Genomic DNA, 57,475 nt, shown 5'->3' on the forward strand with positions numbered 1-57,475 from the left:
TCGACCTCAACCTCGTCGAGAGATAGCATGGAGCACTGTTCGCGATGTCCTCGCACACCTGTTCGCGATGTCTCCGGTCCAAACAGAGGGGAGATTGGATATCAGGCCCGCTTTCGCCAATCTCCAACATCGCAGGGAGAGCCGTGGCAGCGAAGCCGCCAATCGCCCCCCTAGAGGGGGAGATGTCCAGCAGGACAGAGGGGGGCGTCGTGGAGCGCCAGGGCCGGAGAATTGTGGAGGCAGCAATGCCTGACCGTTCCTTCCTCTCCTGGCCGTTCTTCGAGGATCGCCACCGCGATCTGGCGGAGCGGCTGGAGGCATGGTGCGCCAAGAACCTGCCGGTCGCGCATGACGATGTCGACGCGGCCTGCCGCGAGCTGGTGGCCAAGCTCGGCCGGGACGGCTGGCTGAAGCCGACGGCGCTCGACACCGAAAACCCCTCGCCGCTCGACGTGCGCACGCTCTGCCTCACGCGCGAGACGCTGGCCCGGCATGATGGGCTGGCCGATTTCGCCTTCGCCATGCAAGGGCTCGGCACTGGCGCGCTCAGCCTGTTCGGCTCGCCCGACCAGCAGCACTGGCTGGCGAAGACACGGGCCGGCAAGGCGATTTCGGCTTTCGCGCTGTCGGAGCCGCGCTCGGGCTCGGACGTTGCCAATATGGAAATGACCGCCGCGCGTGACGGCGACAGCTATCTCCTATCCGGCGAAAAGACCTGGATCTCCAACGGCGGTATCGCTGACTTTTATGTTGTCTTTGCCCGTACCGGCGAGGCGCCCGGCGCCAAGGGGCTTTCCGCCTTTGTCGTGCCTTCCGAAACCGAGAGGCTGATCGTTGCCGAGCGGCTGGAGGTGATTGCGCCGCACCCGCTCGCCCGGCTGTCCTTCGACAATGCACGCATTCCAGCCTCGGCGCTGATCGGCAGACCCGGGGACGGTTTTCGCATCGCCATGTCCGTGCTCGACGTGTTCCGTTCGACCGTCGGCGCAGCGGCGCTCGGCTTTGCCCGGCGCGCGCTGGACGAAAGCATCACAAGAGTGGCCGAGCGCAGGCTGTTCGGTGCGCCGATGGCCGAGCTGCAGATGGTGCAGGGCCACATCGCCGACATGGCGCTGGATGTCGATGCCGCCGCGTTGCTGGTCTATCGTGCCGCCTGGACCAAGGACATGGGCGCGGCTCGGGTTACCCGCGAAGCCGCCATGGCCAAGCTGTTCGCTACCGACAAAGCGCAGGAGGTGATCGACAGGGCTGTGCAGCTGCATGGCGGCGACGGCGTCCGCAAGGGCCATATCGTCGAAAGCCTGTATCGCGAGATCCGGGCGCTGCGCATCTACGAGGGAGCGTCCGATGTGCAGAAGGTGGTGATTGCACGGCAAGTGATGGGAGCGGCCTGAGACGGGAGTTTGCGTGAAATTATTGTCTTCGAGTTTTGAGCGACCGGATTTGAGCATTGGGAGGTTTTGACATGCACACCATCCTGCAGCCGGAAGGCTGGGCGAAACCCGTCGGCTACGCCAATGGCGTCGCCGCGCGTGGGCAGCTTGTCTTCGTCGGCGGGCAGGTCGGCTGGAACGGACAGGGCCGCTTCGAGACCGATGATCTTGTCGGCCAGGTGCGGCAGACGCTGGCCAATATTGTTGCTGTGCTCGCCGAGGCCGACGCCAAGCCGCAACATATCACCTCGATGACCTGGTACTTTACCGACAAGGCGGAATATTTGGCCAATCTCAAGGGGATCGGCGAGGTCTATCGCGAGGTGATCGGCCGGCATTTTCCGGCGATGGCCGCCATGCAGGTGATGGCGCTGGTCGAGGATCGCGCCAAGGTTGAGATCCAGGCCACAGCGGTTATTCCGGAGTGACGGCAACACGCGGCAATTTTTTAAGCTTAAAACTTTCGCCTTGAAAAGCGCGGTACTTTGGATAGCATTCGATGTCTTGCGACTGCCGTGCCGGGAGGGCTTTCCGGCAGTCCCGTCACTTGACGCATCAAAACCGTGCGGGGCCAAACCCGTCCGATCACAACCAGAGGGAACGAAAATGAACTTCACCCGTCGCAACCTGCTGCTTCTTGCTGCTGCCATCGGCATCGCCGGCGGCCCGGCCTACGCCGAAGGCACGCTGAATGTCGGCGCCTATCCGACCAATCCGCCTTTTGAATACAAGAACGAGAGCGGCACGTTCGAGGGTTTCGAAGTCGACATCATCAATGAGGCGGCAAAGCGTATCGGCATGACCACTGATATCGCCGATCTCGGTTTCCAGGCGCTGTTCGCCGCCACCACCTCGAAGCGCATCGACGTCGCCATCTCGTCGATCACCATCACGCCGGAGCGGCTGAAGTCTCAGTCGTTCACGCAGCCCTACTATGATTCCGACATGGGCATCGCCGCGAAGGCCGACAGCCCGATCAAGGCCGAGGCCGACCTCAAGGGCAAGATCGTCGGCGTGCTGTCCGGCTCGACCGGCGAAGCCTGGGTCAAGGCCCACCAGGAAGCGGACGGGTTCAGTGACGTCAAGGGCTACGACACGCAGCAGAACTTGCTGCTCGATCTCAGCTCCGGCCGCGTCGATGCGGCGGTCAGCGATATTCCGGGCCTGGAATATTCTTTCACCAGGATGAAGGATCTCGCCGTAAAAGAGCGCATCAAGACCGGCGAGCAGTACGGTCTGATGATGACCAAGGACCACCCGCTGCTCGGCAAGCTGAACGACGCGCTGACCGCGATGAAGAAGGACGGCACGCTGGCCGCGATCCACAAGAAGTGGTTCGGCAGCGACGCACCTGCCGATTCCTCGACCGTCAAGGAAACTCCTATGCCGAAGGCCTGAGCGGCAGTTCACGCTTAAATGTCGTGCCGGCTTTCGATGCCGGCACGATTTCGGATTTCGGGCTCGGGCTCGAGCGTCGCGGGACGCCAAACGTTTCGGAAATGCTGCGATGTCGCTGCTGGACACCTTCTTCAACGCCGACGTCATGGTCTCCAGCCTGCCGGCGCTGTTGCGCGGCTTCCTGAACACCCTGCTGCTCGGAATCATGAGCATCGGCATCGGTATTCCCGTCGGCCTCGCGATCAGCCTGGTGCGGCTCTATGCGCCAAAGCCGCTTCGGCTGCTGGCTGTCGGCTACATTGACATTTTCCGGGCGATGCCGGTGCTGGTCGTGCTGATCCTGATCTACTATGCGCTGCCGTTCCTCGGCATTCGCCTGTCATCGTGGACGTCCGCGGTGATGGCCTTCGCCATCATCATGGCGGCCTATTCGGCCGAGGTGTTCCGCTCCGGTATAGAGAGCATTCCGCGCGGCCAGTTCGAGGCGGCGCAGGCGCTCGGCCTGCCGTTCTTGCTGACCTTGCGCAAGGTAGTGCTGCCGCAGGCGATCCGCATCGTCATTCCGCCAATGACCAGCAATTGCGTTTCGATGTTCAAGGATACTTCGCTCGCTTCCACCGTGGCGCTGCCCGAACTGCTGAAAGAAGCGACCAACGCGCAATCGCTCTATGCCAATCCTTCACCGCTGATCGGCGCGGCGCTGGTCTACCTCATCTTTCTCTGGCCGATGGTCCGTTTCGTCAGCCTCCTTGAACGCCGCTTTCAAACCGAAAAGACCCGCTAATCTGTCAGCGCACTTCGCAGGAGACGACCTTGAACCAGCATCAGATTTCGAAAACCGGCGATGCCGCAGCTTTCCCAGTCGAGACGATCCGCGCCATGTTTCCCGCCTTGCAGCAAGCCGGGGACTTCGTCTTCATGGACAATGCAGCCGGCGCGCAGATCCCGCAAAGCGTGCTCGATGCGGTCACCAACCATTTGGTCGCGCATAATGTGCAGCGCGGCGGCCGCTATGGCCGCAGCGTCACCGTCGACCAAGCCGTCGCCGGCGCTCGCGAAAGCGTGGCCTTGCTGATCAACGCCACCAACCCGGCGGAGATCTGTTTCGGCATGAACGCCACTTCGTTCATCCGCCTGGTCAGCCTCGGCATCGGCCAGATGCTTTCCGAGCGCCCAAACGGGGAGCGTGACGAGATCGTCATCACCGACATGGATCACGACGCCAATATCGCGACGTGGCTGGCGCTGGCGCCCGCCGGGGCCAAGTTCAAATGGTGGCGGATGCGCGACGACGGCAATCTGCATGTCGACGATTTGCGCCCGCTGGTCTCAGAGCGCACCCGGCTCGTCGCCTGCACGGTCACGGCCCATTCGATCGGCTCGATTGTCGACGTTGCCTCCGTGGCTGCGATTGCGCATGCGGCAGGCGCCGAAGTGTTCCTCGACTGCGTGCATTACGGGCCGCACGGGCTGATCGATGTGCAGGCCTGGGATTGCGACTATCTCGTCTGCTCCGGCTACAAGAATTTCTCGCCGCATATGGGCTTCCTGTGGGGCCGCTTCGAAACACTGAAGCGCCTGCCGACCTTCCGCGAGGATTTCATCCCCGACGAGCCGCCCCACAAAATCGAAGCCGGCACGTTCATCTACGAGAACGTCTCCGGCATGGATGCCGCGGTGCGCTACCTCGAATCGGTCGGCCGCAATTTCTTGTCCGAGAATAACCGGTCGCGCCGCGACAACATCGTCGCCGGCATGAATGCCATCCGCGACTACGAACAGGTGCTGGCGCGCGAAATGCTGGCGGTGCTCAAAGATTGCGGCGCGACGATCTACGGCGTGGCCGACGAGGCACGCCTCAGTGAGCGCGTGCCGACCTTCTGCTTCAATGTCGGCACGCTATCGCCGCAGAGGATCGTCGAGGAAATGGCCGAGATGCAGATCGGCATTCGCGACGGCCACATGTATGCGCCGCGTCTGATGAAGCGGCTCAACCTCGGCATGGACAGCGGCGCCGTGCGCGCCTCGCTGGTGCATTACAATACGATCGAGGAAGTCCGGCGCTTCGGCGAGGCGCTGCGCACCATCATCGCCCGGCTGTCCTGATCGGAGTGGGCGGCGGCGCCGGCGCGATCCTCGTGAAGCGCAAAGGCGGTCGCACCCGGGTTCTCCAAGCCGGGGCGCAATTGCATGCTTGGGATCAAGTAATCGCCGCCATTCTGCTGCCGATAACGAATGGGCCGGATTGTCTCGAGCGTTCGCATCCTTTCGCGCAGTCGCTCCGCGACAGGCTCGAAATCCGCCTCCCCGAAACGGTCCACCCTGTAAACCACGAACGGCGGAAGCACGTCGTAGCCCGGATAGTATAGAATCCCGTGATTGATCGGGAACAGCAGGTCGTCGATCGGGCCGTTGACGCCGCGGGCGGAGTAATGCTCTTCCCAGCCGCCTGCGGTCACGATCAGCATTGCGCGCTTGCCGGCGAGCGTTCCCTCACCAAAGCGGTCACCCCACCGCTTGTCGCTGTGCTCGCCAACGCCATAGGCGAAGCCGTAGGCGTACACGCGATCGACCCAGCCCTTGAGGATCGCCGGCATGGCGTACCACCACAGCGGGAACTGGAGGATCAGGGTGTCGGCCCATAGCAGCTTGTCGATCTCGGCTTTGACGTCATCGGTCAGAGTGTTGGTCGCAAAAGCCTTTTTGGAGGCGCCGGCCGGCAGGAAGCGTGCTTCGGGCGGCCACGACGGAAAGTCGGCACGGTCCACCTCGGCTTTCCAGCCGTCGGCATAGAGGTCCGACACCCGCACCTCGTGGCCTTGGGCCTCGAGTTCCCTGATGGCGACGTCGCGCAGCGCGCCGTTGAGCGAACGCGGTTCAGGATGAGCAAAAACAAGCAGGACTTTCATGGGTCTACTCCGAAGAAGGACGATAGACACCAAAGGTAGCCAGCCGCGGAATGATCCACTATATGTAGGAAATGTATAAGATAATGCCGAATAATGGATAGATCGGACGTCACTCTCGAGCGCATGCGCACCTTCGTTCGCGTCGCCGAGCGCGGCAGCCTCTCGGCGGTGGCGCGCGAGCTCGGAATTGGGCAGTCGACGGTCACACGGCATTTGCGAGAACTCGAGGAGGCCGTCGGAGTGCCCTTGCTCAGCAGGACCACCCGGCGTGTGACGATGACTGATGAAGGCAGCCGTTACTATGCCGACAGCGTCCAGGTCCTGCGCCTCGTTGAGCAGGCCGGCGATGAGGCGCGGGGCACGCGCGGCGCGTCGGCCGGCACGATCCGGATATCCTGCACAGCGGCGCTCGGGGTCTTGCACGTCAGCCGGCTGATCTTCGCCTTTCAGGACCGCTATCCCGATATCGGCATCGATCTTAGCCTCACCGACGAGCGCATCGATCTTGTGCGGGAGGGCGTCGACATTGCGCTTCGCCTGGGTCCGCTCACCGACAGCTCAATGAAACTGCGGGCGCTCGGGCAATCCCGGCGTCTGCTGGTGGCGGCGCCGGCCTATCTGGCGGCGCGGGGCAGACCGGCTGTCCCGCAGGATCTGCCTGGCCATGAAGGCATCCGGATGTCGAACATCGCGGGAAGCGACACACTCGCCCTGCAGGGGCCGGGCGGCAAACGCTTTGCGGTGCCCTTTGGCGGTCGATTTCGGGTCGACCATGGGCTTGCCGCGCGCGAAGCCCTTGTCGCCGGACGCGGTATCGCACCCGCCACCATTGGCTTGTCGACGATCTCCTGGCGGCCGGCCGGCTGGAAGTGGTCCTGCCGGGCTATTTTCCGCCTCCCGTCCCGCTGAGCATGCTGATCGTTCCGGAGCGTGCGGGCATTGCCCGGGTGCGACTGCTGGTCGACTTTCTCGCCGAGCAGATCTCCGGCATTCCGGGGATCGAGAAGCGGTAGCCGGCCGGCAAACCTCGCCGGATCAGGCGGCCTTCTTCTTCGCCAAACGTGCCTTGATGCTGGCAACGTCGGCACGTGGCGTCGCAGCGAACAGCGTCCTGGTGTAGCTGTGTTTGGGGTCGGCGAAGACCTCGTCGCGCGAGCCGTATTCGACCGCTTCGCCGAAATACATTACCATCACGTCGTCGGCGATGTAGCGCACCACCGACAGGTCGTGGCTGATGAAAACATAGGTTAGCTGAAACTCGTCCTGCAGGTCGGCGAGCAGGTTCAGCACCTGCGCCTGCACCGAAAGATCAAGTGCCGAGACCGGCTCATCCAGCACCAGAAGGCTGGGGTTGAGCATCAGCGCGCGGGCGATGGCGATCCGCTGGCGCTGGCCGCCCGAAAACATATGCGGGTAGCGATTAAAGTGCTCGGGGCCGAGACCGACCTTCTTTAGCATCTTCATGGCAAGATCGCGCCGCTCGTCGGCCGTGCTGTCGGTGTTGATGAGCAGCGGCTCGGCAAGCACGTCGCCGATCTTCTGGCGTGGATTGAGCGAACCATAAGGGTTTTGGAAGACGATCTGGACCTTGCGGCGCATTTCCTTCGACAGGCCGTTCCTGCCGATGTCTACCTTCTTGCCGTCGATGAAAAGCTCGCCGGAGGTCGCCGGGTCGATCAGGGTGATGATGCGGGCGAGTGTTGACTTGCCGCAGCCGCTCTCGCCGACGATGGCCAGCGTCTTGCCCTTGTCGACGCTGAACGAAACACCCTTGACCGCATGAACCGTACGGGAGGGGCGGAAAAGCCCGCCACCGACATGATAGTCGCGCACGATGTTCTTGCCTTCGACTACCGTCACGCTCATGAGGCGGTTCCTCCTGCGGACCGGGCTGCGACTACAGATGGGGCCGGCTCAAACAGCATGTCGGAAACAGTAGGCAACCGGTCGCCGACGGCGTTTTCGGGCAGCGCCGACAGGAGCGCGCGCGTGTAGTTGCTCTTGGGGGACTCGAACAGCGACAGCACGTCGGCCTCTTCCATCTTGCGGCCCTTGTACTGGACGATGACACGGTCGGCGGTCTCGGCAACCACCCCCATATTGTGGGTGATCATGATCAGGCCCATGCCATATTTGGCCTGCAGGCCGACCAGCAGATCGAGGATCTGCTTCTGGATGGTGACATCGAGCGCCGTGGTTGGCTCGTCGGCGATCAAAAGCTTGGGATTGCAGGCGATGGCGATGGCGATCATGACGCGCTGACACTGACCACCCGACATCTGGTGCGGGAAGGAGCCCAGCCGTTCCTCGGGGTCGGCGATGCCGACCAACTTCATCAATTCGATGGCACGCGCCCGGCGCTGGGCGCGGTCCATGCCCATATGGAAGCGCAGCACCTCCTCGATCTGGAAGCCGACGGTGAAGCACGGGTTGAGGCTGGCGACCGGCTCCTGGAAGATCATCGAAATGTCCTTGCCGACGATCTTGCGCCGCTCGGATGGGCCGAGCTTGAGCAGGTCGATGCCGTCGAAGGCCATGCGGTCGGCCCTCACCGTCGCGGTGTTGGGCAAAAGCCCCATCACCGCCAGCATCGCCACCGACTTGCCCGAACCGGATTCGCCGACGATCGCCAGCACCTCGCGCGGTTCGACCGACAGGTCGATGCCTTGTACCGCCATGAATGGTCCAGCGGCGGTGTCGAAGGAAACGGTCAGGTTCTTGATCTCGAGAAGAGGCATTGGATTATGACCTCTTCAGCTTGGGATCGAAGGCATCGCGCAAGCCGTCGCCGATCAGATTGATGGCAAGCACAGTGATCAGGATGGCAAGGCCGGGGAAGGTCACCACCCAAGGCGCGCGCAGGATGAACTCGCGCGCCGAGGCGAGCATCGTGCCCCATTCCGGCGTCGGCGGCTGCGCACCGACACCGAGGAAGCCGAGCGCCGCAGCCTCGAGAATAGCGTTGGAGAAGGACAACGTCGCCTGCACGATCAGCGGTGCCAGGCAGTTCGGCAGGATCGTCCTCACCATCAAGCGAAGATGACCGGCACCAGCCACCTTGGCGGAGATGACATATTCGCGGTTCTTTTCGGCCATCACGGCGGCGCGGGTGAGGCGCGCGAAATGCGGCTGCAGCACCAGCGCGATCGCCAGCATGGCATTGAAAAGGCCCGGGCCGAGGATCGCCACCAGCACCAGCGCCAGAAGCAGCGACGGGAAGGCCAGGATGATATCCATGATGCGCATGATCAGAGTGTCGACCCAGCCACGGAAATAGCCGGCGAGCACGCCAAGCACGATGCCGCTGGTGAGCGAGAAGACAACGACCACCAGACCGATGAACAGCGAGAAACGCGCCCCGAAGATCAACCGTGAAAGCATGTCGCGGCCGACCGCGTCGGTGCCGAGCAGGAACATCGATTTGCCGCCTTCCTGCCAGGCAGGGGGTGCCAGCAGCGCATCGCGAAACTGCTCGTCGGGCGAATGTGGGGCGACGAACGGCGCAAAGATCGCCACCAGCACCAGCACCGAAAACACGACAAGGCCGATGACCGCGCCGGTGTTCATCGAGAAGTAGTGCCAGAACTCGGCGAAAGCCCGTTGCCTGCCGCCTGTCGGGATGGAGGCGGCGGTAGCTTCGGCGGCGGATTCGTCGGTCATCTCACTGCACCCGGATGCGCGGATTGATGACGGCGTAGAGCACGTCGACGATCAGGTTCACCGCCATGACGATCAGCGCGATGATCAGCAATCCGCTCTGGACGACGACATAGTCGCGCTTGCCGATGGCATCGATCATCCATTTGCCGATGCCCGGCCAGGAAAAAATGGTCTCGGTCAGAATGGCGCCCGCCATCAAGGTGCCGACCTGCAGTCCAATGGTGGTGACTACCGGGATCAGCGCGTTGCGAAAAGCGTGCAGACCGATGACGCGGCGCGGCGCCAGGCCCTTGGCGCGCGCGGTGCGGACATAGTCCTCGCCCAGCACCTCGAGCATCGCCGAGCGCGTCTGGCGCGCTATGACGGCAAGCGGGATCGTCGCCAGCACGATCGACGGCAGGATCAAATGGCTGACGGCAGATTTGAAAGCGCCGCTCCTGCCGGAGATCAGGCTGTCGATGAGCATGAACCCGGTCGTCGGCCTGAAGAAATACTGCAGGCCGATGCGGCCGGAAACCGGCGTCCAGCCGAGATAGCCGGAGAAGAAGATAATGAGCAGCAACCCCCACCAGAAGATCGGCATCGAATAGCCGGTCAGCGCGACGCCCATCGTCGCCTGGTCGAACCACGAGCCGCGCTTGACCGCGGCGAAGATACCGGCAGGAATGCCGAGCAGGACGGCGATGATCAACGCCACTGTTGCCAGTTCCAGCGTGGCTGGAAACAGCGCCTGGAATTCGCCGAGCACTGGCCGCTTGGTGGCAATAGATATGCCGAAATCGCCGGTCAGGACCCTGCCGATATATTCCAGGTATTGGATGACATAGGGCCGGTTGTAGCCAAACTGCTCGATGAGCTGGGCGTAACGCTCGGGGCTGACGCCGCGCTCGCCCGCCAGGGCCAGGATAGGATCGCCGGGCAGAAGCCGGACGAAAGCAAACGCCGCCAGCGATATGCCGAACACCGTCGGGATGATCAAAGCGAGCTTGTGGAGGAGATAACGGAGCATCTTGCTTCATAGAACGGCGGCGCGGGAAGTCCAGCGCCGCCGTTCAATTTCTCAGGACTTATTCGGTGACGTCGACGCCGTCAAACCGATGAATGCCGAGCGGGTCCATAACGAAGCCCGACACCTTCTTGTTCATCGGCATGAAGACCTTGGAGTGGGCGATGGTCAGCCACGGAGCCTCCCGCTTGAACACCACCTGAGCTTCCTCGTAGATCTTGGTGCGCTCAGCGACGTCCGTCGTCGCCTTGCCTTTTTTCAGCAGGGCTTCGAATTCCTGGTTGCACCAGATCGCATAATTGGACTGGCCGATGGCATCGCAACCGAGCAGGAAAAAGAAGTTGTCCGGATCGCCATTGTCACCGGTCCAGCCCAGTTGGAAGGCGCCATCGCGATCCTTAGCCTTGCCGCGCTGGCGATACTCAGTCCATTCGTAACTGACGATCTCCGCCTTGACCCCGACAGCGGCATAGTCGGCCTGGATCAACTCGGCGACGCGCTGGGCGTTCGGGTTGTAGGGGCGGCTGACCGGCATAGCCCAGATCTTCATCGACAGATCCTTGACGCCTGCATCGGCCAGCATCTTCTTGGCCGCCTCCGGATCATAGGGATCGTCCTTGATGTCCTTGTTATAGGACCACATGGTCGGCGGGATCGGGTTGATGGCCGGCGCGCCGGCGCCCTGATAGACCGCGTCGATGATCGCCTTCTTGTTTACCGCCATGTTGAGGGCCTTGCGGACCTCGACCTTGTCGAAGGGCGGCTGCGTCGTGTTGTAAGCCATGTAGCCGATGTTCAGGCCTTCCTGCTCGTCGACCTTGAGGTTCGCGTCAGCCTGCAGTCCGGCAATGTCGGCCGGCGCCGGGTATGACATGATATCGCACTCGCCCGCCTTCAGCTTCTGCGCGCGTACGGCCGGATCGGGCGTGATGGCGAAGATCAGATCGTCGATCTTCTGTCGCCCGCCATAGTAGCCGTCCCATGCTGCATAGCGCACGACCGCATCGACCTGATAGTCGACGAACTGGAACGGACCAGTGCCGACCGGCTTCTGGGTGAACTGCTGCCTGGTGCCGGCCTTGTCGAGTTGGTCGGCATATTCCTTGGAGACGATCGAGGCGAAATCCATGCCGAGGTCCGGCAGGAACGCGACTTCAGGCTTGTTCAGCACGAATTTCACCGTCAGGTCGTCGACCTTGACGATTTCCTTCAGGAGATCGGGGAAGCCCATGCCGGTGAAATATTCCCAGCCGGTGCCTTCCAGATAGCTGTACCACGGGCTTTCTTTCTTCCACTGGCGTTCGAAGGAAAAGATCACGTCGTCGGCGTTGAGGTCGCGCGTCGGCGTGAAATAATCGGTCGTCTGGAATTTCACACCCGGGCGAAGCTTGAAGGTGTATTCGAGACCGTCGTCGGAAACCGTCCAGCTCTCGGCCAGGCCGGGCGAGATGGTGGTCTTGCCATGCTCGAACTCGACCAGGCGCGAATAGATGGTGCGCGACGAGGCGTCGAAGTCGTTGCCGCCGCTCCATGGCGACGGGTCGAAGCCGGCCGGCGAAGCCTCCGAGCAATAGACCAGTTGTTTTGCATTGGCCATGCCGCCGAGGACGCTTGCAGCCAGCAACGCGGCTGCAAAAGTCAGTTTCTTTTTCATTGAGCACTCCCTGATGTTCTTCCAAGCCCCTCTATCAGGCTCGCGAAGGCCGCATATAAGCACCGTTTTTCTAGCTTTGGAACTGCTTGTTTGCCTAACCCACGGGAAGCAGAAAAAAATTCCGGCACGCGGCAAATTGTGGAAAAAACGAGCCGAATCCGCAGATCACGACATTATTAGCGACTTCAATTTTTTGTTGATCGGCGATGCCGCCAATTGTGGGAATCGAGCCGTTCGGTTCAAGAGATGCGCATCCGAAAACCGGTCGCGGCCGAGAGGTTTGACGGCAAGTCTTACCGCACTCCAGGTGGAGAGGCTTGCACGGCCGTCGCTTGTGGCAATACATAGATAGGTGGGCAGCGTGCCGGATTTTCCCACGTTCCGGACATTGCTGCAAGCGTGGGATATCGTTGTGATCAGGGCGGTGGTGGCGCGCAAGCATGCCGAAACAATAAGAACGATTGAGGGAGCGACAGGTGGCAAAACCGGCAAAGACAACCAACGCGGCGAAAGCAAAGGCCGAGGCAACATCGAAAGCAGTCAAGTCAAAAGCGGCCGCCGCCAAGCCGACGGCTACCGCGAAGGCAAGCGCGAAGCCGGCGGCGAAGACCACGGCTGGAGCGGCTGCTAAACCGGCAACCGGCAAGACGGCGCCTGCTGCAAAGTCTGCCGCCAAGCCGGCGGCGAAGGCAGTGCCGACAGCGCCACGACTGCCGGCAGGTCCGGCCAAGAGATTACCAAAGGCGATCACGTCGCTGGCCGCCGGCCTGCCGGAAAAACCGTGGCTCAAGAGTTATCCAAAGATCGTGCCGGCCGAGATCGGCGCCCTGCCCTCCAGCTCGATCGGCGACTTTCTCGTCACCGTGTGCAAGCAGTTTGCAAGCCGGCCGGCTTTCGTCTGCATGGGCAAATCGATCACCTATGCCGACCTCGAGCGACAGTCGGCCGCCTTCGGCGCCTATCTGCAATCAACGGGGCTGCAGAAGGGCGCGCGCGTCGCGCTGATGATGCCGAATGTGCTGCAATATCCGGTGGCGATGATGGCAGTGCTTCGCGCCGGCTATGTCGTGGTAAACATCAATCCGCTCTACACGCCGCGCGAGCTGGAGCACCAGCTCAAGGATTCCGGCGCTCAAGCCATTGTCATCCTCGAAAATTTTGCCTGCACCCTGCAGGCGGTGATCGCCAGGACCGCGGTCAAGCATGTCGTGGTCGCCTCGATGGGCGACATGCTCGGCGGGCTCAAGGGAACGATCGTCAACTTCGTTGTACGCCGCGTCAAGAAGATGGTGCCGGCATGGTCGCTGCCCGGCCATGTCAAGTTCAACGCCGCGCTGAAGGCGGGCACCGGCAAGGCCTTCAGGCCCGCAAGGGTCGCGGCCGACGACATCGCCTTCCTGCAATACACGGGCGGCACGACCGGCATCTCCAAGGGCGCGATGCTTTTGCACAGCAACATTTTGGCGAACGTCGCGCAGAACGCGCTGTGGGCCGAAGACGCTTTTACCGTCAAGCCGAAGCCGGCGCATCTGAACTTCCTCTGCGCGCTGCCGCTCTATCACATTTTTGCGCTGACGGCGAACGTGCTGGTAGGCATGCAGCAAGGCGCGCAGAATGTCCTCATCCCCAATCCGCGCGACATTCCCGGCTTCGTCAAGGAGCTGCAGAAATACCCGATCCACATCTTTCCGGGCCTCAACACGCTGTTCAATGCGCTGCTCAATAATGAGGATTTTCGCAAGCTCGATTTCAAGCCGCTGATCCTGACGCTGGGTGGCGGCATGCCGGTGCAGAGGGCCATCGCCGAACGCTGGAAGGCGCTGACCGGCTGCCCGATCAGCGAGGCCTACGGGCTCACCGAGACCTCGCCGGGAGCAACGATCAACAAATTCAGCGACGGCGTTTACACCGGCACGATCGGCCTGCCGCTGCCCTCGACCGAGATCGCCATCCGCGACGACGACGGCAACAATTTGCCGCTCGGCGAAGTCGGCGAAATCTGCATCCGCGGACCGCAGGTGATGGCCGGCTACTGGAACCGGCCGGACGAGACCGCCAAGGTGATGACCGAGGACGGCTTCTTCAAATCGGGCGACATGGGCTTCATGGACGACCTTGGCTACACCAAGATCGTCGACCGCAAGAAGGACATGATCCTGGTTTCCGGCTTCAACGTCTATCCGAACGAACTCGAGGAAGTGGTGGCGCAGCATCCAGGCGTACTCGAAGTGGCGGCGATCGGCGTGCCGGACGAGCATTCGGGTGAAGTGCCGAAGCTGTTCGTCGTCAAGAAGGACCCGGCACTGACCGCCGACATGCTGACGGCTTATTGCCGCGAGAACCTGACCGGCTACAAGCGTCCCAGATATATTGAGTTCCGCACCGAGCTGCCGAAGACACCGGTCGGCAAGATCCTGCGACGGGCGTTGCGGGGCTAGGCGCAGCTTGAGCGATTGCATCGCCGGCGCCAACGCCGTGAGCATAGGTTCGCGCCCGGACCCGGCACAGTTCATCCGGGCGAACATGCGGATCGCCCCCGTGCCCGCGCTTCCCGAAATTCGGCTCTACACCGCCCATCCGGGAAGCGGGCTCAGGCGGCTTCTCGAATGGAACCAACATGCGACCGAAGAAGACGGACCTGAACCGGAGCCACCGTACTGGGCCTATGTCTGGGCCGGCGGCGCGGTCCTTGCCCGCCACATATTCGACCGGCCGGAGACCGTGGCCGGCCGTCGCGTGCTCGACCTCGGCGCCGGTTCGGGTCTCGTCGGCATTGCAGCGGCAAAAGCCGGGGCAAGCGCGGTCGTCGCGGCCGAGATCGATCGCAACGGTGTGGTTGCGCTCGGCCTCAACGCGACTGCGAACGGCGTCGCTATCATGATCATTGGCGAAGACATCACCAGCGGTCCGCCGCCACCGGTGGATGTCGTGGTGGTCGGCGACCTGTTCTACGCCCATGATCTCGCCGGCCGGGTCGTCCCCTTCCTCGACCGCTGCCTTGCAGCCGGCATCGCCGTGCTGATCGGCGATCCGGGCCGCGCCTATCTGCCCCGCTCGCGGCTTCGCCTGCTGGCCGAATACGAGGTGCCGGATGTCGGCGAAGGCAGGAATGCGGCGATGAAACCGAGCGGCGTGTTCTCGTTCGGACCAGCTAGCTGCGAGTCTAGACTGTCTCGCTGACCCGCGCCGAAAGAAAATCAGGCAGGTCGGCCACCGAATCCAGAATGACGTCGGCTATCTGGGACAGCGATTCACGTGTGCCGGTGCCGGACAGCACGCCGACCGCCAGACCGCAGCCGCCCGCCCGCGCCATTTCAAGATCGTGACGGTTGTCGCCGACCATGGCGATTGCCGAGGGCCTGAGCCCCGTCAGATCAGAGAAGGCAAGGATCGTATCCGGCGCCGGTTTTGGATTGGCCACCGCGTCGTAACCATAGGCGGCGTCGAAAAGCTGCGCGACGCCCAGCGTGACCAGGGTCTTTTCCGCGCCGCTGGTCGAGTCGTTGGTGGCGACACCAAGCCGGTAGGATTTTCTGTGAAGCAGGCCAAGCGTCTCGACCACGCCCGGCAGCGCCACCGCCATTGCCGATCCTTGCGCCGAGGTGATGGCGTTGAAGCGGGCGACGGCAAGCATCTGGTCCTCGTCGGACAGCCGTGGAAACCACAGCTCGACGACGTCCATGTTGGTGCCGGAGGCAAAAATCGAATCCGGCTTGAAGCGCTTGGTGGCGAAGTCGAAGCCCGCCGCCGCAAGCAGCCTGTCTGCTTTCCAGCGATCGCCTTCGGCCGCATCCATCGCCATGAAGTCGGCGATGCCCAGCCATGTCGCGTTGAAATCCACGAGCGTGCCGTCCTTGTCGAACAATATTCCCTTGATGTCCGCCAAGCTTTTCACTCCGGGCCGCGCAAGCGGTGGATGTATTCCACCAGTCCAGCAGTCGAGGCATCCCGCTTTGCGGCGTTCTCCTTGCCTTCAACGACGGGCAGCAGCCCGGTTGCCAGTTCCTTGCCGAGCTCGACGCCCCACTGGTCGAAGGAGTTGATGTTGAACAGCGTGCCTTCGACGAAGACGCGGTGTTCGTAAAGCGCAATCAGCCGTCCGAACGTGTGGGGGTCGAGTTTCCTGTAGAGGATCGTCACTGAGGGGCGGTCGCCGGAGAAGACGCGGTGCGGAGCAATCCTGTCGACATCGGCCGGCTTCATGCCTTTCGCCAGCATCTGCGCTCGGGCTTCCTCAAGCGTGCGGCCCTTCATGAAGGCTTCCGACTGCGCCAGGCAATTGGCAAGCAGAAGGTCGTGGTGATGCTTCAGTTCCGGCTCGTGGCCGACGGCAGCGGCGAGGAATTCGACCGGAATGAAGTCGGTGCCCTGATGCAGAAGTTGGAAGAAGGCATGCTGGCCATTGGTGCCGGGCTCGCCCCAGACCAGCGGGCCGGTCGGCGTCGTTACAGCGCCGCCGTCCAGGGTGACGCTCTTGCCGTTCGATTCCATGTCGAGCTGCTGCAGATAGGCCGGCAGCCTGGACAGACGCTGATCGTAGGGGATGACGGCGCGAGCGGGGTATTTGCAGATCACGCGGTGCCACCAGCCAATCAGCCCCATCAGCGCCGGCAGGTTCTTCGCCAGCGGGGCGGTGCGGAAATGCTCGTCCATCTCATGGGCGCCGTCGAGAAAGGCGCGAAAATCCTTCGGGCCGATGGCGATCATCACCGGCAGACCGATCGCACCCCAGACGGAATAGCGCCCGCCGACCCAGTCCCAGAAGCCGAAGACGCGATCGGGCGCGATGCCGAATTTGGCGACCAGGTCGAGCGCCGTCGAGACGGCGGCGAAATGCTTGCCGACCGCTTCCTTGCCGAGCGCCTTCTCGACCCATCTGCGCGCGGTTTCGGCATTGGTCATCGTCTCGACCGTGGTGAAGGTCTTGGAGGCGATGATGAACAGGGTGGTTTCGGCGGAAAGACCCTTCAGCGTGTCGTGGATATGGGCACCGTCGATATTGGATACGTAATGCGCGCGCGGCCCGTCATGATAGGGCGCCAGCGCCAGCGTCGCCATGGCCGGGCCGAGATCGGAGCCGCCGATGCCGATGTTGACGATGTCGGTGATCTTCTTGCCGGTCGCGCCGGCCGCCTTGCCGGAACGCACCGCGTCGGCGAAGGCACCCATCGCGTCGAGTACGGCAAGGACTTCCGCCTTCACGTCCTGGCCGTCGAGCACGATGCCCTTGCCGGTCAGGTTGCGCAGCGCCGTGTGCAGCACGGCGCGGCCTTCAGTGACGTTGATCTTCTTGCCGGCAAACATCGCGTCGCGCCGGCCTTCGAGGTCAGCGGCCTCAGCCAGTTTCTCCAGCAACTCCATAGTCCGCGCATCGACCGCGCATTTCGACCAGTCGAGCAGCAGGTCGCCGTCACTGGCGGAGAATTTCTCGAAGCGCTGCGGATCGGCAGCGAAAGCCTCGCGCATCGAGCCCGATTTGGCCGCACGGTGATCGCGCAATGCGTCGAGCTGCTTTTGAAAGGACGATTGATCCACTGCTTCGCTCCGGTCTCTTGAGATGCATCTTATCAGGCCGGATGTTTCCGGCGCGTGTCGTCGCGGCAAACTATCGGGTCGAATCCCATCTGTTTCAATGCGCAGCGATGCCGCAGCGCAGCGTGGGCCGGCTCAAAGGATCACTGGCATAAATCCCAGCGATCAGAAAAATTGATTGGCGCAACACCTTGTGCCACCGGTACATTCGACTGGTCCAGCCATGTGAAAAAAGCTGGCCATCGAGGAACATCTCCCATGCCACAGCGAAACGACACGGCCATTTGGTCCGGCCTGTTCCGGATTTCGGCGGAATCCGGTCAGACCCTGCAGGCGCAGATCCGCCAGGCGATCGTCGCCGCCATCCTCGACCGGCAGATCGCGGCTTCCATGCCGCTTCCGTCCTGCCGGATTCTTGCCGAAAAACTCGGCGTGGCGCGCGGCACCGTGGTGCTGGCCTTCCAGCAACTGGTCGACCAGGGCTTCCTGGTGGCGCGCGAGCGCCGCGGCCATTTCGTCAATCCCGAAGTGCTGGCGACGCCGGCCAAGCCGCATCAGAAGGCGCCCGACCAGGCCAACGAGATCGACTGGAAGGCGCGTCGGCAGATCGCGGCGAGCGACATGCCGCCGCCGGCCAAGCACGACAACTGGATCAAGTCGTCATACCCCTTCGTCTATGGCCAATTCGACCCGGCGCTGTTCCCGACCGCCGAATGGCGCGAGTGCAACCGCATGGCGTTGGCGGTGCTCGAAATCCGCAACTGGGCATCCGACATGGTCGACCGCGACGATCCGCTCCTGATCGAGCAGATCCAGGCACGGCTGCTGCCGCGACGCGGCATCTTCGCCAATCCGGACGAGATCATCGTGACGTTGGGCGCGCAGAACGCGCTTTACATGCTGGCGACGCTGTTGATGACCAAGGGCTCCAAGGTGGCGATGGAGGACCCGGGCTATCCCGATGCACGTTCGATCTTCCGGCTGGCCGGCGCCGAGATCCAGCCGGTTCCGGTCGACCACTCCGGCATCGTAACCTCGGCCATTCCCAATGATTCCGGCTTCGTCTTCGTCACGCCCAGCCACCATTGCCCGACCATGGTGCCGCTGTCGGCGGAGCGGCGGCAGGAGCTTTTGGCGCGCGCCAACCGGCACAACCAGATCATCATCGAGGACGGATATGACAGCCAGCTCCTGGACGAGGCGCCGCAGCAGGCGCTGAAGAGCCTCGATCGCTCCGGCCGCGTCGTCTATGTCGGCTCGATGTCGAAGACGCTGGCTCCCGGCCTCAGGCTCGGCTACATCGTCGCCTCGGCCGGGCTGATCTCCGAGCTTCGGGCGCTACGCCGCTTCATGCTGCGCCATCCGCCGGCGAACAACCAGCGCGCCGTGGCGCTCTTCCTGTCGCTCGGCCATCACGAGGCGCTGGTGCGGCGGCTGTCGAGCGCCTTCGACGAGAGGCGCAAGCGTCTGGTCCATGCGATTTCCGCCTTCCTACCGGAGTGGCGCTCGACCGATTCGGCCGGCGGCACGTCGCTCTGGCTCGAGGGGCCGCGCGGCACCGATTCGCGCGGGCTGGCGGAGGCCGCGGCCTCGCGCAGCGTCATCATCGAGCCTGGCGACCGCTTCTTCGACCGCACCGAAAAGCCATCGCGTTTCATGCGCTTGGGCATTTCCTCGATCGCGTTGCAGCACATCGAACCCGGCATCCGCGAACTGGCGACGGCAGCTGGACGCAGGCCGGCAGCGGCCTGATCTCCCTTCCCCGACCGGAGCCTGGCGCATGTGGTGCGGCTCCGGTTCTTTAGCTCCTTGGCATATTCGACGGGACCGGCTGGCACATAGGCTGTGCCAATGCCGGCGGCATAGTCGCTGTGTAGAGGGACGAAGCAGGCCGATGGTGGACCAACCGCCGCGAGTTCCTGCCGATGAAGGTGGAGTGCTTCCATGCCAGTGGCTGTCGAACAGCAGGACACGCCGGCGAACCGTCGTCCACAGCGCTCCGGTCTTCGCGAAACAGGACATGCCATGCGATCAGCTCCTCTGATGGAGGACACCGGACCACGACACCTGGCCATCGAGGGCGGCAGCTACGGGCCGCTGCGCCGGGATGACTGCGAGCGCATCCACGAGGGCGTGCTGACGCTCCTGGAGACGGTGGGTTTCGCCAATGCCATCCCTTCCTGCATAAAGGTGCTGACCAAGGCGGGGGCGGTCCATGGCGACGACGACCGTGTGCGCTTTCCACGCGCGCTAGTGCTCGACACCATCCAGCGGGCGGCACGACATTTCACACTTCATGGCCAGGACGCCAGGCACGACATGGTGGTCCAGGGCAAGCGCGTGCACTACGGCACGGCAGGTATCGCCGTGCACCTGGTGGATCTGGAGAAGCGCGAGTACCGCGAATCCAAGCTGCAGGACATTTATGATGCTGCCCGCATCGTCGATGGGTTGGACAACATCCATTTCTTCCAGCGGCCGATGGTGGCGCGCGACATCGCCGATCCGCTCGAGATGGATTTCAACACGCTCTATGCCTGTGTGATGGGGACATCGAAGCACGTCGGAACATCCTTCACCGTTCGTGAGAACGTGAAGCCGGCGCTTGAAATGCTGTACGCCATCGCCGGCGGCGAGGAGAATTTCCGCGCCCGGCCATTCGTTTCTAACTCTAACTCATTCGTCGTGCCGCCGATGAAGTTCGCCGAGGATGCCTGCGGCGTGCTCGAGGCTTGCGTTGAAGGCGGCATCCCGATCCTGCTGCTCTCGACCGGCCAGTCCGGCACCACAGCACCTGCGGCGATGGCCGGCGCCGTCGTGCAAGCGGTGGCCGAAGTACTGGCCGGCCTGGTCTATGTCAACGCGCTCAAGCCGGGCCATCCGGCGATCTTCGGCGCTTGGCCGTTCATGTCGGACCTGCGCACCGGCGCCATGGCCGGCGGGTCGGCCGAGCAGTCGGTGGCAACGGCGGCCTGCGCCCAGATGGCGCAATTCTACGATCTGCCCGGCGGCTCGGCCGCTGGCATGACGGATTCGAAACTGCCCGACATTCAATCCGGCTACGAAAAGGGCATCACCAATGTGATGGCCGGCCTCTCCGGCCTCAACCTCGTCTACGAGGCGGCCGGCATGCATGCCTCGCTGCTCGGCTTCTGCCTGGAGAGCCTGGTCATCGACAACGACATGCTCGGTCATTGCCTGGGCTGCGCACGTGGCATCGACGTGACTGACGAGGCCCTGTCGATCGACAGCATCGCCGAGGTCTGCCTCAAAGGCCCAGGCCACTATCTCGACAACGAACAAACGCTCAAGCTGATGCAGACCGATCATCTCTATCCCGCCTTCGCCGATCGTTCCTCACCGAAGGAATGGAACGAAAAAGGCCGACCTGATATATTGCTGCGGGCGATCACCGAGAAGAAACGCATTCTTGCCGAACGATTTCCGCGCCACGTGCCAAAACAGGTCGACGACAGATTGCGTGCCCGCTTCGGCAGCCTGATCCACCTGCCGCGCACGCATATGGGCGGCTGACCGGAGACGAGTTCGTGCAGCCATACAGCCACCACCCAGAGCCAATTCCGGACGGAAAACCGCTTCACAGTTTTCCTGGAATTGCCCCAGGACCAACCATCGGGCAGAACGACAAATGACTGCGCATCCTATCCTGCAAGCCCACACCGACGGCGACGCGATCGATCGGCTGGTGGCGTCTCACCGGCCCGGCCACGGCCTGGTGCGTGCCTTCTATCATGACCCGGCGATCTTCGAGCGTGACATGGAACGTGTCTTTCGCCGCCACTGGCATTGCCTGGCCCATGCCAGCGTTATCCCGAACCCCGGCGATTTCGAGCTGTTCAAACTGGGCGATGAGGCGGTCATCCTGACGCGCGGCATGGATGGCACCGTGCATGCCATGCTCAATGTCTGCCGCCACCGCGGCGCCGAGGTCTGCACCAAGGAGAAGGGCAACGCGAAGATGTTCGTGTGTCCCTACCACGCCTGGACCTATTCCAATGACGGGTCGTTGCGCGCTGCCCGCCTGATGCCGAAGGATTTCGACCGCACGGCGCACGGGCTGAAGAAGCTTCATGTCCGCGTTGCCTCCGGGCTGGTTTTCATTTCCTTCGCGGAGACGCCGCTCGATTTCGATCCAATCGAACAGTCGCTGCGCACAAGCTGCGGCCAGTATGGCTGGGGCGACGCCAAGGTGGCGTATCGCCAGTCCTATCCGCTCGACGCCAACTGGAAGCTCGCCGTCGAGAACTATGTCGAATGCTACCATTGCGGGCCGGCGCATCCGGAATATTCGCAGACGCATGCGCTGGAAAAGCCGGCCGAGATGATCGAGCAGCTCAACGCGGCGATGGAGCAGCGCACCTGCGCGCTTGGCATCGAGATCGGCAGCGCCAACCGCTGGCAGAACTCGGCGGCCGGTCAGGAAGCAATCCATACCTTCCGCTATGCGCTCTATGATGGCGTTTCGAGCGGCAGCCAGGATGGCTCGCCGGTGGCCCCGCTGATGGGCCGCTTCACCGACTATGACGGTGGCGTCACCTCCATCCATCTCGGCGGCACGACCTTCCTCGTGTGCTATCCCGATCACGGCATGATCTACCGCTTCATCCCGAAAACGGCGGGCACCTGCGAGATGGAGCTGATCTGGCTGGTGCGCGGCGACGCGGTCGAGGGCCAGGACTACGATCTGGAGAAGCTGACCTGGCTGTGGAAGGTCACCACCCAAGAGGACAAGAGATCATCGAGCACACAGCGCGTGGCGTGCGCTCGCACTATTTCGTGCCGGGGCCGATCGCGCCGATGGAATACAACGAACTGCGCTACATCGGCTGGTATCTTGAGGAGATCAGCCGGGCTTGATCGACTCGGCTGCCGCGGGGGGATCCGGCAGATCTTGCCTGTCGCGTCATTCCGCGCTGAGCCCGTATCGGTCGACGACTTCGGCGTTGATCAGCTTGGCATGCAGCGTCATCAGCACGATCTGTGCGTCGAAGCTGTCGCCGGCCTCAAGTGCCGCCTCGATGCGGCGCTCGGCTTCCAGCGTCCGTTGATGGCCATTGGCTTGCTCGAAGGTTTCGGGACCCGCGATGCAATAGCTGCACAATTGTGCCACCGACGCATAGATGCCCGGCGGCGGCTCGTCGGGCCAGTGATCCTTCATCAGATTGACGATCGTGAGTTTTACCCCCTCCGGCACAAGGGCGGGATGCAGATCGGCGCCGCGCAATGCATCGTCGAGCTGCCTCAAGTCGCCCGAGCGACCGAACATTCCAAGGAAGCCGAGGGAAGAACGCCGTTGCGCCATAATGGTCCAACCGTTCCCAACCAGTTAGGTGGTTCACAAGCGGAATACAAACGCAGCGGCATTCAAAGCGTCGCGTTTAAGTAGATTCAGGCGATGCGCTTCAAGTCCTTGCAGGCATCAGCTACTTACCGCCAGCAACAAGACACCGGCCAGCGCCGATCCGGCAAGCGTCGGCAGCATACCGATCTTCAGCTTCAGAATGGCGATCATCGAGGCACAGGAAAGCAGCGCCGCCCGCCAGTCTATCGATGAAAGCACCGGCACGTCCATTCCAAGCCCAACATTGCGCACTTCACCGAAGATGACGTGCAAGCCGAACCATAGAGCGAGATTCATGATGACGCCAACGACGGCGGCGGTGATCGCACCGAGCGCCGCCGACAGCGCCTTGTTGCCGCGCAGCGCTTCGATGTAAGGCGCGCCAAGGAATATCCATAGGAAACATGGGGTAAACGTCGCCCACAGCGTGAACAGCCCGCCAAACAGTCCGGCAACCAGCGGCGCCAGCAAGCCCGGCTGGCGGAACGCGGCAACGAAGCCGACGAACTGCAAGACCAGGATGAGCGGACCCGGCGTGGTTTCGGCAAGTCCAAGGCCGTCGACCATTTCACCGGGTGCCAGCCAGCCGAAGTACTCGACCGCTGCCTGCGCGACATAGGCAAGGGCTGCGTAGGCGCCGCCGAAGGTGACGACCGCCATGATACTGAAGAAGCCACCGATTTGAGTCCAAACGCTGGCAGGGCCGGTGAAAGCCCAGACCAGCAGAACAGGCCCCAGCCAGATCGGCAGCCAGATCGCCAAAGTGCGCGGCGCGTGCCATCGCGTCGGCCTGACGTGGGTCAGTTCACCGCGCTCGAACATCAGATCCACCGCGCCCTTGATGTCGGGAACATCGCCCTTGCCCTGCGATGCGGCTGAAAAAAATGCCGGCGCACTACGGTTGCCGATCCAGCCTGTCAGGCCGGCAAGCAGGACGATCAGCGGAAACGGCACGTTCAACGCGTAGATGGCGATGAAGGCGGCGAGTGCGATCGACACCATGATCGGGTTTTTCAGCGCGCGTCTGCCGATCCGGATCACCGCCTCGATGACAATGGCGAGCACGGTCGCCTTGACCCCGAAAAACAGCGCCGCGACGAGTGGTACATCGCCATAGAGCGCATAGAGGCTGCTCAGGACGAGCATGACAAGCGCGCCCGGCACGACGAAGAGAATGCCGGCAACAAGGCCGCCGGCCGTTTTGTGAAGCAACCAGCCGATATAGATGGCGAGCTGCTGGGCCTCGGGGCCAGGCAGCAACATGCAGTAGTTCAACGCATGCAGGAAGCGCTGTTCGCCGATCCAGCGCCGTTCCTCGACCAGTTCCTTGTGCATGAGCGCGATCTGCCCGGCCGGCCCGCCAAAGCTGAGCACGCCGATTTTCGCCCAGACCTTCACGGCCTGCCGGAAGCTCGGCACAGCGGGCTCCTGAATCTCCGCCGGCTTTTTCGATAGGACGGCGCTCACGATGGTTTGCCCGCGCTGACTGCGCCGGCGGCCGGCCAGTTATGCGTCTCCTCGGTGGCATCGCGGCACCAGCGGAAGAACATATCATAGAGCAGCATGCCGGCCTCGAGCTGCTCCAGATCGTTGCGAAACATCCGTGACAGGCCAAGCGAGGCGGCCAGGAACCCGGCCGCCTGTGGAACAAGATCGAGGCTCGCAGTATCGGCGGCGCGTATGATCGTGGCCAAGCGATCGAGTGCTTCGGATTTAAGCCCGAACTCCTCGATCATGGTGTCGAAGGTGCAGCGTTCGCCGCGATGGCTCCAGAACACGTTCTCAATGTCGAAAGGCACGGCCTGAAAGCGATCGGCGACGGCCGACACTTCGGCCGGCTCGACGAAGAGAAAGACCGCGTGAGGATCGATGAAGCGCCGAATCAGCCAGGGGCAGGCGATGCGGTCGACCTTCGGGCGCGTACGCGTCACCCAAACGGTGCGGCCCTTGGCATCGCGGGGCGGTATCTTGCGGGCGTCAACGAGAAGCCCCTTGGCATCGCGCCAGTCTTCAAACCCGCCGTCGAGCGATTCGGCGGCAATGCCCTCGTGGCGCAGCCATGCGGCCACGCCTTGCGAGAGCTTTTTTCCCTGTTGGCAGACGACTGTCACTTGCCAGCCGGCGAAGTCGGCAGCCCAGTTCGAGACAGTCCTGAAATCACGCCGATCCGACGCCGGCAGCAGGCGCGGGTCGGCGTTGTAGTCATCGTCGATGCGGACATCGATGATCGCGGGTGCACCCGGCAGACCAATCAGACGGGATAGTTGCGGTACGGTGATGGTTGTTGTCGACGGCATGGCGTCCACCTCCTGGAAAGAGAAGCTTGGACGCGAACATTGGGCTGACGCCTCACGGGGTCGTCGCGATGCACCCCTTGCGATGATCGTGGATTTGTCGCGCTCGCTTGTCAAGCATTGCCGTTCTCGCGGGAGCAATCGCTGTTGACAAATGACCGCGTCCAACCCTGTGCCGGGCATTTCTGCCCATTAGCGGCAGGCTATCGCAGGTGGAAAGCCGAGGCTTTCGCTCTGCGATGTGACCCCACCCCTACCCCTCCTGGCGCTGACCTCGGCAAATTGCCTGCACCGGCGGCTGGCTCATGCGACGGACCCTGGTCAGTGATTGTCCCTCGGCACCCCGCTTGTATGAGCCACATCCTGGTATTTTACCGCCGGCTTCAGCACCATGCCTTCGGAAAACTGGTCGACCATGCCGCGCTGGATTTCCTGCCAGGGCGTCTGGTGCTTCGGATACTGATAGCCGCCATTGTTCTGCAGCTCGGTGCGCCGCCGCGTGATCTCGTCGTCGCTGACGAGGATGTCGGCGGTGCCCTTGCGCAGATCGACGCGGACGCGGTCACCGGTCTTCAGCAGCGCCAGCCCGCCGCCGATGGCGGCTTCCGGCGAGGCGTTGAGGATCGAGGGCGAACCCGACGTGCCCGACTGGCGGCCGTCGCCGATACAGGCCAGCGCGTGGATGCCCTTTTTGATCAGATAGGCCGGCGGCTGCATGTTGACGACTTCGGCGCCGCCCGGATAGCCGATCGGGCCGGCGCCGCGCATGAACAGGATGGTGTGCTCGTCGATGCCTTGTGCCGGATCGTCGATGCGGGCGTGGTAATCCTCGGGCCCGTCGAACACCATGGCGTTGCCCTCGAAGGCTTCGGGGTCCTTCGGGTTCGACAGATAGCGCTCGCGGAACTCGGGCGAGATGCCGCTGGTCTTCATGATCGCCGAATCGAACAGATTGCCCTTGAGATTGATGAAGCCGGCATTGGCTTTCAGCGGCTCGGCAACCGTGCGGATGACGTCGAGGTTCTCGTTGACGGCGCCCCTGCAATTGTCGCCGATGGTCTTGCCGTTAGCTGTCATGGCTTCCGGATAGGGCAGCAGGCCGCCCTTCATCAGTTCGGCGACCACGGCCGGCACGCCGCCGGCATGGTGATAGTCCTCGCCGAGATATTCGCCCGTCGGCTGCAGATTGACGATGAGCGGTATGTTGAGGCCGACCTTCTGCCAATCGTCATTGTCGAGCGGCACGCCGAGATGGCGGGCGATGGCATTGAGGTGGATCGGCGCATTGGTCGAGCCGCCGATCGCCGAGTTGACGACGATGGCGTTCTCGAAGGCCTTACGGGTCATGATGTCGGAGGGCTTCAGATCCTCATGCACCATGTCGACGATGCGCTTTCCGGTCTCGTAGGCGATCTGGCCGCGCTCGCGATAGGGGGCGGGGATAGCGGCCGAGCCCGGCAATTGCATGCCGAGCGCCTCGGCCAGCGAATTCATCGTGGTGGCGGTACCCATCGTGTTGCAATAGCCGGTCGACGGCGCCGAGGAGGCAACGATATCCATGAACTCGTCATAGCCAATCTCGCCGGCCGACAGGCGCTGGCGCGATTCCCAGACGATGGTGCCGGAGCCGGTGCGCTTGCCCTTGTGCCAGCCGTTGAGCATCGGGCCGACCGAAAGCGCGATAGCCGGAATGTTGACGGTGGCCGCGGCCATCAGCATGGCCGGCGTCGTCTTGTCGCAGCCGATGGTGAGGACCACGCCGTCGAGCGGATAGCCGTAGAGCACCTCTACCAGGCTGAGATAGGCAAGGTTGCGGTCAAGTGCAGCAGTGGGCCGCTTGCCGGTCTCCTGGATCGGGTGGCAAGGGAACTCGAAAGGGATGCCACCCATCGAGACGATGCCTTCGCGCACGCGCTTGGCCAGTTCGATGTGATGGCGGTTGCAGGGCGACAGGTCCGAGCCGGTCTGGGCGATGCCGATCAGCGGCTTGCCGGACATCAGTTCGGCCCGCGTCAGCCCGTAATTCAGGTAGCGCTCCAGATAGAGTGCCGTCATGCCCGGATTGTCGGGATTGTCGAACCACTCCTGCGAGCGAAATTTTTTCTTGTGGGTGGGGGCGCCTGCCATCGTGGTCTCCGTATTTGTATGACAAATCGATATGACAACGCGCGGGAGCAGGCAAGGGGCACGCGCCATCCGAATCCGCTCTTTGGTACGAAAGACATACATCTGCCTCCGCGCCAGACGGGATCGTGGTTTGTCAGCCCGCTATCCCGGAGAGTTGGAGCGCGTCGCCGCGGACCCTACCTGACCCTTCCGGCCACCCTCCCCCTCAAGGGGCCCACTTGGGGAGGCACATCCGCATCACTCGAACACGATGCTCGGCACTGCAGCCTCGGCCGCGCCGCGCTCTTCATTGACGCGGTCCCAGACCTTGGCCGCGATGTCGCGATAGATTTTCGCCTCAGCGCCATCCGGCTTGGAGACCACCACCGGCGTGCCGGCATCGGAGCTTTCGCGGATGCCCATCTCGAGCGGCACTTCGCCAAGGAAGGTGACGCCGAGACGCTCGGCCTCGCGGCGGGCGCCGCCATGGCCGAAGATGTCGTAGCGTTTTCCCGTATCGGGGGCGAGAAAATAGCTCATGTTTTCGACGATACCCAATAGCGGCACGTCGACCTTTCTGAACATGTTGAGGCCTTTGCGCGCATCGATCAGGGCCAGGTCCTGTGGCGTCGAGACGATGACGGCGCCGGCCAGCGGCACCTGTTGGGCCATGGTCAGCTGGGCGTCGCCGGTGCCGGGCGGCATGTCGACGACGAGCACATCAAGCGGTCCCCATTCGACCTCGCGCAGCATCTGCGTCAATGCCGACATCACCATCGGCCCGCGCCAGATCATCGGCGTCTCCTCATCGACGAGGAAGCCCATCGACATGACCTTGAGGCCATAATTCTGCATCGGCTTCAGGATCTTGCCGTCGACGGTCTGCGGCCTGCCACGAATGTTGAGCAGACGCGGCATGGAAGGGCCATAAATGTCGGCATCGAGCACCCCGACCCGCAGCCCGTTGGCGGCAAGCCCAAGGGCGATATTGACGGCGGTAGTCGACTTGCCGACGCCGCCCTTGCCGGAAGCGACGGCGATGATCGCTTCGATGCCGGGTACGCCGCGCTTGCCCTGGCTGTGCGAGGCGGGCGCCTGCGGCGCGGGACGCGCAGGTGCGGCCGGCGGAGCGGGCCTCTGAGCCGGTCTTTGCGGAACCGGCGCCTCCATGCCGCCGCCCTTCTTTTCCGCCGTCAACGCGACCACGGCGCCGGCAACACCGGGGATCGCCTTGACGACACGTTCGGCCGCCGCACGCAGCGGTTCCATCTCCTGGGCACGGGCAGCGGGAACGGTGATCGAAAAGAACACCTTGGCATCGGCAATGAAAATCTCGGAAACCAGGCCGAGGTCGACGATATTGCCGGTGAAATCCGGCCCATTGACCGTCTTCAGGCGCTCGATAACGATTTCCTTGGTCACGTTTTCATTGGCGGCGGGCATGAGTTTTTCCTCTACTTTTCCGCTCCAGATAATGCAGTTCCGGAACAGAACCAAGCGATGGACCACCAATTGCAGCGGCGTATCGGGAGGCAGCGAGCATATGACGGCATTTCCAGTGGGAGCAGCCGTCGCCAAATCGTCAGCGCAGCCTATTTCATGAGCATGGAATGACAGCCAGGGAAGGAGACGAATCATGCTCGCAAACAGCAACGCGACGGCCAATCTCGTCGTGAAGGACCTGGCCAAGGCCAGGGCATTCTACGAAGGGGTCCTTGGCCTGAAAGAGGTGCACAATGAAGGTGGCGAACTGATCGTCTATAAAAGCGGCGACACCAGCATCAACGTCTACCGTTCGAACTTCGCTGGGACCAACAAGGCGACGGCTGTGACATGGACGGTCGGCGACGAACTCGGCAAGATCGTTGAGGCATTGAAATCGAAGGGCGTGACCTTCGAGCATTACGACATGCCCGGGCTGACGCTTGAGGGTGACATCCATGTCGGTCACGGCATGAAGGTCGCATGGTTCAGGGACCCGGACGGCAACATCCTGAATCTTGTGGACCGGTAGTCGCCGCGCCAGAGGCGGCTCCAGGCGCCATGATGCTCACATCACCTTGCCAGACCGACCGCGAAGTAGGTGAGAGCCGCGATCGCCGCGGTTGCCGGCAGGGTGACGATCCATGCCACCACGATGTTGCCGGCAATGCCCCAGCGAACGGCGGAGACGCGGCGGGCGGCGCCGACGCCGATGATGGCGCCGGTGATCGTGTGCGTGGTCGATACAGGAATACCGAGCCAGGTGGCGGCGAACAGGGTGATCGCTCCGCCGGTCTCGGCGCAGAAACCCTGCATCGGGTTCAGCCGGGTGATCTTCGAGCCCATGGTGTGGACGATGCGCCAGCCGCCGAGCAACGTGCCCAGCGCCAGCGCCGACTGACAGGTGATGACGACCCACAGCGGCACGTAAAAATTCGCGCCGAGCATGCCTTGCGAATAGAGCAGCACGGCGATGATGCCCATGGTCTTCTGCGCGTCGTTGCCGCCATGGCCGAGCGAATAGAGCGAGGCGGAAAAGAACTGCATAACGCGGAAGGTGCTGTCGACGGCGAACGGCGTCTGCCGCACGAACAGCCAGGAGACCGCGAGGATCAAGACAAGCGCCAGCAGAAAGCCTGCCGCCGGCGATAGCACGATGGCCGCCGTCGTCTTGCCCAACCCGGCCCAGACGATGGCACCGGTGCCTGCCTTGGCAACCCCGGCGCCGACCAAACCGCCGATCAGAGCGTGCGAGCTGCTGGACGGGATTCCGACGAGCCAGGTGACGACATTCCAGACGATGGCGCCGACAAGTGCTGCGAAGATCACTGCCGGCGTGACGATGCTGGCGTCGATGATGCCGGTTCCGAGCGTCTCCGCTACGTGGAGACCGAAGAACATGAAGGCGATGAAATTGAAGAAGGCCGCCCAGAACACCGCATAGTGCGGCCGCAGCACCCGGGTGGAGACGATGGTGGCGATGGAGTTGGCGGCATCGTGCAGGCCGTTGAGGAAATCGAAGAACAGCGCGACGACGACAAGGCCGACCAGCACGGGAAAGGCTATTGCGGCTTCTGACACTATACGTTCTCGATGACGATGCCGCTGATTTCGTTGGCGACGTCCTCGAAGCGATCGACCACCTTTTCCAGCTGGCCGTAAATCTCGCTGCCGATCAGATAGGCCATCGGATCGCTGCGGCCGTGCCGCTTGAACAGGTCCTTCAGGCCCTGCTCGTGCAGGTCGTCGGCCCGGCCTTCGGCGCGCATGACCTCCTCGGCGATGGCGTTGAGGCGCACCGTATGCGCCCCGACCTTGCCGAGCAGCGGGATCGCCTCGGCCACCAACTTGGCGGCCTCGACGATGACACCTCCCATTTCCTGCATCAGCGGGTCGAATTCCTTCTTCTCGAACAGCCTTACCGTCTTGACGGTTTTGTGCATCATATCGATGGCATCATCCATCGACTGGATCAGGTCCTTGATGTCGCCGCGGTCGAAGGGCGTGATGAAGGAGCGGCGCACGGCCAGCAGCACTTCCGCGGTGATCTGATCGGCTTCGTTCTCGAGATCGATGATCGTCTGGCACCAGCGCTCGATGTCGTTGCCCTGCAAAAGCTGCTGCAGTGCCTCGGCGCCGCCGACCACGGTGCGGGAATGCCGCTCGAACAGGTCGAAGAAGCGATCTTCGCGCGGCAAAAGCTTGCGGAACCAGCCCAGCATGTTCGGTACTCCCGTCGTGTCCAGTCCACGACCCCGTCTCATCCACATAGCGCCGCATTCCATCGCGGGAAACAGTAAGCCGGCTGAAAGATGTGGATGCGGACGATTTACACAGGCGGCTTGCGGCCGAAGGCGATTTCCCCGACCTTGCGCGCTAAGATCGGACACAGCGTCCATGACAGGCTCCGACGGCATGATCGACAAGCTGGAATTCTTCATAGCACTTGCCAGGGAAGAACATTTCGGCCGGGCGGCGGAGGTGTGCGGCGTCACCCAACCGACGCTTTCGGCCGGCATCAAGCAGCTGGAGGGTCAGCTCGGCGTGATGCTGGTGCTGCGCGGCTCGCGCTTCCAGGGGCTGACGCCGGAAGGCAAGCAGGTGTTGGTGTGGGCGCGCCGCATCGTCGGCGATAGCAGGACCATGCGCGAGGAGATGCGGGCGGCGCGCCACGGCCTGTCGGGGCGCATCCGCATCGCCGCGATCCCGACGGCGCTGGCCATGGTGGCGCGACTGACGACGCCGTTTCGGGCAAAGCACCCCGGCGTCACCTTCTCGGTGCTGTCGCGCACCTCGATCGAGGTGCTATCGCTGCTCGGCAATTTCGACATCGACGCCGGCATCACCTATCTCGACAACGAGCCGCTCGGACGCGTCACCAGCGTGCCGCTCTATGACGAGCGCTATCAGCTGATCACCGCGGTCGGGAACCCCTATTTCGACCGCGACAAAGTGACATGGGCGGAACTCAGCCAGCTGCCGCTCTGCCTGCTGACGCCGGACATGCAGAACCGCCGCATCATCGACCAGCATCTGGCCGAAGCCGGCGTGCAGGTGCGGCCGACATTGGAATCCAACTCGATGATCGTGCTGTTTTCGCATATCCGCACCGGCAAATGGTCGTCGATCATGCCGCTTAACCTTGCGGAAACCTTCGGTTTTTCCGAGCCGATCCGGGCGATCCCGATCGTCGAGCCGGATGCCAGCCACACGGTCGGGCTGGTGGCGGCGCGGCGCGAACCGCACACGCCGCTGGTCTCGGCGCTGTTGGACGAGGCAATGGCGCTGGCGGACGATTTCCACGGCCGCCGCTAGTCTAGACAATGCTGGTGAACGCGAACGATAGAAAATTTCTATCGAGCAACGGATCGGCTTTATTGATTTGGCGGGTTTCCTCTGATTTCCTAACCACTTAGCGGAAGACCGCCACGACCAGGGAGGGCGCTGCATGACGATGCAGCTAGCAAGTACCGAGATCGCATCGCGCACGGCGGCGATCATCCACGAGCTGAAAGGCCTCGAAGGCCCGCTGTTGCCGATCCTGCACGGCATACAGGAAGAGTTCGGTTATGTGCCGCAGGACGCACTGCCGATCATCGCCGAGGCGCTGAACATCTCCAGGGCCGAGGTTCATGGCGTCGTCACCTTCTATCACGATTACCGCAGCCAGCCCGCCGGCCGCCATGTGCTGAAGCTCTGCCAGGCGGAAGCCTGCCAGTCGATGGGCTCGGATGCGATTGCCGCCAAGCTCAAATCATTGCTGGGCATCGGTTTCCACGAGACAACCCGCGACGGTTCGGTGACACTGGAGCCGGTCTATTGCCTCGGCCTTTGCGCCTGCTCGCCGTCGGCAATGCTGGACGGGGAGGTGATCGGGCGGCTCGACGACGAAAAGCTCAACGAGATCGTTGCCGAGGTGCGCTCATGATCCCGCGTATCTATATTCCCGGCGATTCCGGCGCGCTGGCGCTCGGTGCGGAAAAGGTTGCCAAGGCGGTTCGTGCGGAATTGGCCGAGCGCGGCATCGAGGCCAAGATCGTGCGCAACGGCTCGCGCGGCGCCTATTTCCTCGAGCCTATGGTCGAGGTTGCGACAGCCACTGGCCGCGTCGCCTACGGGCCGGTGAAGCCATCCGACGTCAAAAGCCTGTTCGACTGCGGCTTCCTCACCGGGGGCCACCACAAGCGCTGGCTGGGCGCACCGGACAAGATCCCGTTCCTGGCAAGGCAGACACGGCTGACCTTTGCGCGCTGCGGCGTCACCGATCCGCTGTCGCTCGACCACTACAAGGCGCATGGCGGGCTGAAGGGCCTGCAGAATGCAGTGGCGATGACGCCGGCCGAGGTCGTCAAGCAGGTGACCGAGTCCGGGCTGCGCGGTCGCGGCGGCGCCGGCTTCCCGACCGGCATCAAATGGAAAACTGTGCTCGATACGTCGGCCGACCGCAAATACATCGTCTGCAACGCCGATGAAGGCGATTCCGGCACGTTCGCCGACCGCATGATCATGGAAGGCGACCCCTTCGTGCTGATCGAAGGCATGGCGATCGCCGGCATCGCCACCGGCGCGACCAAGGGCTTCATCTATATCCGCTCGGAATATCCGCATGCGGTGGCGGTGATGCAGAAGGCCGTCGAGATCGCCCGCAAGGCCGGCGTGCTCGGCGTCAATGTGCTCGGCTCGGCCAATTCATTCGACATGGAAGTGCGGGTCGGCGCCGGCGCCTATGTCTGCGGCGAGGAGACCGCGCTGCTCGACAGCCTCGAAGGCAAGCGCGGGCAGGTGCGGGCCAAGCCGCCGCTGCCGGCGCACAAGGGCCTGTTCGGCAAGCCGACGGTGATCAACAACGTCATCTCGCTGGCCTCGGTGCCGGTGATCATGGACAAGGGCGCTGCCTTCTACAAGGATTTCGGTATGGGCCGTTCACGCGGCACCATCCCGATCCAGATTGCCGGCAACATCAAGTATCCCGGTCTCTACGAGGCGGCGTTCGGCATGACGCTGGGCGAGATCGTCGACGATATCGGCGGCGGCACGGCGACGGGACGCCCGGTCAAAGCGGTGCAGGTGGGTGGCCCGCTCGGCGCCTACTTCCCGCGCGCGCTGTTCGACACGCCTTTCGACTACGAAGCGTTTGCCGCCAAGGACGGGCTGATCGGCCATGCCGGCATCGTCGTTTTCGACGACAGCGCCGACATGCTGAAGCAGGCACGCTTTGCCATGGAATTCTGCGCCATCGAGAGCTGCGGCAAGTGCACGCCGTGCCGCATCGGCTCGACTCGCGGTGTCGAGGTGCTGGACAGGCTCGCCCAGAACGTCGAACCGGAAAAGCAGATCGCGCTGGTCACCGACCTTTGCAACACAATGAAGTTCGGCTCGCTTTGCGCTCTCGGCGGCTTCACCCCATATCCAGTGATGAGTGCACTCAACCATTTCCCGGACGACTTTCGGCCGACGCCGGTCGCCGAAGCAGCGGAATAGGAGCGGACAGCCATGAACGCGGCATTCGACATCAAATCGCTGGTCCAGGAAATCGACTACGGCACACCTGCCTCTGAAGCCGAGCAGCAAGTGACGCTGACGGTCGACGGCAAGTCGATAACAGTGCCGGCGGGGACCTCGATCATGCGCGCATCGATGGAAGCCGGCGTCGAAATCCCGAAACTGTGCGCCACCGACATGCTGGACTCGTTCGGCTCCTGCCGGGTCTGCCTCGTCGAGATCGACGGGCGCGGCGGCACGCCGGCTTCATGCACTACGCCGGTCGGCGAAGGCATGGTCGTGCATACGCAGACCGATCGGCTGAACGCCATTCGCCGCGGCGTGATGGAACTCTACGTCTCCGACCACCCGGCGGCGTGGGGCGAGAAGGCCGGCACCGGCGCCAGCGAGTTCGACAAGGTCGTCACGACGGTCGGCCTGACCGAGAACCGCTATGGCGTGGACGGCCGCAACCACGTCAAGCAGCAAAACGGCGTGGCGCCCGGCCATGGCTCGCTGACCATCGATTACATCGCCCGCGACGAATCGAACCCGTATTTCACCTATGATCCGACGCAGTGCATCGTCTGCTCGCGCTGCGTGCGCGCCTGCGAGGAGGTGCAGGGCACGTTCGCGCTGACCATCGAGGGCCGCGGCTTCGAATCCAGGGTCTCGGCCGGCATGCACGAGGCGTTCGTCGATTCCGAATGCGTGTCGTGCGGGGCCTGCGTGCAGGCTTGCCCGACCGATGCGCTGAGGGAAAAGACCGTGCTGGCGAAAGGCCTGCCCGAGCGCTCAACCGTCACCACCTGCGCCTATTGCGGCGTCGGCTGCTCGTTCAAGGCCGAGGTCAAGGGCGACGAGGTCATCCGCATGATGCCCTACAAGGCAGGCAAGGCCAACCACGGCCACTCCTGCGTCAAGGGCCGCTTCGCCTATGGCTATGCGACGCACAAGGACCGGATCCTGAAGCCGATGATCCGCGAAAAGGTCAGTGATCCGTGGCGCGAAGTGTCGTGGGAAGAGGCGCTCACCCATACGGCGAATGAGTTCCGCCGCATCCAGTACCAGTACGGCCGCACCTCGATCGGCGGCATCACCTCGTCGCGCTGCACCAACGAGGAGACCTACCTCGTCCAGAAGCTGGTCCGGCAGGGCTTCCGCAACAACAATGTCGATACCTGCGCCCGTGTCTGCCATTCGCCGACCGGCTATGGCCTCGGCCAGACCTTCGGCACCTCCGCCGGTACGCAGGATTTCGATTCGATCGAGCAGACCGACGTGATCCTGCTGATCGGCGCCAATCCGACCGACGCGCATCCGGTGTTCGCCTCGCGCATGAAGAAGCGCATGCGCGAGGGCGCCAAGCTGATCGTGCTCGATCCGCGCCGCACCGACATCGTGCGCTCGGCCCACGTCGAGGCGCAGTTCCATCTGCCGCTGAAGCCGGGCACCAACGTCGCCATGCTGACCGCACTTGCCCATGTCATCGTCACCGAGGGCCTGTTCGACGAGGCCTTCATCCGCGAGCGCTGCGACTGGGACGAGTTCCAGGACTGGGCATCGTTCGTGGCGCTGCCGGAAAATAGCCCGGAAGTGATCGGCCAGCTTGCAAATGTCGATCCCGACGACATACGCGGCGCGGCGCGGCTCTACGCCCGCGGCGGTAACGGCGCGATCTATTACGGCCTCGGCGTGACCGAGCACAGCCAGGGCTCGACCACCGTCATCGCCATTGCCAACCTCGCCATGGCGACCGGCAATATCGGCCGGCCGGGCGTCGGCGTGAACCCGCTGCGCGGCCAGAACAATGTGCAGGGCTCTTGCGACATGGGCTCCTTCCCGCACGAGCTTCCCGGCTATCGCCACATTTCAGGCGACGCGGTGCGCGCCATCTATGAGAGCCTGTGGGGTGTCAAGCTCGACGACGAGCCCGGCCTGCGCATCCCCAATATGCTGGATGCGGCCGTCGACGGCTCGTTCAAGGGGCTCTATGTGCAGGGCGAGGACATCCTGCAGTCGGACCCCGACACCAAGCATGTCGCCGCCGGTCTCGCCGCGATGGAATGCGTCGTCGTGCACGACCTCTTCCTCAACGAGACGGCCAACTACGCGCATGTGTTCCTGCCCGGCTCGACGTTCCTCGAGAAGGACGGCACCTTCACCAACGCCGAGCGCCGCATCAACATGGTGCGCAAGGTAATGGAGCCGAAATGCGGCTATGCCGACTGGGAAGCGACGCAGGAGCTCGCCAAGGCGCTCGGCCTCGGCTGGAACTACACGCATCCGTCCCAGATCATGGACGAGATCGCCAAGACAACCCCAAGTTTCGCCGGCGTTTCCTTCGACCTTCTCGACCGGGTGGGCTCGGTGCAGTGGCCCTGCAACGAGAAGTCGCCGGAAGGCACGCCGATCATGCATATCGGCGGCTTCGTGCGCGGCAAGGGCAAGTTCATCCGCACCGAATATGTCGCGACCGACGAAAGGACCGGACCGCGCTTCCCGCTGCTGCTGACCACCGGCCGCATCCTGTCGCAATACAATGTCGGCGCGCAGACCCGGCGCACCGACAATGTGGTCTGGCATAGCGAGGACCGGCTGGAGATCCATCCGCACGATGCCGAAAATCGCGGCCTGCGCGACGGCGACTGGGTGCGGCTGACCAGCCGCTCCGGCGAGACGACGCTGCGCGCGCTGATCACCGAGCGGGTGTCGCCGGGCGTCGTCTATACGACCTTCCACCATCCCGACACCCAGGCTAACGTCATCACCACCGACTTCTCCGACTGGGCGACCAACTGCCCGGAATACAAGGTGACCGCGGTGCAGGTGGGTGCATCCAACGGCCCGTCGGAATGGCAGCGCGACTATGACGAGCAGGCAAAGCAAAGCCGCCGCATCGCGAAGTTGGAAGCGGCGGAGTAGTCCTTGACCGCGCGCCGCAAAGCCATTGCGCAGATCTCGCGCCTGGCGCGCCGCGCCGGCGGCACTGCGGCCGCCAACCGCATGGTGCCGGAAGAGACGCCGGTGGCGTTCTCCTTTGCCGGCACCACGCATGCGGTGATGATGGCAAGCCCGGCTGATTTCGAGGATTTCGCGCTCGGCTTCTCGCTGACCGAAGGCATCATTGCCTCGCCGGACGAAATCGAAGCGATCGAGGTCGAGGATCACGGCGCCGGCATCGATATCCAGATCCGGCTGAAGGACCAGGCCAACACCCGCTTCGAGGCGCGTCGCAGACGCCTGGCCGGCCCGGTCGGCTGCGGGCTGTGCGGCATCGAATCCATCGAGGAGGCGATGCGCTCGGTCGAGCCGGTCGGTGCGTCGAAACTTACACTTCAGGCCGATGACATCGTCCGCTCTGTCAAGCTGCTGTCGAAGGTGCAGCCGCTGCACGCCGAGACCGGTGCCGTCCACGCCGCCGGTTTTTACCTTCCCGGCAAGGGCATCGTCATGGCGCGCGAGGATGTCGGCCGCCATAACGCGCTGGACAAGCTGGCTGGCGCGCTGGCCAAAGCCGGTATCGACGGCAGGTCGGGGGCCGTCGTCGTCACGTCGCGCGTTTCGGTCGAGATGGTGCAGAAGACCGCGGCGATCGGCTCGGCCGTCATCATTGCCGTCTCGGCGCCGACCGCACTTGCCATCCGCACCGCGGACGATTCCGGTATGACGCTGGTGGCACTGGTGCGCGGCGACGATTTCGATATTTTCACCCATCCTGACCGCGTGGTTTCCGGAGTTGCCAAGCATGTCGCATGACGAAGGCCACCTCATGAGCACCAGCGAAAAGCTGGTTCGCATGGCCAACCAGATTGCCGCCTTTTTCCACTCAAAGCCGCGCGAGCAAGGCATTGCCGGCGTCGCCGAGCACATCAACAAATTCTGGGAGCCGAGGATGCGCCGGCAATTGTTCGAGATGCTGGACAGCGGTGGCGAGGGGTTCAACGAGCTTGTCGTCGCGGCCGCGCCACACATCAAGCGGCCGGGCGCGCCGGAGGGCGCAAGTTTTAGCGTCGGCGGAGCGAACACCGAGACTGCCGCCGCGTCACAGAAGTAGGCGCCGCGGGCCCACATTCACACTCTCTGAAGTTTCATCTGCCGCAGGCCGCGCGCCTCTGCTATGATCCGGCGATAAGAAATCGTCGGGTCGGGCGGACAACTCGTGAGGCCGATCGAAACTCGATACGCGCTCAGTGGCGACGTGCGGATCGCCTATCAGGTGGTCGGCCAGGGATCGCTCGATCTCGTCTTCGTGCCGGGTTTCATTTCCAATCTCGACCTGCACTGGGAAGACGAGGGCTACACCCGGCTGTTGAAGCGGCTTTCCGCGTTCTCACGGCTGATCCTGTTCGACAAGCGCGGCACCGGTCTGTCCGACCGCGTCGATGTCCACCACCTGCCCAGCCTCGAAACCCGCATGGACGATGTACGCGCGGTGATGGATGCGACCGGCAGCGGCCGCGCCGCCTTGCTCGGCGCTTCGGAAGGCGCGCCGATGGCAATGCTGTTCGCCGCCACCTACCCGGAGCGGACGCGGGCGCTGGCGCTTTATGGCGGCTATGCGCATTTCCACAAATGGGTGATGCCGCCGGAACGCCTTGAGGCGTTCATCGCGACGGCGGAGACCGCATGGGGCACCGGCGCCACCCTGCCGCATTTCGCGCCCGGCCGCGTCGACGATCCGCGTTTCGCCACATGGTGGGCGCGCTTTGAGCGGCTGTCGGCGAGCCCGACCGCGGCAATCGCCCTGGCCCGCATGAATGCGGCTATCGACGTGCGCGGCGTGCTGGCGGCGATCAGCGCACCGACGCTGCTCATCCATCGCCGCAACGATGCGCGCGTCGACCCGGAGGCCAGCCGCTTCCTGGCAAGGAAGATCCCGAATGCGCGGCTGGTCGAGGTGGCCGGGCGCGACCACCCGATCTGGACCGGCGATATCGACCGGGTGGCCGATCTGATAGAGGAATTCCTGACCGGAGCGCGCGCCGTTGCCGAGGCCGAGCGCGTGCTGGCTGCACTGCTGGTCACCCGGATCTACGACACGGCGCGGCTTGGCGACCGCATGTGGAGCGAGCGCAGCCAGCGTTTTCAGGAAACATGGCGGCTTACGGTCGGGCGTCATGGCGGCCGCCCGGCCGGCACGCATGGCGAGCTGATGATGGCGCGCTTCGACGGCCCGGCGCGGGCCGTACGCTGCGCGGCGGCGCTGCGCGATGCGGCGCAGGAGATCGGCGTCGCCAGCGCGCAGGGCGTGCATGTCGGCGAGGTCGAGTTGCGTGGGCCGCCGACGGGGTTGACGGCGCGCGTGACGATGCAGCTTGCCGCGCATGCCGGGCGCGGCGACATCCTCACTTCGCGGCTGGTCGCCGACCTCGCCGCCGGTTCAGGGCTTCATTTCAATGACGCCGGGCGCATCGCGCTTGACGAGCTGGATGAGCCGCTGGCGCTGGTGCAGGCGACCTCGGAACAGCATCTGGAGCCGGCCTGCCGGCCGAAGGCCAAGGCTGCCGAGCCGGCCGCACTGACGGCGCGCGAAAGCGAGGTGGTGAACCTCATCGCCGATGGCAAGAGCAATGCCGCGATCGCCGCCGAACTCGGGCTGAGCGAACACACCGTCAAGCGTCACGTCGCCAATATTCTGCTCAAGCTGGACCTGCCGTCGCGGGCGGCGGCGGCGGCGTTCTCAGCCCGGCACGCTGGCCCGCACGGGCCATAGCAGCCATGGCGCTTTCGGGCGAAGCGGCCGGGCATGCGTAAGCGCTATCACTTCGTCCCATGCAGGCCAGGCGGATGTCGCCGGGAAAGGCGCTGCGAAGGGAGGAATAAAATGCTGAAGTCGACACTCAAATCACTGGTGCTGGCGGCAGGCGTTGGCGCGCTGTTGGCGATCGTTCCTGCCAAGGCCGAAGACGCCTCGGCGACGGCTGCCTACAAGGACATCCAGGCAACGCTCGGCTCGGTACCGGACATGTTCAAGACGCTGCCGGATGTCGCCGTTGCCGGCGCCTGGGCCGAGATCAAGGGCGTGCAACTCAACCCGAACACCGCGCTCGACGGCAAGACCAAGGAATTGATGGGCCTCGCCGTCGCTTCGCAGATCCCCTGCCAGTACTGCATCTATTTCCACACGCAGGCGGCCAAGCTCAATGGCGCCAGCGACGAGGAGATCAAGGAGGCGGTGGCGATGGCGGCGATCGTGCGCCACTGGTCGACCATGCTCAACGGCAGCCAGGTCGATCTCGCCACTTTCAAGAAGCAGTCCGACGAGGTGTTCGCGGCCGTCAAGGCGAAGTCGCAGTGAAGAAGCCACTGCCCGGCGGCGAGCGCCGGGCAGTGCCTGATCAAGCAACCACCCGATCCGAGAAGACGGGCCCATGGAGGAATAAAATGCTAACCAAGACACAGACGATAGACGGCGCTGCGATCAAGAAGGCGATTGAGGGCCGTGATGGAAAATTGCTGGCGAGCTTCTATGCCGACGACGCATTGGTGCGGGTGATCGACCGCAACAACCCGCCGAGCAAGCCGCGCGAAATCCGCGGGCGCGCTGCGATCACTACATTCTGGGACGACATTTGCAGCCGGGCGATGACCCACAAGGTCGACACCACCATCGCCGACGGCAACAACCTCGCCTTCACCCAGGCCTGCTCCTATCCGGACGGGACCAAGGTATTCTGCGCGGCGATGCTGGAGCTGAAGAACGGCCTGATCGCACGGCAGACGGTCGTGCAGGCCTGGGACGAATAAGGAGGCGGCGATGTTCAGTGCCAGATGGCAGATCGACGCAAAATTCGGCCACAAGCAGGCCGTGCTCTGTTGAAGAAATGGGAACGCGAGATCGGCTCGCAGATCGGTCTCGACGACCTCAAGTTCCAGATCATGACCGGATCGATCGGCGCGCGGGAAGCGACGATCGGGTCACATCACCAGGTCGAAAGCCTCGCCAGTTGGAGGCGTTCTTCGCCAGGATCGGCAAGATCGCCGCGCACGCCAAATGGGGCAAGGAGATGGAGCCCTACGTGGTGTCGGGCACCAGCCTGTGGAATATCTACCGCATCGTGGAATAGCAGTCCGGCTTACTCACTTCTCCCCGTCACTATACGGGGAGAAGGTGGCGGCAGCCGGATGAGGGGCAGCGCGACGTCCAAAATTACGACGAGCGCACCCCCCTACTCGCTCTCGCCGTCCAGCGCCGGCACCGACACGCCGGCAAGCTCGGCCGCGAGCAGCCGCGACGCACCGGCGCGTGCGATCCGCAGCATCAGCGCCTTGCGCGTCGCCGCCGCCATGCGATGCTCGGGCGCATCGCGCAAGATCTCGGCGCCATAGCCGTCGGAGAGAATGAAGCCGCATTCCTGCGGAAAGATTTCGGAAGGCACGCCGGGATGGGTGGCGAAGAAGAAGCGGTCGGAATGCAGCCGGTAGTCCGGCCATTTGCGGTCGACCCTGAAATCCTCGATCGAGGATTTGATCTCGATGATCCAGATGTCGCCGTGGCGGGTCAGCGCGACGAGGTCGGCGCGGCGGCCGGTGGCCAGCGACAGTTCGGGCAAGACATGCGCGCCCATCTGCCTGAGCAGCCGCTGCACGCCGCGCCGGACCAGCATGGCGCGCTCCGATTGGCGGCCGTCGATGAGCGGGTTGAGAGGTAGAGGTGAAATGATCGGCATGGCGACCACCATGCCAGATTTTGTTCACGGTTTGAACCGGTTTTTGCGGGCGATTACGCACTTTACAAACACGGCGATGTGCCTGATACCTTGAATCCACAGTAGGAATCCGGGTTATGGGTGTCCTTTTCGAGCCACACTTCCACAACGAAGAAGCTGCTTTCGAACGGCTGGAGACGGGCAAGAAGGCCCGTTAGGCAATGGCTAAGTCACAATGAGCGTCGTGAGCGGTGTGGTGCTTTGTACGTCTTCTGCTGAAGATCGATCGAGCCCGAACGGCCTGCCCATTCTCTTCGAGAGCATACAGGAATGGCTGGCAGAGCGCGCCCCCTTCCAACAACTTAACAGCGTCGAGGATAGCTTTGGCGGCAGCAAGCACCCGCAAATGTTTGTAGCCGGTGGTGGCAATGCAATTCCTACGGGTGAGGGGAGCTATGTTTTCGCGAGGCGTCGCCGTTGATCTAATATTCACCGCTGCAGGCCCGATAGTGGTCGCAGCGTAATCAAAAAAGGTGGCGAAGCATGGTTACTGAGAATGCAAGTTTGACGGTCGAGCAGACTAGGCTCAATAGGATGCTCATGCGGGGCATCGTATTTTCCGTCGTTTGGCTTGCCGGTTTCGGGTCTTCTTATGCGCTTTACCAGGGGCTTCTGGCGCGACGGATGATAAAAATGAATCCCATGCTTCGGGGAAATGGCCGCGCCTGGTGGTGCATCATTGTGGGAGGGCTTGGGGCCGCAGCCTTATGTGCGATAGTTGGGGCCGGCATTTTCAACGCCATGACACAACCCTAGGTCAAACATCGCCTGCCGATCCGGTGTTGGGTCCATATTGATATGGAGGTCCCGTTCAATGAGCGCATAGATGCGTTTGGTCTCACCCCGCGCGCCCTGCCTATGAGGGCGGTACTGCGGACGAAGATCGTGCGGACTTTTCCGGCGATTATCTGTTCGACGAACCCAAAGACGAACAGGAATATGGTCCTCGACCGGCCGGCATCAACATTTTAGGATGCGTCTATAATTGATTACAGCGGAACAAATCAGCGCCGGGTGGTTGCGCGGCTGGAGGTCTGAGTGGGAATTGAACCCACTACGTCGGTTTTGCAGACCGATGCGTCACCGTCCCGCCCTCAGACCTCGGTGCCTCTATGCCCAATCCATCAGCGCAGTCAACCCGTCGATGCCAGGATACCCAGCCGTCGCCGAAGCACGCTTGTCGCAAGCCGTCCGCCGCCCGGCATATCCTCCAAAATCGGGCAGTCGGGCCTGTCCTCGCCGTGACATGCGTAGATATTCGACTTTTAACTAACCGGCATCATGCCCTCCAGGGCAATGATCCTGGTCTTTGCGCAGCGTTCGCGGATGGCTTTGAGACGGCCGTATTCTGGAGAGTCGTACCATGCCAGGAGGGACGCCATGTCCGGGAATTCGACAATGACGAGGCGATGAGGCTCCCAGTCGCCCTCCAGCACTTTGGTGGCTCCGCCACGAGCGATGTATCTTCCTCCGTAGCGCGCTTCGGTTGCCGGCACTTCCCGGCGGTATTCCTCGAACACGGCGGCGTCGGTTATGGCGACATCGGCAATAAGATATGCTGCCATTGATCTTACTCCCTCAATGAGGGGATTGAAGCACGTCCATTAGCATTCCTGCAACTAAGCCGGCCGAACTACCCGGCAGTGAGGGATGGCCGGCGGGATATTTTGAACACCGGCTCGGAAACGACTCGCCTTCTCCCGGATTGCGGCGCTTAACTGTCTTGGTGGGGGCAGCTCTGGGAGGAGACGAACCATGCCGATGTATCTCACGCGATTCAGCTACAGGCCCGAAACCTGGGCGCGCTTGATGGATAATCCCGAGGACAGACGCGAGGCTGCCCGTTCCTACATCGAGTCGGTCGGCGGAAAGCTGCACGGGTTCTGGTATGCCTTCGGAGAGTACGATGGCTGGAACCTATGGGAGGCGCCGGACAACGTGTCGATGGCATCCGTCATGCTCGCCATCGGTGCGGGAGGCGCGCTCAGCTCATACGAAACCACCGTCCTGTTAAGTGTCGAAGAGACGATGGACGCGCTTGGGAGGGCGAAGTCGATCCGCTATCGCCCGCCAGGATCGTGACCGCCGTCCGCGCTTTGCGGAGTGTCGAAGGCTGGGGAACGCTTGCTCTCGGACGGCGCACGTTGCAGCTTGCGTTTTCAATGTCTGCCACGGATTTTAGGAGGAGCATTAGATGACGGAAGATGACGACCGGAAATCGGCGACGCCGGAGGAAATCCGCTCGGCCATCAGAGGCTGGGCGGTGCTTGGGGCAATTATCGTTGCCGTGTTTGGTGCGGCCTACGTCATGATCGATAGTTGAATGGCCGACGATCCTGGTCGCCCCGATGGATTGCCTGAAAAGATCGGCACGGTCCTTGGTGCATTGGTGGTGATCGGCACGTTCGGGCTTCTGGCTTGGACCGTGCTTCGCGGCGTCCTTTATTAAACCCGGCCCGTCTGGACTTTCCCCTGCGGCGGCCGCGTCTCAGGCCGATCTCCTCGTAGCAACGGATGGTCTTGGCCGCAGGCCAGAGCGCCGGGCAGCGTCGCCGACTTCATGGGTGATTTCTTCGTCTCCTGGTCCTTGTTCCTGGCCCCATTGATTTTGCAACATAATCCTGCGGGGGCTGTTGCCGAAATGCCATAGTCGCAGGTTTACCAGCACGCAAGCGCAAGGATATAGGCATCGCCCGCTTGGCAAGCAAAGCAAATGCCAGCATGAATGAAGATGAAAAAAGCGGCCGACTCGAGCCGCTGTTGTTTGGGCAGGCATCGGACCTTTTCATGCGCATGAAGTCACTTGCAATCGTCGCGGCCCTGGCGCTGTCGACGGCTGTCGCCGGTTGCAGCACCATCGGCTCGCAGATCTTCACCAACAACTACGGCGCGGTGACCGACGCCGGCTATCACCTGCCGCGCGTTCCGATCGAAAAGGTGCCGTTCAAATACCGCCGGCAGATCGTCGACTACGACACCAGGGAAAAGCCGGGCACCATCATCGTCGATACGCAGAACAAGTTCCTCTACTTCGTCATGGGCGACGGCGAAGCGATGCGCTACGGCATCGGCGTCGGCCGTGAGGGTTTCGAATGGCACGGCACCGCCCATATCGCGCTGAAGCGCGAATGGCCGACCTGGACACCGCCTTCGCAGATGATCAAGCGGCAGCCGGAGTTGGCCAAGTTTGCCGGTGGCATGGAGCCGGGGTTGAAGAACCCGCTCGGCGCGCGCGCCATGTACCTGTTCAACAAGGGCGGCGACATGGGTTATCGCCTGCATGGCAGCCCGGAATGGAATTCGATCGGCAAGGCGATGTCGTCGGGCTGCATCCGGCTGATGAACCAGGACATTATCGACCTCTACGACCGCACCTCGGTCGGCGCCAAGGTCATTGTGATATAAAACCCTTATACGCGGACCGTCTAGGCAACAACACAGACGTCGCAAACAGAAAACCGGGCACTTTGGCCCGGTTTTTTGTTGTCTATCGACGTTGACGATGGAACGTCGCGTCAGGAGACCTGTTCGACGTGCTGCACTTCCGGCACAAAGTGCCGGAGTAGGTTCTGGATGCCGTGCTTCAGCGTCGCGGTCGACGACGGGCAGCCGGCGCAGGCGCCCTTCATGTGCAGGAACACGGTGCCGTTCTCGAAGCCGCGGAAGGTGATGTCGCCGCCGTCCTGGGCCACCGCCGGGCGCACCCGCGTGTCGAGCAGCTCCTTGATGGTGACGACCAGCTCCTCGTCGGCCTTGTCGTAGAATTCGCCGGTCTGGCTGGTCTCGGCGGCGGGGCCGGCCTTGGCCATCACCGGCGCGCCGGACATGAAATGCTCCATGATGGCGCCGAGGATAGCCGGCTTCAGATGCTGCCAGTCGGGGCCGTCCTTGGTCACGGTGATGAAATCATAGCCGAAGAAGACGCCGGTGACGCCGGGGATTTCGAACAGCCGGCCGGCGAGCGGCGAAGCCGTCGCGGCGCTATCGGCATCGCGGAAATCGGCGGTGCCTTCTTGCAGCACTTCCTTGCCGGGCAGGAATTTCAGCGTCGCCGGGTTTGGCGTCGACTCGGTCTGGATGAACATGGCCGTCTCCGTGCCCGTTTCGGGCAGCTAGTTTGGAATAATTCTAATTAGGCTTTATCCGCCCGACATTCAAGCGAAAGGCATCGCCGGCGGTAGCGGCAGGCGGAATGTTTTACCCCTGCCTTGCGCGAGGCGCGCTCAGGCGAGGCTGTCGATCTCCTCGTCCGACAGGTTCTGCGGCACCACCGTGACGGGAATCGGAAAGGCGGCGCCCTTGCCGGCGACCGCGCCGACCAGCGGCCCTGGGCCTTCCTTGCCGGCGCCTGCCGCCAGCACCAGAATGGCGATGTCCTGGTCTTCCTCGATCAGCTTGTGGATCTCTTCGGTAGGCTTGCCCTCGCGGACCACCAGTTCCGGCTCGATGCCGAGCTTCTGGCGCACCTTGTTGGCGTAGCTGTCCAGTGCGGCACGCGCCGTGGCGGTCGCCTCCTCGCGCATGATCTTCTCGACGCCCAGCCAGTGCTGGAAATCATCCGGCTCGATGACATAGAGCAGCACCAGCACGCCGCCCGTGCTTTGCGCCCGCTTCGAGGCGTAGGCGACGGCGCGCTCGCATTCGGGCGTATCGTCGATGATCGCCAGGAACTTGCGGCGATGACCGACTTCGCGGCTGAGGCGTTTGGAGACCATATTCACCCTGTTCGATGGTTTCGGCCGCAATCTGCCACCGCCACAGCCCGCCCGCAAGCGACCGGCGGCTGTGGCAATGCTGGTGCAGCTTAAAGCGCGATGCGTTCGACCAGCGACGCGCTTCAGGTTCCTGTTTTATGCATGTCGTTATCGCAAAACCGCTGCACACTTTTGCGCGACATGCATTAGCCTTGCAGCAGGCCGATAATGTCGCGCACGGTCTTCATGGTCGCGTCGGCCAATGTGCCGGCACGCTCGCCGCCATCGCGCAGCACCGCGTCGACATAGGCGCGGTCGCCGGAGATGCGGCGCATCTCGCCGGCGATCGGCGCCAGCTTTTCCACCGCAAGGTCGGCCAGCGCCGGCTTGAACACCGAAAACTGCTGGCCGCCATATTCCTTCAGCACCGCCTCTTTCGAGATTTCGGCGAGGCCGGCATAGATGCCGACGAGGTTTTCTGCTTCCGGCCGGCCGGCAAGCCCGTCCAGTTCGCCGGGCAAAGCCTCCGGGTCGGTCTTGGCCTTGCGGATCTTCTTCGAGATGGCGTCGGCATCGTCGGTCAGGTTGATGCGCGACAAGTCCGACGGGTCGGACTTCGACATCTTCTTCGAACCGTCGCGCAGCGACATGATGCGCGCCGCCGGGCCGCCGATGACCGGCTCGGTCAGCGGGAAATAGCCGTTCACCGTCTCTTCGCCGACCTGCATCTCGACGCCGACGCCAAGCGCTGCGATGCGGTCCGAAAAGTCGTTGTTGAACTTCTGCGCAATGTCGCGGGTCAGCTCCAGATGCTGCTTCTGGTCGTCGCCGACCGGTACGTGGGTGGCGCGGTAGACCAGGATGTCGGCGGCCATCAGGGAGGGATAGGCGAGCAGGCCGAGCGAGGCGTTCTCGCGGTCCTTGCCCGCCTTGTCCTTGAATTGCGTCATGCGGTTCATCCAACCGATGCGCGCCACGCAGTTGAAGATCCAGGCAAGCTCGGCGTGCTGCATCACCCGCGACTGGTTGAAGACGATGTGCTTGGTCGGGTCGATGCCGGAGGCGAGAAACGCCGCGGTGATCGACCGCGTCTGGTCCTGCAGATCCTCATGGACGAGCTGTGCGGTCAGCGAATGCAGATCGACGACGCAATAGATACAGTCGGAGGTGTCCTGCAGGGCGACGAATTTCTTGATGGCGCCGAGATAATTGCCGAGATGCAGATTGCCGGTTGGCTGGACGCCGGAAAAAACGAGCGGTTTGAAGGGGGGCTGATCGGTCATGGTGTTTCCCTGGCTTGTGGAGGGCCGTTTCGCGCGCGGCGAAAGTCTTGCGACGGCGCGCTTATGGACGAGAGCGAGGAGACGATCAAGAGGGGCGTTGGCCAGGGCGCGCAGGCTTTGACGTCGGCCGAACAGAAGGCTGTTTGAGGGATGGCGCCGACCAGAAACAAAAACCCGCCTCGGTGGGCGGGTCGTTGGAGCCAGTTAGCACCATACCGAGATTAATAGCATAGCTGCCGGCACAAAGCAAGAACAAAATTGGCGCTGATGAATTTTCCCCCTCACGGATCCGGAGATTGCTCCTTGACCGGCTGGGAGCCCTTGCGCCCGATATTGCGGCGGATCATGCCGAAATCGGCACCGCCGATGGCGAAGGCGGTGACGAAGTAAAGCAGCGCCCCGCCGGCGACGAGCGCTAGCAGCGTCACCGCCTTGATCACCAGCGGCGAGCCGGAGGCGAGCCTTGCGGCGAACCAGTGTTCGGCAAAATAGAGCGCCGCGGCCATCACCGCCGCCGACAGCACCAGCCGCGGGATGCGTTTCATGAGCGGCACGTCGCGGCCCCAATGGCCGCGCCGGATCAGCACGGCGAGCAGCATCGCCGCATTGACCCAGCCGGCGACAGCGGAGGCAACGGCAATGCCGGGCGCGCCCCTCGTCGGAAACAGCGTCAGCGCCGTCGTAATGTTAACCGCCACCGAGATGGCGGCGAAAATCATCGGCGTGCGCGTGTCCTCGCGGGCGAAATAGCCTGGGGTGAACGCCTTGATCAGCACGAAGGCCGGCAGGCCGAGCCCGAAGATCGCCAGGATTGCCGCGACCGTCGGCGTCGAATTGTTGGCGGCAAAGGCGCCGCGCTCATAGACCAGCCGCACGATCGGCTCGGACATGACCAGCAGCGCGGCCGCCGCCGGCACGGTCATGAAAAGGGTAAACTCGACCGAGCGGTTCTGCAGATTGGCGGCCTCGACCAGATTGCCCGATTTCAGCGCCCGCGACAGTTCCGGCAACAGCACGATGGCGACGGCGACGCCGACGACGCCCAGCGGCAGCTGGTAGACGCGGTCGGCATAGGCCAGCGACGACACCGCGCTGTCCTGCGCCGACGCAATCGCCGTGCCGATCAGCTGGTTGATCTGGGTGATGCCGCCGGTGATCGCCGCCGGCAGCGCCAGGATCAGCAGCCGCTTGACGTTCGGCGTCATCTTCGGCCGCCGGAAGCCGATCGAAATGCCGGCATGGCGCACCGCCGCCCAGACGATCGCGAGCTGCACCAGGCCGGCCGCCAGCACGCCCCAGGCCAGGCCGAAACCAACGGTGCGGGCGTCCGAACCCTCGTACCAGGCATAGGCAAGCACGGCGATAAGAATGACGTTGAGGAACACCGGCGCCACCGCAGCGGCGAAATAGCGGCGCAGCGAATTCAGCATGCCGGCCATCATGGCGCCGAGCGACATGCAGATCAGATAGGGGAACATGACGGTCGCCAGCGCCACCGTCGTCTCGAATTTTCCCGGCGTATCGGCAAAGCCCGGCGCCACCAGATAGCGCACGATCAGCGGCATCGCCAGTTCCATGGCGATGGTCAGCGCCAGAAGCGCCGTGAACAAGACGCCGAACACCTCTTCGGAAAAGCGCTTGGCGCCGTCGGTGCCGTGCGTCTCGATCTCCTTGGCGAACAGCGGCACGAAGGCGGCATTGAAGGCGCCTTCGGCGAACAGCCGGCGAAAGGTGTTGGGAAACTGGAAGGCGGCATTGAAGGCGTCGGCGATCGGCCCGGTGCCAAGTGCCGCAGCCATCAGCATCTCGCGGCCGAAACCGAGGGCGCGGCTCATCAGCGTGCCGGAAGCGACCGTGGCGAATTTCTTGACAAGGCTCATGCGCTTGAAGACTGCCTGTGCGATTGGGGCAAATGGAAGGTAACCGTCACTCGGCGGCCGTTTTGGTCTTGCCGCGCTCGGACGCCGTGCCCTCGAGCACCGCGATCAGCCTGTTGCGGATGGTCGCCGTACGCGACGGGCTGTCGATCTTCTGGCCGGTGAGATCGGTGACGTAGAACGTGTCGATGACTTTTTCGCCGAAGGTGGTGATGTGGGCCGAGGCGATGTCGAGCGACAGGTCCGACAACATGCCGGTGATCTCCGACAGAAGGCCCGGCCTGTCCAGCCCCTCGACCTCGATCACCGAGAAACGGTTCGACAGCGTGTTGCGGATCTCGGCGCGTGGCGGAATACGGAAAACCTTGGCGCCGCGCCGCGGCTTGGTCCGCTTCTCGATCATTTCGGGCAGCCAGCTCTTGCCCGACAGCACGTCCTCGATCAGCCGGCCGACGCGCTCGGCACGGCGGCGCTCGTCCTCGTCGCGGTCGAACTCCCTCGAGATCAGGATGGTGTCGAGCGCGCGGCCGTCCGAGGTGGTGAATATCTGCGCGTCGACGATGTTGCCGCCGGCCGCGGCACAGGCGCCGGCAATCACCGAGAGCAGGCGCGGATGGTCCTGCGCCAGCACGGTGATCTCGGTCACCGCCTCGAACTGGTGGGTTTTGACCATGGTGGCGAGCTTCTTGCCGGCGTGATCGGCCTCGCGGATGAATTCGGCATGGCGGAGCTGGTCGGGAAGGTCGACCGCCAGCAGATAGTTCTCGTAGTGCTGGCCGACATAACGCTTGCGGGCCTTTTCCGGCCAGTCGGCAAGCGCCTCGGCCAGTTGTTCGCGCGCCGCCGCCGTCCGTTTGGCGCGCGACACCTCCGAAAACCCGCCGGTCAACAAAAGCTCGGTCTCGTAGTAGAGCGTACGCAGCAACTGGCCCTTCCAGCCGTTCCAGACCCCAGGCCCGACGCCGCGGATATCGCAGACGGTAAGCACAAGCAGCATCTTCAGCCGTTCGACCGACTGCACGATGGCGGCAAAATCCTCGATCGTCTTGCGGTCGTTGAGATCGCGGGTCTGCGCCGTCATCGACATGACGAGGTGGTTCTCGACCAGCCAGGCGACCGTTTCGGTGTCGGCCGGCGAGAGCCCCATATGCGGGCAGATGCGCCGGGCGATCCTGGCGCCGGCTTGCGAATGGTCCTCCGGCCTGCCCTTGGCGATGTCGTGCAGCAGCACGGCGACATAGAGCGCCTCGCGGCTCTTCTTCAGCCCCGGCATCAGCGAGTGGGCGAGTGGATGGACCTTTTCGCCGTCGCCGCGCTCGATCTCGGCCAGTACGCCGATGCAGCGGATCAAATGCTCGTCCACGGTGTAGTGGTGGTACATCGAGAACTGCATCATGGCGACGATCTTGCCGAAGTCCGGGATCAGCTTGGCAAGCAGTCCGGCCTCGTTCATGCGCCGCAGATTGAGCTCGGCGTTGCGGTCCGAGGTCAAGATATCGAGGAACAGCCGGTTGGCCTCCTCGTCGCGCCTGAGCGCCTTGCCGACGAGGCCGAGAGAGCGGGTCAAAAGCTTCAGCGCATCGGGGTGAAATTCCAGGCCATGCTTGTCGGCAAACCAGAACAGCCTGAGCAGGTTGACCGGATCGCGCTCGAACACCTCGTCGTCGGCAATGTTGATGCGGTGGTTGTCGACGATGAAATCGGCCGTGCCGGCGAGCTTACGCTTGCGGCGCGAAAAGGTCAGAAAGATGCGGTTGAAGCCCGGCACATGCTTGGCCTGCTCTTCTTCCAGCGCGGCGCAGAAAATGCGGGTCAGGTCGCCGACATCCTTGGCGACGAGGAAGTAGTGCTTCATGAAGCGTTCGACCGCCGACAGGCCGGGATGGGTGGTGTAGCCCAGCCGCTCGGCAATGTCGCGCTGGATGTCGAAATGCAGCCGCTCCTCGGCCTTGCCGGTGAGGAAATGCATGTGGCAGCGCACCGCCCATAGGAAATCCTCGGCCTTCTGGAATTCCCTGTATTCGGCGTCGGTGAAGACGCCCTTGTCGACCAGTTCCTCGCCGGTGCGCACGCGGTAGAAATATTTGGCGATCCAGAACAGCGTCTGCAGGTCGCGCAGGCCGCCCTTGCCGTCCTTGACGTTGGGTTCGACCAGGTAACGGCTCTCGCCGGCCTTGGCGTGGCGCTCGTCGCGTTCGGCGAGCTTGGCCTGGACATATTCGGGGCCGGTGGTGCGCACCACCTCGTGGTCGAAGCGCTGCAAAAGCTCGTCATAGAGCTTTTGCTCGCCCCACAGGAAGCGCGCCTCCAGGATCGAGGTGCGGATGGTGATGTCGGTGCGCGACAGCCTGAGGCACTCGTCGATGTTGCGGGTGGCGTGGCCGACCTTCAGCCCGAGGTCCCACAGCATATAGAGCATGTATTCGACGATCTGCTCGCCCCAGGGCGTCTGCTTGTAGGGCAGCAGGAACAGCAGATCGATGTCGGACCCGGGCGCCAGCGTGCCGCGGCCATAGCCGCCGACGGCCACGACCGCCATGCGCTCGGCCGAAGACGGGTTTTTGACGCGATAGACATGGGTGGCGGCGAAATCGTAGAGCGCGCGGATGATCTCATCCATCAGATGCGACAGCCGGGCGGCGCAGGCGGTGCCGCTGCCATCGTCCATCAGCATGCGTTCGGCGACCGTGCGGCCGTCGGCGAGCCGGCTTTTGAGAAGCTTGAGGACGCCGCTGCGCGCGGCCTTGCCGGAGCCGTCGCCTGCCGTGGCCGCGGTCAGTTCGGTCATCTCGCGGCGCAAGGCTTCGCCGTCGATCAGTTCCTCGAGCTTCAGGGATATTCTTGCCATAAATGCCGTTCGGCCTCGCCGTTTCGGCGGCGTCTATAGCGCGTTTTCGCGGCGCTGGGTATGGGGCGGACGGACGCGTTCTCCGCAGCCGTGGAACGGCACGATCGTCTCATGCCCGCGGCCGGTGCAGTTTGGGCCTGGCCACGAAAAATCGAAATCGGCCCTTGACCTTCCAGTTACTGGAAGCACTACCTCCGCCGCAACATCGAATACAGGGGCTTTCGGCATGACGCATTCCGATCACCATCATCACGCCCATGGCAGCTGCTGCTCGGCAAAAGGCGCACCCTCTGCTGCGGACGCCGTCGTCCGCGATCCGGTCTGCGGCATGACCGTCGATCCGGCTGTCGGCAAGCCGACGGCCGAGCATGACGGCCATCGCTATCATTTCTGCAGCGAGAGCTGCCGCGCGAAATTCGTCGCCGAGCCGGAAAAATACCTGACCGCAACCGATCCCGTCTGCGGCATGAGCGTCGATCGCGCCACGGCCAAGCACTTTTTGCGGCACGAGGGCCGGGGCTTCTATTTCTGCTCGGCCGGCTGCAAGGCGAAGTTCGAGGCCGAGCCGGCAAAATATCTCGGCGACAGGCCGGCGCCGCAGCCGATGCCGAAAGGCACGCAATACACCTGCCCGATGCATCCGGAAATCATCCGCGACAAGCCCGGCTCCTGCCCGATCTGCGGCATGGCGCTGGAGCCGATGGGCGTGCCGACCGGCGACGAGGGGCCTAACCCGGAACTGGTCGACTTCACCAGGCGCTTTTGGGTGAGCGCGGTGCTGTCCGTGCCGTTGCTGCTCATCGCCATGGCGCCGATGCTCGGCCTGACGTTTCAGGCCTTTATCGACGAGCGGGCGAAGGTCTGGCTGGAGCTGGCGCTGGCCAGCCCGGTGGTGCTGTGGGCGGCATTCCCGTTCTTCCACCGCGGCTGGGACTCGGTGCTCAACCGCAGCCCCAATATGTGGACGCTGATTTCGCTCGGCGTCGGTGCCGCCTATCTCTACAGCGTCGTCGCCACGCTGTTTCCGGGCCTCTTTCCGCACCAGTTCCGCGGCCATGACGACACCGTGCCGGTCTATTTCGAGGCGGCGGCGGTAATCGTCGCGCTGGTGTTCCTCGGCCAGGTGCTGGAATTGCGTGCCCGCGAGAAAACCGGTTCGGCGATCCGTGCGCTGCTCGACCTGGCGCCGAAGACGGCGCGGCTGATCGGCGCGGACGGTTCCGAAAACGACGTGCCGCTCGATACGGTCAAGGCCGGCGACCGCCTGCGCATCCGCCCCGGTGAGGCCGTGCCGGTCGACGGCATTGTGCTCGAAGGACGCTCTTCCATCGATGAATCGATGATCACAGGCGAGCCGCTGCCGGTCGAAAAGACCGAAGGCGACAACCTCACCGGCGGCACGCTCAACAAGAACGGCTCGCTGATCATGCGCGCCGAAAAGATTGGCGCCGAGACGACGCTGGCGCGCATCGTCGAGCTGGTCGCCAAGGCGCAGCGTTCGCGCGCGCCGATTCAGGGGTTGGCCGACCGCGTCTCGTTCTACTTCGTCCCGGCCGTCGTTCTGGTCGCGATCATTGCGTTCGTCGCCTGGGCGATCGTCGGACCGGAACCCAGCCTGGTGTTTGCCATCGTCTCGGCGGTCTCGGTGCTGATCATCGCCTGTCCGTGCGCGCTCGGCCTTGCCACGCCAATGTCGATCATGACCGCCACCGGGCGCGGCGCGCATGCCGGCGTGCTGATCAAGGAAGCGGCGGCGCTCGAGCGCTTCGCCTCGGTCGATACGCTGATCGTCGACAAGACGGGAACGCTGACCGAAGGCCGGCCGCGACTGACCGATGTCGTTGCCGTCGAAGGCATGGCGCAGGACGAGCTGCTGGCGCTCGCCGCCGGTCTCGAAAAAGGCTCGGAGCATCCGCTGGCCGAGGCGATCGTCGACGGCGCCCGCGAACGCGGCGTGAATATCCCGGATGCCGGCGGTTTCGAGGCCGTCACCGGCAAGGGTGTTTCCGGCACGGTTTCGGGACAGAAGGTGGCGCTCGGAAATGCTGCGATGATGGCCGATCTCGGCATCGACAGCACATCGGTCCAGGCCAGCGCCGAGGCGCTGCAGGCCGACGGCAAGACCGCGATGTTCGTTGCTGTCGGCAACCGGCTCGCCGGCCTCGTCGCCGTTGCCGACCCGATCAAGGCGACCACCGCCGAGGCGATCAAGGCGCTGCATGACAGCGGGCTGAAGATCGTCATGGCGACCGGCGACAACGAGCGCACCGCCAAGGCCATCGCAGCCAAGCTCGGCATCGACGCGGTGCGTGCCGGACTTTTGCCCGAACAGAAGAACGCGCTGGTCGAGGAATTGCGTGCCGGCGGTGCCGGCGTCGCCATGGCCGGCGACGGCGTCAACGATGCGCCCGCACTCGCCGCCGCCGATGTCGGCATCGCCATGGGCACCGGCGCCGATGTCGCGGTCGAGAGTGCAGGGATCACGCTGGTCAAGGGCGATCTCAACGGCATCGTCCGAGCCCGCACGCTTGCCCAGGGCACGATCCGCAACATCCGCCAGAACCTGTTTTTCGCTTTCCTCTACAACGTGCTTGGCGTGCCGGTCGCCGCCGGCGTGCTCTATCCGCTCACCGGCACGCTGTTGTCGCCGATGATTGCGGCGGCGGCGATGAGCCTATCGTCGGTTTCGGTGATCTCCAACGCGTTGCGGCTCAGGACGTTGAAACTTTGAGTCGACTGCCCAGATAGACCCTGTTCAAAAAAGGAGACGATGAATGACCTTAGCCAAGAAGATCGTGCTGCTGATGATGGCGGCGGGAATGCTGCTTGCCGTTTTCCTCGAAAGCGTTCCGGCGCAAGCCGAGGAGATGAAACACGACATGGGCGCAATGGGCGCGCAGGGCCCTTCGACCGACGGCTACAAGGCGGCGATGGACAAGATGCACGCCGACATGATGGCAATCGAATATTCCGGCAATGCCGACGTCGATTTCGCTCGCGGCATGATCCCGCATCACCAGGCGGCCATCGACATGGCCAAGGTTGAGCTCGCCAATGGCAAGGATCCGGAAATCCGCAAGCTGGCCGAAGCAGTGATCGCCGCGCAGCAGGCCGAAATCAAGCAGATGCAGGACTGGCTTGCCGCCCATCCGGTGAAGTAGGCGTCACGCTGTCGGGGAATCCGGGCGAGAGGCTTCACCTGGATTTCTGCTTCACCTGGATTTCCCTTGGCGGCTATGGTGCTATCCGGGCCTCGGACTGGAGCATGCCATGCCGTCGACGATAAGAACGACCACCCTGCCCTGCGGCGAAGCCGTGCCGGTGCTCGGCCAGGGCACCTGGAATATGGGCGAAGACGGCCGCCGCCGTGGCGACGAGGCCAATGCCCTGAAGCTCGGGCTGGATCTCGGCATGACGCTGATCGACACCGCCGAAATGTATGCCAGCGGCGGTGCCGAGGAGGTGGTGGCGGAGGCCCTCGCCGGTCGCCGCGACGAGGTTTTCCTGGTCTCCAAAGTGCTGCCGTTCAATGCCTCGCGCGCCGGCGTGAAACGGGCATGCGAGAACAGCCTGAGGCATCTCGCCACCGACCGCATCGATCTTTATCTGCTGCATTGGCCGGGCAGTGTGCCTTTGATGGAAACGGTAGAGGCGTTCGAAGCGTTGAAGGCGGCCGGCAAGATCCGCCATTGGGGCGTCAGCAATTTCGATACCGATGAGATGGAAGAGCTGGTTCGGTTGCCGGCCGGCGGCAACGTCCAGACCAACCAGGTGCTCTACAATCTGTCGCAGCGCGGCGTCGAGTTCGACCTCGCCCCGTGGAGCCGGCAACGCGGCATGCCGCTGATGGCCTATTCGCCGGTCGATCAGGGGGTATTGGCGCGCAACGCCAGGTTAGATGCCATCGCCGCCCGCCACAGTGCGACGCCGGCGCAGATCGCTCTTGCCTGGGTGATGGCGCAGGACGGGGTGATTGCCATTCCGAAGGCCAGCCGCCCGGAGCATATCCGGCAGAATGTCGCGGCGTTGGAGATCGAGCTCACGAGCGAAGATTTCGCCGAAATTGACCACGCCTTCCCACCACCGAGGCGGAAGTCCGGCTTGGCGATGATTTGAGGGGTGGGGCGGAAGGCAAGCCAAAGCAGCGTTCCGTCACACCCCCCTCTGTCCTGCCGGACAGTCCGGCAGGACAGAGGGGGGGTGCCGTAGAGCGCTATCGGACGAGCACTACTTCCCAGCCATCCCCTTCAGCCGGTACAGCGCCTCCAGCGCTTCCCTGGGCGTCGTCTCGTCGGGATTGATCTCCGCTAGCGCCAAACCCAGCCCATCACTCTTCGCCGGCTTCGACGCTTCCCGCTTCGCCGCCACGGAAAACAGCGGCAGGTCGTCGACCAGACGGTTGGCCTTGCCCGAGACCTCGCCGGCTTCAAGCTGGTGCAGCACTTCCTTGGCCCGGCCGACGACGGCCTCTGGCAGGCCGGCCAGCCGCGCTACCTGGACGCCGTAGGAACGGTCGGCCGCACCCTTGCCGACCTCGTGCAGGAAGACCACGTCGCCCTCCCATTCCTTGACCCGCATGGTGACGTTGGAGAGCCGCGGCAGTTTTCCGGCCAGCGCCGTCATCTCGTGGAAATGCGTGGCGAAGATCGCCCGGCAGCGGTTCTTCTCGTGCAGATATTCGACCGCCGCCCAGGCGATCGACAGGCCGTCGAAAGTGGCGGTGCCGCGGCCGATCTCGTCGAGG

At 63.4% G+C, this 57,475-nt stretch carries 51 protein-coding genes, 1 tRNA gene and 2 pseudogenes (1 of these 54 cut by a window edge); 29 read left to right on the plus strand and 25 right to left on the minus strand.

Translation table 11 applies throughout. The annotated features are described in order from the left end of the window. Nucleotides 1-245 precede the first annotated feature (245 nt). The 5 genes from NKH90_RS07355 (at nt 246) to NKH90_RS07375 (ending at nt 4,937) form a co-directional block, all read left to right on the plus strand. On the plus strand, nt 246-1,394 hold the full coding sequence (locus tag NKH90_RS07355) for an acyl-CoA dehydrogenase family protein (RefSeq protein ID WP_352767137.1): 1,149 nt from the start codon (nt 246-248) through the stop codon (nt 1,392-1,394). A gap of 71 nt (nt 1,395-1,465) precedes the next feature. Beyond that, nucleotides 1,466-1,861 carry a RidA family protein gene (locus tag NKH90_RS07360; RefSeq protein WP_352540471.1) on the plus strand — a complete coding sequence of 132 codons (396 nt, stop codon included), beginning with the start codon at nt 1,466-1,468 and terminating at the stop codon, nt 1,859-1,861. Nucleotides 1,862-2,039: 178 nt separating this feature from the next. Further along, complete coding sequence (locus NKH90_RS07365) at nt 2,040-2,831, plus strand: ABC transporter substrate-binding protein (RefSeq protein WP_352613846.1); 792 nt, start codon at nt 2,040-2,042, stop codon at nt 2,829-2,831. A gap of 109 nt (nt 2,832-2,940) precedes the next feature. Further along, entirely contained in the window at nt 2,941-3,615 is a 675-nt protein-coding gene (locus NKH90_RS07370) for an amino acid ABC transporter permease (RefSeq protein ID WP_352767140.1), read from the plus strand. Nucleotides 3,616-3,644: 29 nt separating this feature from the next. Further along, nucleotides 3,645-4,937 carry a cysteine desulfurase-like protein gene (locus NKH90_RS07375; protein ID WP_352767142.1) on the plus strand — a complete coding sequence of 431 codons (1,293 nt, stop codon included), beginning with the start codon at nt 3,645-3,647 and terminating at the stop codon, nt 4,935-4,937. Here NKH90_RS07375 and NKH90_RS07380 read toward each other — a convergent pair. After that, nucleotides 4,868-5,740 (minus strand): NAD(P)H-dependent oxidoreductase, encoded by an 873-nt coding sequence (locus NKH90_RS07380; RefSeq protein WP_352540503.1) that lies wholly within the window; start codon nt 5,738-5,740, stop codon nt 4,868-4,870. The genes NKH90_RS07375 and NKH90_RS07380 overlap by 70 nt on opposite strands. A 93-nt stretch (nt 5,741-5,833) precedes the next feature. On the opposite strand from NKH90_RS07380, the pseudogene NKH90_RS07385 reads away from it, so the two are divergent. Further along, a pseudogene (locus NKH90_RS07385) lies at nt 5,834-6,753 on the plus strand (LysR family transcriptional regulator). 22 nt (nt 6,754-6,775) lie between these two features. Here NKH90_RS07385 and NKH90_RS07390 read toward each other — a convergent pair. From NKH90_RS07390 to NKH90_RS07415, 6 genes are all read right to left on the minus strand, one after another. Further along, nucleotides 6,776-7,606: a dipeptide ABC transporter ATP-binding protein gene (locus tag NKH90_RS07390; protein WP_352448539.1), complete on the minus strand. Its 831-nt coding sequence runs from the start codon at nt 7,604-7,606 to the stop codon at nt 6,776-6,778. Continuing rightward, a complete protein-coding gene (locus NKH90_RS07395; protein WP_023676824.1) occupies nt 7,603-8,478 on the minus strand; it encodes an ABC transporter ATP-binding protein in 876 nt (291 codons plus the stop codon). Before NKH90_RS07395 ends, NKH90_RS07390 begins: the two co-directional genes overlap by 4 nt. Before the next feature lie 4 nt (nt 8,479-8,482). After that, a complete protein-coding gene (locus tag NKH90_RS07400) occupies nt 8,483-9,400 on the minus strand; it encodes an ABC transporter permease subunit (protein ID WP_352470002.1) in 918 nt (305 codons plus the stop codon). Between the two features lies 1 nt (nt 9,401). Then, complete coding sequence (locus NKH90_RS07405; RefSeq protein ID WP_023676822.1) at nt 9,402-10,409, minus strand: ABC transporter permease subunit; 1,008 nt, start codon at nt 10,407-10,409, stop codon at nt 9,402-9,404. Between the two features lie 58 nt (nt 10,410-10,467). Then, nucleotides 10,468-12,060: an ABC transporter substrate-binding protein gene (locus NKH90_RS07410; protein ID WP_352448537.1), complete on the minus strand. Its 1,593-nt coding sequence runs from the start codon at nt 12,058-12,060 to the stop codon at nt 10,468-10,470. A 94-nt stretch (nt 12,061-12,154) separates the two neighbouring features. After that, on the minus strand, nt 12,155-12,850 hold the full coding sequence (locus NKH90_RS07415; protein ID WP_352769185.1) for a hypothetical protein: 696 nt from the start codon (nt 12,848-12,850) through the stop codon (nt 12,155-12,157). 16 nt (nt 12,851-12,866) lie between these two features. Here NKH90_RS07415 and NKH90_RS07420 point away from each other — a divergent pair, with 16 nt between their 5' ends. Beyond that, nucleotides 12,867-14,498 (plus strand): long-chain-fatty-acid--CoA ligase, encoded by a 1,632-nt coding sequence (locus NKH90_RS07420; protein ID WP_352769182.1) that lies wholly within the window; start codon nt 12,867-12,869, stop codon nt 14,496-14,498. 85 nt (nt 14,499-14,583) lie between these two features. Further along, entirely contained in the window at nt 14,584-15,240 is a 657-nt protein-coding gene (locus NKH90_RS07425; protein WP_352818783.1) for a class I SAM-dependent methyltransferase, read from the plus strand. Here NKH90_RS07425 and NKH90_RS07430 read toward each other — a convergent pair. Both NKH90_RS07430 and pgi read right to left on the minus strand, forming a co-directional pair. Next, entirely contained in the window at nt 15,224-15,946 is a 723-nt protein-coding gene (locus NKH90_RS07430) for an HAD family hydrolase (RefSeq protein WP_352448533.1), read from the minus strand. The genes NKH90_RS07425 and NKH90_RS07430 overlap by 17 nt on opposite strands. Before the next feature lie 5 nt (nt 15,947-15,951). Next, on the minus strand, nt 15,952-17,595 hold the full coding sequence (gene pgi, locus NKH90_RS07435; protein ID WP_352591237.1) for a glucose-6-phosphate isomerase: 1,644 nt from the start codon (nt 17,593-17,595) through the stop codon (nt 15,952-15,954). Between the two features lie 255 nt (nt 17,596-17,850). Here pgi and pdxR point away from each other — a divergent pair, with 255 nt between their 5' ends. From pdxR to NKH90_RS07450, 3 genes and pseudogenes are all read left to right on the plus strand, one after another. Further along, the gene (pdxR, locus tag NKH90_RS07440; RefSeq protein ID WP_023676815.1) at nt 17,851-19,344 is read left to right on the plus strand and encodes a MocR-like pyridoxine biosynthesis transcription factor PdxR; all 1,494 of its coding nucleotides are present in this window, start codon (nt 17,851-17,853) and stop codon (nt 19,342-19,344) included. Nucleotides 19,345-19,536: 192 nt separating this feature from the next. Next, nucleotides 19,537-21,126 carry a trimethylamine methyltransferase family protein gene (locus tag NKH90_RS07445; protein ID WP_352769179.1) on the plus strand — a complete coding sequence of 530 codons (1,590 nt, stop codon included), beginning with the start codon at nt 19,537-19,539 and terminating at the stop codon, nt 21,124-21,126. A gap of 115 nt (nt 21,127-21,241) precedes the next feature. Continuing rightward, nucleotides 21,242-22,470, plus strand: a pseudogene (locus NKH90_RS07450) (aromatic ring-hydroxylating oxygenase subunit alpha). A gap of 46 nt (nt 22,471-22,516) precedes the next feature. Here NKH90_RS07450 and NKH90_RS07455 read toward each other — a convergent pair. From NKH90_RS07455 to NKH90_RS07475, 5 genes are all read right to left on the minus strand, one after another. Continuing rightward, nucleotides 22,517-22,915: a hypothetical protein gene (locus NKH90_RS07455; RefSeq protein WP_352469996.1), complete on the minus strand. Its 399-nt coding sequence runs from the start codon at nt 22,913-22,915 to the stop codon at nt 22,517-22,519. Nucleotides 22,916-23,032: 117 nt separating this feature from the next. Further along, nucleotides 23,033-24,421: a chromate efflux transporter gene (gene chrA, locus NKH90_RS07460; RefSeq protein ID WP_352818465.1), complete on the minus strand. Its 1,389-nt coding sequence runs from the start codon at nt 24,419-24,421 to the stop codon at nt 23,033-23,035. Continuing rightward, on the minus strand, nt 24,418-25,251 hold the full coding sequence (locus NKH90_RS07465; protein ID WP_352469994.1) for a chromate resistance protein ChrB domain-containing protein: 834 nt from the start codon (nt 25,249-25,251) through the stop codon (nt 24,418-24,420). Before NKH90_RS07465 ends, chrA begins: the two co-directional genes overlap by 4 nt. Nucleotides 25,252-25,569: 318 nt before the next feature. Beyond that, nucleotides 25,570-27,375 (minus strand): IlvD/Edd family dehydratase, encoded by a 1,806-nt coding sequence (locus NKH90_RS07470; protein WP_352769176.1) that lies wholly within the window; start codon nt 27,373-27,375, stop codon nt 25,570-25,572. A gap of 237 nt (nt 27,376-27,612) precedes the next feature. Further along, a complete protein-coding gene (locus tag NKH90_RS07475) occupies nt 27,613-28,797 on the minus strand; it encodes an Mrp/NBP35 family ATP-binding protein (RefSeq protein WP_352577477.1) in 1,185 nt (394 codons plus the stop codon). Nucleotides 28,798-28,990: 193 nt separating this feature from the next. Here NKH90_RS07475 and NKH90_RS07480 point away from each other — a divergent pair, with 193 nt between their 5' ends. Then, nucleotides 28,991-29,368, plus strand: coding sequence for a VOC family protein (locus NKH90_RS07480; protein WP_352818469.1), 378 nt, complete (start codon nt 28,991-28,993; stop codon nt 29,366-29,368). Nucleotides 29,369-29,409: 41 nt separating this feature from the next. On the opposite strand, the gene NKH90_RS07485 is transcribed toward NKH90_RS07480, so the two are convergent. Then, nucleotides 29,410-30,417, minus strand: coding sequence for an inorganic phosphate transporter (locus tag NKH90_RS07485; RefSeq protein ID WP_352469990.1), 1,008 nt, complete (start codon nt 30,415-30,417; stop codon nt 29,410-29,412). Then, the gene (locus NKH90_RS07490) at nt 30,417-31,058 is read right to left on the minus strand and encodes a DUF47 family protein (RefSeq protein WP_352469989.1); all 642 of its coding nucleotides are present in this window, start codon (nt 31,056-31,058) and stop codon (nt 30,417-30,419) included. Before NKH90_RS07490 ends, NKH90_RS07485 begins: the two co-directional genes overlap by 1 nt. Before the next feature lie 193 nt (nt 31,059-31,251). Between NKH90_RS07490 and NKH90_RS07495 the strand changes: the two genes are divergently transcribed. The 9 genes from NKH90_RS07495 (at nt 31,252) to NKH90_RS07535 (ending at nt 41,067) form a co-directional block, all read left to right on the plus strand. After that, nucleotides 31,252-32,151, plus strand: coding sequence for a LysR family transcriptional regulator (locus NKH90_RS07495; RefSeq protein ID WP_352470186.1), 900 nt, complete (start codon nt 31,252-31,254; stop codon nt 32,149-32,151). 133 nt (nt 32,152-32,284) lie between these two features. Continuing rightward, nucleotides 32,285-32,764, plus strand: coding sequence for a formate dehydrogenase subunit gamma (locus tag NKH90_RS07500; RefSeq protein WP_352469988.1), 480 nt, complete (start codon nt 32,285-32,287; stop codon nt 32,762-32,764). Next, entirely contained in the window at nt 32,761-34,317 is a 1,557-nt protein-coding gene (locus NKH90_RS07505) for a formate dehydrogenase beta subunit (RefSeq protein ID WP_352818474.1), read from the plus strand. Before NKH90_RS07500 ends, NKH90_RS07505 begins: the two co-directional genes overlap by 4 nt. 12 nt (nt 34,318-34,329) lie before the next feature. Beyond that, a complete protein-coding gene (gene fdhF / locus NKH90_RS07510; protein WP_352681348.1) occupies nt 34,330-37,242 on the plus strand; it encodes a formate dehydrogenase subunit alpha in 2,913 nt (970 codons plus the stop codon). A gap of 3 nt (nt 37,243-37,245) precedes the next feature. Continuing rightward, nucleotides 37,246-38,076, plus strand: a complete 831-nt coding sequence (gene fdhD, locus NKH90_RS07515; protein WP_352469985.1) for a formate dehydrogenase accessory sulfurtransferase FdhD — start codon at nt 37,246-37,248, stop codon at nt 38,074-38,076. Continuing rightward, nucleotides 38,066-38,374 carry a formate dehydrogenase subunit delta gene (locus tag NKH90_RS07520; protein WP_352818479.1) on the plus strand — a complete coding sequence of 103 codons (309 nt, stop codon included), beginning with the start codon at nt 38,066-38,068 and terminating at the stop codon, nt 38,372-38,374. Before fdhD ends, NKH90_RS07520 begins: the two co-directional genes overlap by 11 nt. Nucleotides 38,375-38,479: 105 nt before the next feature. Next, a complete protein-coding gene (locus NKH90_RS07525) occupies nt 38,480-40,033 on the plus strand; it encodes an alpha/beta fold hydrolase (RefSeq protein WP_352818482.1) in 1,554 nt (517 codons plus the stop codon). A gap of 111 nt (nt 40,034-40,144) precedes the next feature. Then, the gene (locus NKH90_RS07530; RefSeq protein WP_352448517.1) at nt 40,145-40,618 is read left to right on the plus strand and encodes a carboxymuconolactone decarboxylase family protein; all 474 of its coding nucleotides are present in this window, start codon (nt 40,145-40,147) and stop codon (nt 40,616-40,618) included. 86 nt (nt 40,619-40,704) lie between these two features. Next, nucleotides 40,705-41,067, plus strand: a complete 363-nt coding sequence (locus NKH90_RS07535; RefSeq protein WP_352469982.1) for a nuclear transport factor 2 family protein — start codon at nt 40,705-40,707, stop codon at nt 41,065-41,067. A 422-nt stretch (nt 41,068-41,489) separates the two neighbouring features. Here NKH90_RS07535 and NKH90_RS07540 read toward each other — a convergent pair whose 3' ends face one another. After that, a complete protein-coding gene (locus NKH90_RS07540; protein WP_352818486.1) occupies nt 41,490-41,990 on the minus strand; it encodes an MmcB family DNA repair protein in 501 nt (166 codons plus the stop codon). Nucleotides 41,991-42,204: 214 nt separating this feature from the next. Between NKH90_RS07540 and NKH90_RS07545 the strand changes: the two genes are divergently transcribed. After that, the gene (locus NKH90_RS07545; protein WP_352681357.1) at nt 42,205-42,450 is read left to right on the plus strand and encodes a hypothetical protein; all 246 of its coding nucleotides are present in this window, start codon (nt 42,205-42,207) and stop codon (nt 42,448-42,450) included. Between the two features lie 606 nt (nt 42,451-43,056). Here the strand turns inward: NKH90_RS07545 and NKH90_RS07550 are convergent. Continuing rightward, nucleotides 43,057-43,130 (minus strand) — tRNA-Cys (locus NKH90_RS07550). 164 nt (nt 43,131-43,294) lie between these two features. Then, nucleotides 43,295-43,594, minus strand: coding sequence for a DUF1330 domain-containing protein (locus tag NKH90_RS07555; RefSeq protein ID WP_352818489.1), 300 nt, complete (start codon nt 43,592-43,594; stop codon nt 43,295-43,297). Between the two features lie 190 nt (nt 43,595-43,784). Here NKH90_RS07555 and NKH90_RS07560 point away from each other — a divergent pair, with 190 nt between their 5' ends. From NKH90_RS07560 to NKH90_RS07575, 4 genes are all read left to right on the plus strand, one after another. Continuing rightward, a complete protein-coding gene (locus NKH90_RS07560) occupies nt 43,785-44,111 on the plus strand; it encodes a GYD domain-containing protein (RefSeq protein ID WP_352613828.1) in 327 nt (108 codons plus the stop codon). 112 nt (nt 44,112-44,223) lie between these two features. Then, nucleotides 44,224-44,352: a hypothetical protein gene (locus tag NKH90_RS07565; RefSeq protein WP_302893588.1), complete on the plus strand. Its 129-nt coding sequence runs from the start codon at nt 44,224-44,226 to the stop codon at nt 44,350-44,352. Further along, nucleotides 44,353-44,478 (plus strand): hypothetical protein, encoded by a 126-nt coding sequence (locus tag NKH90_RS07570; protein ID WP_352467528.1) that lies wholly within the window; start codon nt 44,353-44,355, stop codon nt 44,476-44,478. A 338-nt stretch (nt 44,479-44,816) separates the two neighbouring features. Then, a complete protein-coding gene (locus NKH90_RS07575) occupies nt 44,817-45,434 on the plus strand; it encodes a L,D-transpeptidase (RefSeq protein ID WP_352448678.1) in 618 nt (205 codons plus the stop codon). Between the two features lie 110 nt (nt 45,435-45,544). On the opposite strand, the gene NKH90_RS07580 is transcribed toward NKH90_RS07575, so the two are convergent. From NKH90_RS07580 to NKH90_RS07600, 5 genes are all read right to left on the minus strand, one after another. Beyond that, nucleotides 45,545-46,114, minus strand: a complete 570-nt coding sequence (locus NKH90_RS07580) for a NifU family protein (RefSeq protein WP_023676386.1) — start codon at nt 46,112-46,114, stop codon at nt 45,545-45,547. Nucleotides 46,115-46,252: 138 nt separating this feature from the next. Beyond that, nucleotides 46,253-46,744: a universal stress protein gene (locus tag NKH90_RS07585; protein WP_023676385.1), complete on the minus strand. Its 492-nt coding sequence runs from the start codon at nt 46,742-46,744 to the stop codon at nt 46,253-46,255. A 185-nt stretch (nt 46,745-46,929) separates the two neighbouring features. After that, nucleotides 46,930-48,006: a tryptophan--tRNA ligase gene (trpS, locus tag NKH90_RS07590; protein WP_352818495.1), complete on the minus strand. Its 1,077-nt coding sequence runs from the start codon at nt 48,004-48,006 to the stop codon at nt 46,930-46,932. Nucleotides 48,007-48,287: 281 nt separating this feature from the next. Next, a complete protein-coding gene (gene murJ / locus NKH90_RS07595) occupies nt 48,288-49,886 on the minus strand; it encodes a murein biosynthesis integral membrane protein MurJ (RefSeq protein ID WP_352818498.1) in 1,599 nt (532 codons plus the stop codon). Between the two features lie 46 nt (nt 49,887-49,932). Continuing rightward, on the minus strand, nt 49,933-52,731 hold the full coding sequence (locus NKH90_RS07600; RefSeq protein ID WP_352681365.1) for a [protein-PII] uridylyltransferase: 2,799 nt from the start codon (nt 52,729-52,731) through the stop codon (nt 49,933-49,935). Between the two features lie 226 nt (nt 52,732-52,957). On the opposite strand from NKH90_RS07600, the gene NKH90_RS07605 reads away from it, so the two are divergent. From NKH90_RS07605 to NKH90_RS07615, 3 genes are all read left to right on the plus strand, one after another. Continuing rightward, entirely contained in the window at nt 52,958-55,462 is a 2,505-nt protein-coding gene (locus tag NKH90_RS07605) for a heavy metal translocating P-type ATPase (protein WP_352818503.1), read from the plus strand. 43 nt (nt 55,463-55,505) lie between these two features. Further along, nucleotides 55,506-55,892 carry a CopM family metallochaperone gene (gene copM / locus NKH90_RS07610; RefSeq protein ID WP_352818506.1) on the plus strand — a complete coding sequence of 129 codons (387 nt, stop codon included), beginning with the start codon at nt 55,506-55,508 and terminating at the stop codon, nt 55,890-55,892. Between the two features lie 109 nt (nt 55,893-56,001). After that, on the plus strand, nt 56,002-56,847 hold the full coding sequence (locus NKH90_RS07615; RefSeq protein ID WP_352818509.1) for an aldo/keto reductase: 846 nt from the start codon (nt 56,002-56,004) through the stop codon (nt 56,845-56,847). A gap of 111 nt (nt 56,848-56,958) precedes the next feature. Here the strand turns inward: NKH90_RS07615 and mutS are convergent, their stop codons facing one another. Next, nucleotides 56,959-57,475 carry the end of a DNA mismatch repair protein MutS gene (gene mutS, locus NKH90_RS07620; RefSeq protein WP_352818788.1) on the minus strand. It continues 2,174 nt past the right edge of the window, so the window shows 517 of its 2,691 coding nt (coding positions 2,175-2,691); the start codon falls outside the window, past its right edge; the stop codon is at nt 56,959-56,961.

This window comes from Mesorhizobium sp. M0898 (assembly GCF_040319695.1).
Taxonomy (GTDB): Bacteria; Pseudomonadota; Alphaproteobacteria; order Rhizobiales; family Rhizobiaceae; genus Mesorhizobium.

Bases quoted from the DNA above. Each gene is read 5' to 3' on its own strand.
- NKH90_RS07380 (WP_352540503.1), bottom strand. From the start codon at position 5,740: ATGAAAGTCCTGCTTGTTTTTGCTCATCCTGAACCGCGTTCGCTCAAC.
- fdhF (WP_352681348.1), top strand. From the start codon at position 34,330: ATGAACGCGGCATTCGACATCAAATCGCTGGTCCAGGAAATCGACTAC.
- NKH90_RS07535 (WP_352469982.1), top strand. From the start codon at position 40,705: ATGCTAACCAAGACACAGACGATAGACGGCGCTGCGATCAAGAAGGCG.
- NKH90_RS07545 (WP_352681357.1), top strand. From the start codon at position 42,205: ATGAGCGTCGTGAGCGGTGTGGTGCTTTGTACGTCTTCTGCTGAAGAT.
- NKH90_RS07495 (WP_352470186.1), top strand. From the start codon at position 31,252: ATGATCGACAAGCTGGAATTCTTCATAGCACTTGCCAGGGAAGAACAT.
- NKH90_RS07575 (WP_352448678.1), top strand. From the start codon at position 44,817: ATGCGCATGAAGTCACTTGCAATCGTCGCGGCCCTGGCGCTGTCGACG.
- NKH90_RS07480 (WP_352818469.1), top strand. From the start codon at position 28,991: ATGCTCGCAAACAGCAACGCGACGGCCAATCTCGTCGTGAAGGACCTG.
- NKH90_RS07470 (WP_352769176.1), bottom strand. From the start codon at position 27,375: ATGGCAGGCGCCCCCACCCACAAGAAAAAATTTCGCTCGCAGGAGTGG.
- NKH90_RS07585 (WP_023676385.1), bottom strand. From the start codon at position 46,744: ATGGTCTCCAAACGCCTCAGCCGCGAAGTCGGTCATCGCCGCAAGTTC.
- NKH90_RS07580 (WP_023676386.1), bottom strand. From the start codon at position 46,114: ATGTTCATCCAGACCGAGTCGACGCCAAACCCGGCGACGCTGAAATTC.
- NKH90_RS07520 (WP_352818479.1), top strand. From the start codon at position 38,066: ATGTCGCATGACGAAGGCCACCTCATGAGCACCAGCGAAAAGCTGGTT.
- NKH90_RS07530 (WP_352448517.1), top strand. From the start codon at position 40,145: ATGCTGAAGTCGACACTCAAATCACTGGTGCTGGCGGCAGGCGTTGGC.
- NKH90_RS07605 (WP_352818503.1), top strand. From the start codon at position 52,958: ATGACGCATTCCGATCACCATCATCACGCCCATGGCAGCTGCTGCTCG.
- NKH90_RS07500 (WP_352469988.1), top strand. From the start codon at position 32,285: ATGACGATGCAGCTAGCAAGTACCGAGATCGCATCGCGCACGGCGGCG.
- NKH90_RS07455 (WP_352469996.1), bottom strand. From the start codon at position 22,915: ATGGCGCAACGGCGTTCTTCCCTCGGCTTCCTTGGAATGTTCGGTCGC.
- pdxR (WP_023676815.1), top strand. From the start codon at position 17,851: ATGCCACAGCGAAACGACACGGCCATTTGGTCCGGCCTGTTCCGGATT.
- NKH90_RS07475 (WP_352577477.1), bottom strand. From the start codon at position 28,797: ATGCCCGCCGCCAATGAAAACGTGACCAAGGAAATCGTTATCGAGCGC.
- NKH90_RS07365 (WP_352613846.1), top strand. From the start codon at position 2,040: ATGAACTTCACCCGTCGCAACCTGCTGCTTCTTGCTGCTGCCATCGGC.
- NKH90_RS07555 (WP_352818489.1), bottom strand. From the start codon at position 43,594: ATGGCAGCATATCTTATTGCCGATGTCGCCATAACCGACGCCGCCGTG.
- NKH90_RS07400 (WP_352470002.1), bottom strand. From the start codon at position 9,400: ATGACCGACGAATCCGCCGCCGAAGCTACCGCCGCCTCCATCCCGACA.
- NKH90_RS07410 (WP_352448537.1), bottom strand. From the start codon at position 12,060: ATGAAAAAGAAACTGACTTTTGCAGCCGCGTTGCTGGCTGCAAGCGTC.
- NKH90_RS07445 (WP_352769179.1), top strand. From the start codon at position 19,537: ATGCCAGTGGCTGTCGAACAGCAGGACACGCCGGCGAACCGTCGTCCA.
- NKH90_RS07370 (WP_352767140.1), top strand. From the start codon at position 2,941: ATGTCGCTGCTGGACACCTTCTTCAACGCCGACGTCATGGTCTCCAGC.
- NKH90_RS07355 (WP_352767137.1), top strand. From the start codon at position 246: ATGCCTGACCGTTCCTTCCTCTCCTGGCCGTTCTTCGAGGATCGCCAC.
- trpS (WP_352818495.1), bottom strand. From the start codon at position 48,006: ATGACCGATCAGCCCCCCTTCAAACCGCTCGTTTTTTCCGGCGTCCAG.
- NKH90_RS07505 (WP_352818474.1), top strand. From the start codon at position 32,761: ATGATCCCGCGTATCTATATTCCCGGCGATTCCGGCGCGCTGGCGCTC.
- NKH90_RS07390 (WP_352448539.1), bottom strand. From the start codon at position 7,606: ATGAGCGTGACGGTAGTCGAAGGCAAGAACATCGTGCGCGACTATCAT.
- NKH90_RS07560 (WP_352613828.1), top strand. From the start codon at position 43,785: ATGCCGATGTATCTCACGCGATTCAGCTACAGGCCCGAAACCTGGGCG.
- NKH90_RS07600 (WP_352681365.1), bottom strand. From the start codon at position 52,731: ATGGCAAGAATATCCCTGAAGCTCGAGGAACTGATCGACGGCGAAGCC.
- NKH90_RS07395 (WP_023676824.1), bottom strand. From the start codon at position 8,478: ATGCCTCTTCTCGAGATCAAGAACCTGACCGTTTCCTTCGACACCGCC.
- NKH90_RS07540 (WP_352818486.1), bottom strand. From the start codon at position 41,990: ATGCCGATCATTTCACCTCTACCTCTCAACCCGCTCATCGACGGCCGC.
- copM (WP_352818506.1), top strand. From the start codon at position 55,506: ATGACCTTAGCCAAGAAGATCGTGCTGCTGATGATGGCGGCGGGAATG.
- NKH90_RS07570 (WP_352467528.1), top strand. From the start codon at position 44,353: ATGGCCGACGATCCTGGTCGCCCCGATGGATTGCCTGAAAAGATCGGC.
- murJ (WP_352818498.1), bottom strand. From the start codon at position 49,886: ATGAGCCTTGTCAAGAAATTCGCCACGGTCGCTTCCGGCACGCTGATG.
- NKH90_RS07465 (WP_352469994.1), bottom strand. From the start codon at position 25,251: ATGCCGTCGACAACAACCATCACCGTACCGCAACTATCCCGTCTGATT.
- NKH90_RS07425 (WP_352818783.1), top strand. From the start codon at position 14,584: ATGCGGATCGCCCCCGTGCCCGCGCTTCCCGAAATTCGGCTCTACACC.
- NKH90_RS07360 (WP_352540471.1), top strand. From the start codon at position 1,466: ATGCACACCATCCTGCAGCCGGAAGGCTGGGCGAAACCCGTCGGCTAC.
- NKH90_RS07490 (WP_352469989.1), bottom strand. From the start codon at position 31,058: ATGCTGGGCTGGTTCCGCAAGCTTTTGCCGCGCGAAGATCGCTTCTTC.
- NKH90_RS07615 (WP_352818509.1), top strand. From the start codon at position 56,002: ATGCCGTCGACGATAAGAACGACCACCCTGCCCTGCGGCGAAGCCGTG.
- NKH90_RS07565 (WP_302893588.1), top strand. From the start codon at position 44,224: ATGACGGAAGATGACGACCGGAAATCGGCGACGCCGGAGGAAATCCGC.
- NKH90_RS07405 (WP_023676822.1), bottom strand. From the start codon at position 10,409: ATGCTCCGTTATCTCCTCCACAAGCTCGCTTTGATCATCCCGACGGTG.